We start from the raw sequence: 52,669 nt of genomic DNA on the forward strand, positions 1-52,669 counted from the left end.
GCGATCAGCAGCCGGGCTCGCGTCGTACCGGCGTACCGCACGATGGTCTGCCCGACCCAGGCGGTCACACCGGTCGAGTCGATCCCCTCGCTCACCACGAACAACGACGCGATCAGGATGACGACCGGATCACCGAAGCCCGCGACCACCGCGGGAAAGGCGACCAGGCCGCTGGCCCACAACACCAGTGCCGTGAGCACCGCGACCACCTCGACCGGCAGCCGGTTCCAGATGAACACCGCGACGACGAGCCCGAGGACGATCAGGCTCAGCGTCGCGTCGTCCATCACTGGCCCTAGCCGAGGTGCACCGGTGCGGACGGGCCCCAGGGAATCCCGATCAGGTACCAGACGATGTAGAACAGGGCCCAGGTGACCAGCACGATGCCGGTGTAGGGCAGCATCATCGACACCACAGTGCCCATACCGGCCCTCTTCCGGTACTTCTGGCACACCAGCACGATGAACGGCAGGTACACCATCAGCGGCGTGATCACGTTCATCGGGCCGTCGCCGACCCGGTAGGCCGCGACCACGGTCTGCGGCGCGATGCCGAGCCGGTAGAACAGCGGGATGAAGATCGGCGCCAGGATCGCCCACTTCGGGATCACTCCGGGCATGATCAGGTCGATGATCGCCACCAGCAGGATGAACCCGATCAGCAGCGGCAGCGCCCCGATGTCGGCCCGCTCCAGCAGATCCGCGAGACCGGTCGCGGCCAGCGTCGACATGTTCGTGTAGTTGAAGTAGGCAATGAACTGGGCGATCAGCAGCATCAGGAAGATCAGTCCGCCCAGCCCGTTGAAGGTCTTCACGATCGCGTTGATGACGTTGGTGCTGCCGGTCAGCGACTGCGCACCACGGCCGTAGCCGAGACCGGCGGCCAGGAACAGCATCGAGATGATGAAGAGCAGACTGCTCATGAACGGCGACGACCCGAAGATCTCGCCGGTGTCGGGATTGCGCAGCGGAGCCCCGGGAATGAAGGTCAGCGCCGACACGATCGCGACCGCGACCAGCAGGTAGTAGACCGACCATCGCAGCCCACGGGACTCCAGCCGCATCTCCTCGTCCGTCGGCCGGTGATCGGCCGGCGCGTCCTCGGGGGCCTCGGCCGGGTCGTACCTGCCGAGCCGCGGCTCGAGGATCCGTTCGGTGATGACCGTCATCACGATCGCGCAGAAGATCGTCGCGGCGATGCTGAAGAAGAAGTTGTGCGTGACGTTGAGGTGGACGTCGGGCGCGACCAGCGCGATCGTCTCGTTGGTGACTTCGGTGATGATGCCGTCCGCCGGGGTGATCAGCACGTTGACGAAGAACGCCGCGCTGACCCCGGCGTACGCCGCCGCGATGCCGGCCAGCGGGTGCCGCCCGAGGGAGGCGAACGCGGCCGCACCCAACGGGATCAGGACCAAGTAACCGGCGTCGGAGGCCACGCTGGAGATGCCGCCGAGCAGGACGATGATGAACGTGATCAGGCGTCGCGGCGCGACCTTGACCATCTTCCGGATCAGGGCCGCGATCAGACCGGCCTCCTCGGCGACGCCGACGCCGATCATCGCTACCAGGATGACCGCGACGACGCCGAAGTCGTTGAAGTTCTGGACCGCCGTGGTGAAGATGTAGCGGATCCCGTCCCCGGTCAGCAGACTCTCGGCCTTGATCGTCTCCTGGTGCACCTCGTAGTCCGGCACGGCGGGCGCCGGCGGCGCGTCGTTGCCCGGAACGCTCGTGCCGCCCGGGTACTCCGGTGCGACCTCGACCGTCGCGGGTTCGACGACCTCGGTCGTGACGCTGGTGCCCGCCCAGGACAGGATCTGGGAGAGCACGATCACGAGGACGATCAGGGCCAGGAAGATCAGCGCCGGGTGCGGAACCTTGTTGCCGACCTGTTCGATGCCGTCGAGGATCCGCTGCATCCGGCCCTTCTTGGTCGGCGTCTCCCCCGCCGCCTTGGCGTTCACGATCGGCTGTTCGTCGGTGGCGTGAAGGACAGCGCGAACTCGATCAGCAGCTTCGTGCCGAAGCCGGTCGCGCCCTTGTTCCGCCAGGTCCGCGGCGCCGCCAGCTGCGCGGTGCCGGCGATGTCGACGTGCGCCCAGGGAAGCCCGGCGACGAACTCCTCGAGGAACAGCGCGGCCGTGATCGACCCCGCGTTGACGCCGCCCATGTTCGTCAGGTCGGCGACCGCCGAGTCGAGCTGCGACCGGTACGGCCGGTGCAACGGGAGCTCCCAGACCGGCTCGTCGACGGCCTCGCCCGCGCGCCGGAGTTGCTCGACGACAGTGGCGTCGTTGCCCATCACGCCGGCGATCTCGACACCGAAGGTCCGCAGGCACGCACCGGTCAGGGTGGCGATGTCGACGATCGCGTCGACCGGCTCCTCGGTCGCCAGCGCCAACGCGTCCGCCATCACCAGACGTCCCTCGGCGTCGGTGTTCAGCACCTCGACCGTCGTTCCGTTGCGCATCCTCAAGACGTCACCGAGCTTCAGCGCCGATCCCGAGGGCATGTTGTCGGTGCACATCAGATACCCGGTCACCGCCGACGTACATCCGAGGTCGCGCAGCGCCGTCATGGCCGCGAGCACCGCCGCCGCCCCGGTCATGTCGTTCTTCATCTGCGCGTGCGACTCGTCGCTCGGTTTCAGGCTGATGCCGCCGGAGTCGTACATGATTCCCTTGCCGATCAAGGCGATCCGGCCAGTAGGCTGCTCGGGCTCGTACCGCAACCTGACCATGCGAGGCTGGTCGACGCTGCCCCGGTTCACGCCGAGCAGGCCCCCGCAGCCCAGCGCGATCAGCTGCTGCTTGTCGAAGACCTCCACCCGCAGTCCGGCCGGCGGACCGACCTCGAGCGCGACCTCGGCCATCCGTTCCGCCGACAGCGTGCTGGCCGGACAGTTCGCCAGATCCCGTCCGAGGCAGTACGCCGCGGCGACGACCCGGCCACGCTCCACGCCGAGACGGGCAGCCTCAGTGTCCTCGTCGGAGGCGACCACCGTGAGCGACTCCAACGTCGGCTCGTCGGCGCCACGACCGACGAAGTACCGCCAGCGGGCGAGCAGCACGCCCTCGGTCACAGCCTGGGCGAAGTCTGTGACCGAGATACCGGCGGCCCGTGACGGCACCTCGATCGCGAGGCGCCGGTGCCACGGGACGGCCCGGGCGAATTCCGCGGCCAGGTCGCGCGCCAGCGTGGCGTCGATCTGGTCCGGTGTCCCGATCCCGACGGCGACCCGAACCGGCCTGCCGCCGTGTGGTTGCACCAGCGTCTGGCCGCGTTCGCCGGTGAAGCCGGCAGCCGCCAGGCCCGCGGCGTCGATGCCGAGCTCGGCGCCGGGCTCGGCAGCTGCCGCGACCGGAACCGCGAGCGCGTCGGCCTCGGCTTCGGTCTGCTTCAGCGAAGCGACACCCACAGCCGCCCCTCGCCGGGTCGAGGGAATCGGATCGAAGTCGTCCGGGATCGTGTTCACGAGACCTCCTCCTGCCAACTGCTCCGGCGCCGGGTCAGGACTGCAGGGCCGCGACGAGCTCTTCCTCGCGCTCGCGCGTCAGGTTGGTCTGCAGGATGGTCGGGCTGTACGGCTTCAGCGCCTCGACCACTCGGTCGACGGTGGCCGACCGCGCCAGCAGGAACACGGCAGCGTGGCCCTCCTGCAACTCCTGGCCGATCTCCTTGATCAGCTGGTCACTGACGCCGATGTCGGTCAACTTGCCGCTGATCGCACCGCTGGCCGCACCCACGACCAGACCCGCGAGCGGATTCAGGAAGATGAGGCCGATCAGCGAGCCCCAGAGCGCCCCGCTGGCGGCGCCGACTCCGGTCAGGTTCACGGTCTGCTGAATGCGGACCTTGCCCTTGGCGTCCTTGTAGGCGATCGCCGCGTCCTCCCGCTGCAACAACTGCTGCTTGGCCAGGTCTTCGGTGAGCTGCACGACGCGCTCGGCGTCCTCGCGGCTGTCCAGACCGAGCACCACCAGATGGGTCATGTCGGATTCCTCCCGGGGATGGCGCGTCGAAGGTGCGCGCCGACCGCCTCATCCCACCAACGCGCCGCGCGGCCGTCCTCCTCCGATTAAGGTGATTCCCGGCAATTCGGGTGAGGTCGCGGTCATTCCTGCTTGCGCTGCGCCTTCGGGACGCGCGCCCCGATCCACACGGCGACGACGACCAGCAGACCGATCCCGACCAGCCAGCCCCACAGGCCCTCGGAGACCGGGCCGAGCCGACCCAGCCCGAAGCCGCCCGGGTCCTTCGCGTCCTGCAGCGCGACGATGTAGGCGATCACCGCGCGCTTGTCCTCAGGCAGCAGGACGGCGTCGGAGAAGACCGGCATCTGCTGCGGTCCGGTCAGCATCGCCTGGTACATGTTCCGCGGCGTGGTCGACATCAGCGACGGCGCGTACCGGCCGTTCGGCAGTGCGCCGCCCCGGCCGGCGAAGTTGTGGCAGGCCGTGCAGTTCGTCCGGAACAGCTCCCCGCCCCGAGTGACTTCCTCCTGCGTCGCCTTGCTGACGTCGTACGACTCGGACGCCGGGATCGCGGGTCCGGGAGCGAGCGAGGCGATGTACGCCGCCAGCGCCGCGGTCTCGTCCTCGTTGTAGACGGGCGGCTTCTGCGGTATCTGCGCTCCAGGCTGGGTAGCAGGCATCCGCCCCGTGCTGACCTGGAAGTCCACTGCGGCCGCACCCACCCCGATCAGCGACGGGCCGGCCATCCGGCCCTCCCCGTTGGTCCCGCCCTCGGCGTGCAGCCCGTGGCAACTGGAGCACCCGACCGCGAACAGCCGCCGTCCTTCCTCGATCTGCTGGGACTGGGGACCGTCCGCGCCGGCCGCGCCGTTCGGGACCAGCGCGGCGTAGGCCAGGCCGACGGCAACCAGCGCCGTACCGACCACCGGCAGTCTGAGTCGGGACCTGAACCTCGAGCCGCGCAGCTTTCGCGGTGTCGTACCACCGGCATCGCGCATCTCCGCACCTCCTGGACGCCGCGGACTCCAGCAGAACCGAGCCCGGCGTTCTTGGGATCACCCGAATCGGGGGAGCCGGGGACGGGTCAGCGGGAATCGCGTGCGGCCTGCCGTCGGCTGCCGAGCGCGCGGGTGGAGGCATCCTTCTTGAGGCCCCCGGTGGTCTTCGCCGCGCGCGGCCGCGGGTTCGTCGCCGGCGCGGGCTTGCCGGCCGGTCGCTTCGCGGGGGCGAGCGCCGGACGGGCCGACCGCCCCGCCGCGATCCGCTCGGCGCGCAGTTCCATCGAGGCTCGCCGCGCGGCGGCTGCGACTTCACGGCTCACGGTGGCCAGCACCGACTCGAACAGTTCGGCTTTGTCCCGGTCGCGCTGGTTCCGCGCGTACGACAGGCCGCGGCCGCCGGCGTCGGCGACGGCCGCGCTCGCGCCGCGCCGGTAGTTCTTGACGTACTTCGTCCGTGTCCGCCGGATGCGCTGGTGCAGGTCCAGCAACTCGTCCTCGTCCAACTGCTTCAGTGCGTCCCGCTCGGCCTCGGCCACCAACAGCCGCTCGGCCTCGGTCAACGAGTTCAGCAGGCCCTGATTCATCGCAGTCTCCTTTGTCCGCCGGTCTCCACCGCAGGTGCCGCCTGGAGCAGTCCGACCCCGCGCGCGACCCGAAGCGCCGCGGACCGCTTCTCGACACCGAGTTTTCGGTACAGCGCCATCAGGTGGGTCTTCACCGTGTTCTCGGTGATGAACAACGCCTTCGCGATCTCGGTGTAGGAGTTGCCGAGCGCGAGCTGATCCAGGACCTCGGCCTCCCTGGCCGTCAGCCGGATCCGCGCACCGTTCACCACAGCGCTGAGGCGACGAGGCGGTGCGGCCTGTGCGTCCGGCCTGGTCCGCGCCAGCAAGGTCATTCCACCGGACCCGGTCGATCTGCTCTTGTAGGCGGACAGCTTCTCGAGCGCGATCGCGGCGAACGGGTGCGAGTTCGGACTCACGACGTACTCGCGGAGCTGGTCGAGGAAGACCGGCTCACCGCCTGCGGGGATCAAGGCATGCAGGATGCGCTGCGGTGCCACTCGAATGAGGGTGTCGACCAACGACGCCTCGGCAGCGACCGGGTCGGCCGCCCGCACCAGCAGAATGGTCCGGAAGGCGGCCGCCGCTGATGCGACCGGTGGGTAGATGCCCGGACGGGCCAGTACTCCGTCGATCATCGACACCGTCGCCCGCAGGTCGCCTTGCCCGATCGAGAGCATGGCCCGCAGCAACTCGGCCTCGGAGCCGCTTCCGGCCCGGTCGAGCTCCGCGAGTTGCACCACGGCGCCGTGCTCGTCCCCGAGCAGCACCGCCAGCCGGAACCGCAACAGCGCCCAGTCGCGCGCCAGGAACGACGGCAGCGGACCGACCGCGGCGGGATCGGCGGTCAGCTCGGACGACGCCTCGTCCAGCCGGCCGTCCTCGATCAGCAGCACGCTCCGGAGCATCGCGCGCAGTGCCGCGACGACCGTGTCGGACTCGGCTGCTTCCGTCACGGCGACGAGCTCGTGCCAACGCCACGCCTCGTCGCGCCGCAGGTCGCTCAGCGCCGCGAATCCCAGCACCACATAGGCGCGTACGGCGTACTCCGACGGGAGTTCGTCGCCGCCGGTGTCGAGCGCTTCCCGGGCCGACCGGGCGGCATTCCGCACCTGACCGCGGACATACTGCACGATGGCTCGGTGGACGAGTCCGCCGGCGATCAGCCTGGCATGCGCCGCCATCCGTGCCGAAACAAGCGCCTCGTCCAGGTGCGCCGACGCGCTGTCGAGGTCGTCGGCCCAGGTCTCCGTCGCGGCCAGCTCGATCAGCAGCCAGGCCAGCCGTTCCGGGCCGAGTACGGCGGCGGTACGTCGGCCGCCCGCCGTCCGGTCCAGCGCCAGCAAGGACCGGGTCCGATCGATCGCCGCGTGGACGTCGTGCCATCCGTACCGGGACTTCCACAGCCGCAGCAGCACCGCGTCCGCGTCGAGGGCGTCGTCGTCGGGTGTCGGTGCCGCCGACTCCCGTTCATCGGTCAACCGGTCCGCCGCGGCCGCGTCCATCATCGCGCCGGCCACATCTCCGGACCCGCGACGCAGCAGGCCGCGGACACCGGTCAGGTGCGGGTGCGTCTCGAGGTAGTCGGCAGGAAGGACCGCGAAGGCGGCGGCGACCAGATCCAGTTCGCCGGCCGCGAGCAGCTCAGGTCCGCGGCCCAGCACGATCCGCGCCACGAGTGCCGGATCCTCGGCGCCCAGTGCGCCGCGCAGCGCGGCGACGCTCTCGCCACGGCTCTCGTAGTACAGCGCGGACCGGTGCTGAGCGGCCGCGACGATCCTCGCGCACTCTGCGCTCCCGACGACCTTGCGCCGCAAGAGCTCGACGAGCAGCGGGTGATAGCGGTACACCGGCTCGCTGGCCGCACCGTCGACGTACGCAGTGACCAACAGCCCGTTGCGGGCCAGCTCCCCCAGCACGGCGGGCGCATCCGAGTCGTCGCTCAGCATCGCGGCCAGCTCGCCGGTGACCGACGGGACTCCGAACGTGCTCAGCAACATGGTCTGGACGCGCTCGTCCAGGGTGCTGAACGTTTCGCCGAGAAACAGGTCGAGAACCGGGCCCTGGTTGACCAAGGACCAGGCGACTTCGCCGGACGCCGCGAAGGTCCGGGCCGCGAGGACCAACGCGGCCGCCCAGCCCGCCGTGTTGGCCTGGAACAAGCGAATGTCCTCGGCCGTCGCCTGGCCGGCGTGCGCCCTCACCAGTTCGGTCGCCTCGGCGTCCGTGAAGCGCAGGTCCCGCGAGCGCAGCGTCAGCGCCAGGCCCCGCAACTCGAGCTCCGACACAGGCAGCGGCAGGTCGTACCGGCTGGCGAGCACGATGCGCAGCGAGTGCGGCGACTTCCGCAGTACCAGCGCCAGATCCGCCAGCATGGTTGCCGACAGCAAATGACCGTCGTCGACGACGACCAGACCGGGAACCGGTGGGTCGCCGGCCATCGCCTGCTCGAGAATGCGTTCGAACGAGCTCGCCGCGTGCCCGCCGACCCACGTCACCGGCGTACCAGGCGCTCGCCTGCGAGTCACCCAGTCCGACAACAGGACCGTCTTGCCGGTGCCGGCCGGTGCGACCAGCAGCGTGAGCGGCGACCGTACGCCGAGGTCGAGCGCGGCATGCAGGCGCTCCCGAACGACCAAGGTCGACGGCGGACGGGGGATGCTCCCCACCCCCTGCGGGTCCCCTGTCTGGTGCTGCCGGTCGATCGAGGTCACCCTCGTCGCCCTTCCCCTGGCCGACGTACTGCCCTTCTTGACCGATGTGACCTGGTCTTGAACTCTGTCGTTGCCCCAGCTCCGAAATATCGAGACTAGCTGGACTCGACCGATTCCGGCAGTGGCGCCGGATTGAGAAAACGGACTATGGTCCGTTAATGTAGTGGTATGGAGACACGCGCAGGACTCGATCGCATCAACGAACTCGGGCGGCGGGACCACTTCCTGGCGGTGGTGGTTACGCAGCGACGGAGTGGAGAGCCGGCTGCTTCGGTGGTCAATGCCGGAGTGGTGGCGCATCCGGTGAGTGGGGAGCCGGTGGTGGCTTTCGTCGCGCGGGGGCGGACGGCGAAGCTCGCGCATCTGCGGCGTACGCCGGTCGCGACGCTGGTCTTCCGCGCGGAGTGGGAGTGGATCGGCGTGAGCGGATCGGTCGAGCTGGCCGGGCCGGACGACCCGCTGGATGGGATCGACGCGGAGCGGTTGCGGGTGTTGTTGCGGGACATTTACCACGCGGCGGGCGGCGTACATCCGGACCTGGAGGCTTACGACCGGGAGATGGTGGCGGATCGACGTACGGCGGTGCTGATCACGCCGGAGCGCTTCACCAGCAACCCGTCCGGCGCGGACCACCAGGAGGACGAGTGAACGTCGCACGCGGGACGATTCAGGTCTGGTCGGATCTGTTGTGTCCGTTCGCGCAGGTCGCGATTCATCGGCTCCGGACGACTCGGGCCGAGCTCGGGCTGGACGGGGTGGTGAGGCTGGATCACCACACGTTCGCGTTGGAACTGTTCAACGGGCCGCACTCGCGGCCCGGGACCGACAGCGAAGCGGTCGGGCTCGGTCAGCTCGCGCCTGAGGTCGGGTTCCGCCTGTGGACGCAGCCCGACTGGACCTACCCGTCGACGGTGCTGCTCGCCGCCGAGGCCGTCCACGCCGCCAAGGCGCAGGGACTGCGGGCCTCGGAGGACCTCGACGCGGCGCTTCGCCGTGGCTTCTGGTTCGACTCCCGGCCGATCGGCCACCGGCAGACCATCCTCGAGATCGCGGCCGACGTCGAGTCGGTCGACGCCACCGAACTGGCCACGGCCCTCGACGACGGGCGGGCGCGCTCCGCGGTGATGGGCGACCACGCCGTCGCCGTCACCGACGCCGTACAAGGCAGCCCGCACCTCTTCCTGCCGGACGGCACCAACATCCACAACCCGGGTATCGAGGTGCACTGGGAAGGCCCGTGGGCCTCCGGCTACCCGATCGCGCAGAGCAACGACCCGGACTGGCCAAAACGCCTCCTGCACGCCGCCGCAGCACCCGGATCCTAGTCAGATAGCTTCGTCAACGACCTCGCGCTGAGCCGACCCGCACCGTAATCCATCGGGCTCTGCTGATCGAGAAGCGGCGGTAGTGGCTCGAGGCCCCGAGGAACGGTTCGTCCTGGCCGCGACCGGTCTCCGTCATCCCGAGCGACGCCAGGATCCGCACGGACGCCCGGTTGGCGTCCACCGCCTCGGCCCAGATCTCCTGAAGCCCCAATACGTCGAACCCGTACTCGAGCCCGAGCCGCGCCAAGGTCCCGCCCAGCCCGCGTCCCCAACGATCGGAAGGCCCAACGACGTACCCCAGTTCGCGCCGATCCGGCTCCGCCCCGGCCAGATCGACGTACCCGATCACGTCACCAGCGACCGCCGCGCGACGAAGGTGATCCGGCTTCGGCTGCTCGATCAGCGCCCGCCAGTGCGCCTCGAGCTCAACCGCAGGCCGGTCCACCGTCCACCCGGCATGCTCACAGAAGGTCCGATCCCGCCCCCACGACACATAGGTCGCCACATCCGCCAGTTCGAGCGAGCGCAGAAACACCCGCTCCACGGGAGAAGTCATGTCAGTTCGTCTTCCGGTCGAAGGTCAGGATCAGGCGTTAAGTGAGTGGAAAGCGAGTAGAAAGCATCGCTGGGTAGCTTCGCGGTGTCACCGCACGGACTCACAGATCGAGGATGATTCCATGCGCGTACTGCGCTCCAAGCCCGCGGCGATCGCCGGCGCCCTGGCACTGGCAACGACCGGCTTCGTGGCCGTCACCATCAGCAACCCGGGCGACGCGGACGCCGCCGGCTCCTGTATCACCGGCGACAACTACGAGCAGTTCACGCTGCCGAGCGGCACCCTCCGGTACCCCGCCGGCGGTAAGTATTTCAAGACGTCCAGCAAGTGCCGCGACATCAACCTGGGGTCCGGCTGGAGCACCAGCACCAATGCGCGCGCCGTCAAGGTCTGCTTCAAGACGGCCGGATGCCAGGACCACCGGACCAACATCCCCGGCGGCGGAACCGACACATTCAGAGTGGTCGCCTCCAACGTCAAGGACGGGACTCAGTACTACTTCAAGTTCTACTCCTACGGAAAGTGGAACGGCGTCGTCGCCGACTGACGAGCCGTCACCAGACTCGGGAGATCGGTGTATGCGTACCAGTTTGCGGGCGACCGTTGTCGTTGCCGCCACCGCGTTGATGGTGCTCGCCGGGACCTTGGGCGCCCGCGACGCCTCGACCGCTGAGATCGATCGCGGCCCGCACAGCCACCCTGACGAACTGTCGCTCGTCACCTACGCCCACGGCCGCGAGTTGCTGGTCGACCCGGGCGCGTACTCGTACAGCTCGGACCCGCGATCGGACTGGTTGCGGTAGACGACCGACGCCCACAACACCGTCGAGGTCGACAACCTGCCGCAGAACAACACCGCCGCCGGGGAGATCACCCATTTCGTCAGCAACCCGGCGTACGACCTGATCAGCGGGAACACCGACGCGTCCGCCAAGGCCTGGCACGCGAGGTCTGTGCTGACGCTGCGATCGGGGGTGTCGCTGGTGTCCGATCAGCTCAAGCCGCGGGACACCGCAACGCATCGCTACAAACAGAACTGGCACGCGAATCCCGTGCAGGCCGCGACCTCCAAGGCAGCCGTCACCAAGTTCACCTCCGGCGCGAACCTGACCGTCGTCCGGATCCGGAGACACTCACCGCATCGGTCCGGAACGGGTACTACTCGCCGGCGTTCTACCACGTGAGCGACGCGAAGTACGCCACGTACGTCAAGCAGGCCAAGGGAAAGACCACGTTCGACACGCTCCTCTTGCCGGCGTCGGCGACCGCCGATGGCGCCGCACGGATGCCGGTGGGGACGCTGCCAACGGACCTGGCGACGGCACTCGACATCCGGTACGGCGACGGCGTCCGGGGCACGTACTACAAGTCGTGGGCTTCGAAGGCCGAGGGCTGACCGCCTCGACCGATCCGGCGAAGGCGATCGGCATCGCCGCCCCGAACGCGACCAAGGTCCTGCTCAACGGCGCCCCCGTCACCTTCTCCCGCACCGGCGACCTCGTCTACGCAGCAGCACGCTAGGCCGAGATGCCCTTCAGGAGTTGGCGGGCCATGACGATGCGCTGGACCTGGTTGGTGCCTTCGTAGATCTGGGTGATTTTGGCGTCGCGCATCATGCGTTCGACCGGGTAGTCGTGGGTGTAGCCGTAGCCGCCGAGGAGTTGGACGGCGTCGGTGGTGACGGCCATCGCGACGTCGGAGGCGAAGCACTTCGCGGCGGCGCCGAAGTAGGTCAGGTCGGAGTCGCCGCGCTCCGAGCGGGCGGCCGCGGCGTACGTGAGCTGTCGGGCCGCCTCGATCTTCATGCCCATGTCCGCGAGCATGAACTGCAGGCCCTGGAACTCGGCGATCGCCTTGCCGAACTGCTTGCGCTCCTTGACGTACCCGAGCGCGTAGTCGAGGGCGCCCTGCGCGATCCCGAGCGCCTGCGCCGCGATCGTCACCCGGGTGTGGTCGAGGGTCGCCATCGCGGTGCCGAAACCGGTCCCCGCAGCGCCGATCATGCGACCAGCGGGGATCCGGACGTTGTCGAAGTACACCTCGCGGGTCGGCGAGCCCTTGATCCCGAGCTTCTTCTCCGGCGCGCCGAACGAGACGCCCTCGTCGGACTTCTCGACTACGAAGGCGGAGATCCCTTTCGACCGGGCGTCCGGGTCCGTCCCCGCGAAGACCGTGTAGAAGTCGCTCACGCCGGCGTTGGTGATCCAGCGCTTCACGCCGTTCAGCACATACTCGTCCCCGTCCGCGACGGCCCGCGTCTTCATCGAGACGGCGTCCGAACCGGCCTCCGGCTCGGACAGGCAGTACGAGAACATCGCGTCGCCCGCCGCGACCGGCGGCAGGTAGCGCTGCTTCACCTCGTCGGAGGCGGACAGCAGCAGCGGCAGTGAGCCCAGCTTGTTGACGGCCGGGATCAGCGAGGTCGAGGCGCACGCGCGGGCGACCTCCTCGATCACGATCACCGTGGCGAGAGCGTCCGCGCCGGCGCCGCCGTACTGCTCCGGGATGTGCGGCGCGTGGAAGTCCGAGGCCTTCAGCGCGTCGTACGACGCCTTCGGGAACTCGGCCAGCTCGTCCACGTCCCCGGCGTGCGGGGCGACCTTGGCGTCGCAGACGTCGCGAACGGCCTCGCGGATCGCCTGGTGCTCCTCGGACAGCGCGTACAGCTCGAATGAGTTACTCACGAGTCACACAGTACGACGAACATCTCGCCAGCGGAGGACGTCGTACGCCGAAAGTGAGCAAGAGCGCACTCTCCAGACATGAGCCGATAACCGGCTGATAACCACGATGGGTAGAGTCCCGGACATGAGTGAAGCGACCTCCCGCCCCCTGCGGATCGCCGTCATCGGCACGGGCTACCTCGGCTGCAACACCTCCGCCGGGATGGCCGAATTCGGTTTCGACGTGATCGGGGTCGAGATCGACGAGCACCGGCTGAAGCTGCTGAACGACGGCAAGGCCCCGCTCTACGAACCCGGGCTGGACCCGCTGCTGAAGAAGCACGTGGACTCGGGCCGGCTGCGGTTCACCAGCGACTACCGCGAGATCGCGGACTGGGCCGACGTGCACTTCATCTGCGCCGGCACCCCGCAGCTCGAGGGCAGCGAGGCCGCCGACCTGTCCCAGCTGCACTCGGTCGTCGACATGCTCGCCCCGCTGCTGACGAAGCCGACGCTGGTGGTCGGCCGCTCCACGGTCCCGGTCGGTACGTCGAAGGTCCTGGAGCAGCGCTTCCACACCGAGTCCCCGGCCGGAGCGGCGGTCGAGATCGCCTGGCAGCCGGAGTTCCTCCGCGAGGCGCACGGCGTCGAGGACACCCTGCACCCGGACCGGCTGGTGTTCGGCGTCCAGTCCGCGGCCGCCGAGACCCGGCTGCGCGAGGTGTTCGCCACCCCGATCGCCGAGGGCTCGCCGGTGATCGCCTGCAACCTGCCGACCGCGGAGCTGGTGAAGGGCGGCGCGAACGCCTTCCTGGCCACGAAGATCTCGTTCATCAACGCGCTCGCCGAGATGGCCGACGCGACCGGCGCCGATGTCACCCAGCTGGCCGACGCGCTCGGGTACGACAAGCGGATCGGCCGCGGCATGCTGAACGCCGGCCCCGGGTACGGCGGCGGCTGCCTGCCGAAGGACCTGCGCGCGTTCATGCACCGGGCCGGCGAGCTCGGCGTCGAAGAGGTCATCACGCTGCTGCGGGAGGTCGACGACATCAACCAGCACCGCCGCGCCCGGATCGTTGACCTGACCCACGAGATGCTCGGCGGCCAGTGGATCGGCAAGAACGTCACCGTGCTCGGCGCGGCGTTCAAGGCCGGTACGGACGACGTCCGCGACTCGCCCGCGCTCGACGTGGCCGGGCGGGTCCAGCTGCATGGCGCGAACGTCACGGTGTACGACCCGGAGGCGATGGAGAACGCCCGCAAGGTGCGTCCGACCCTGCGCTACGCCCCAACCGCGGTCGAGGCGTGCCGCGAGGCGCACGCCGTACTGCACCTGACCGAGTGGCCGGAATTCCGCGAGCTCGACCCGGCCGCGCTCAGGGGGGTCATCACCAACCCGGTCGTCATCGACGCCCGACTCAACCTCGACGCCGCCGCGTGGCGCGCCGCAGGCTGGACCTACCGGGCGCCGGGCCGGCCTTAAGCGACTGTCGCCGATCGTAGAACCGGGCGGGTCAGCACGACCAGCCCGGTGATGGCTGCTGCCACCGAGATGCCCAGGCAGACACCGGTGATGCCGATGCCGCTCACATCGGACAGGCCGCCGAGCAGCGGGTTCGCCACCATGATCGCGAGGCTCTGGCAGAGCACGACGATCGACTGCAGACGGGACTGGAACTCACGCTCCACCGAGTTCATCAGCAGCGGCAGGACGTGGCCGGTGAACGTGCCGACGCCGATCCCGCTCAGCACACCGGCGGCGAACGTCAACGGCAGTGGCTCGAGCACCGAAAGGCCGAGCAGTCCGGCAGCCGCCACCAGGAGTCCAAGGGCGGCGAAGACGCCCGGCCGGGGAAACGCGCCCCGCATCAGGATGCGCAGGGCGATCACCCCCACTCCCAAGCTCCGGCTGGCGACCAGCAGACCGGCGGTTGCGGCGTTCCACCCGTGGTCGCGGGCGAGCAGCGGGAACAGCAGTGCGTCGAGCGGCATCAGCAAACCGGCCGAAACCGTCATCGTGATCAGCAGCGCACGGGTAAGCGGACGGCCGAAAGCGACCTGGATCCCGGCGCCGATCGAGCGGAGCATGCCGGCCGGCATCCGGCCGGGAGGCGCGATCGTCTTCCGCAGCAGGATCAGGACGACGATCATCACGCCGAAGGTCAGGGCGTCGAAACCGCCCGCCGCGGTGAGTCCGGCCCAGCTCACCAGGACGCCGCCGACCGCGGTGCCGGTGACGGCGAAGACCACGCCGGTCACCTGGAAGCTCGCCAGCGCTCGGGGCACCTGCGCCGGCGGCACCAGCAGGCGCGGCATCGACCGTGACGACGGGAGGAAGAACGCGTCGATCGTTCCGACCACGAGGGCCAGGATCACCAGCAACCACACGGGTTCGCCCGCGGCCAGCGTGGCCGGGACGAGCGCCGCGGTGACCACGAACATCGCCGCACAGCTCGCCAGCAGCACCCGCGGGGCGCCGTACTTGTCGCCGATCGCGCCACCGACCAGCAGCAGAACGGCTCGCGGGGCGGTGGCGAGCAACAGCACCAGACCGGCGATGCTGCCGCCGTGGCGGGTGGCCGACCAGCCGATGGCGAACCTCATCGTCAGATCGCCGAGGAGGGACACAGCAGCGCCGCACAACCAGATCCAATAGCGGCCGGGAATGCGCTGCGTGTCCGAATCAGTGGGCGGAGTCACGATCGACGACCTTAGACGACAACCAATGGGAACTCATGACTACCCGCCCCGTCCTGTGGAAAACCAGTGACTGCCTCAGCCTTTACGCAGCTCTGCCGCCCCGTCACGCACCGTAGCGCCCTTGGCCCGTGCCACCCCCGCGAGGCTTTCCTGGAACGCCAGCATCCGGTCCCGCAACTTCTCGTCGGAGGCAGCCAGGATCCGGACCGCGAGCAGCCCCGCGTTACGAGCGTTCCCAATCGAGACGGTCGCAACCGGCACTCCGGCCGGCATCTGCACGATCGACAGCAGCGAGTCCATCCCGTCGAGGTATTTCAGCGGCACCGGTACGCCGATCACCGGCAGCGGAGTCACCGACGCGAGCATCCCGGGCAGGTGCGCGGCCCCGCCGGCACCGGCGATCAGAACCTTCAGGCCCCGCTCGTGCGCTGACCGTCCGTAGTCGATCATCTCGGTCGGCATCCGGTGCGCCGACACCACATCTGCCTCAAAGGGCACGTCGAATTCGGCACACACCTCGGCCGCGGCCTTCATCGTCGGCCAGTCACTGTCCGACCCCATCACGATGCCAATCACTGCTTTTCCTATTCGTCGATCGTGCCGGTCAGGTACGCGGCGGCGTGCCGCGCGCGTTCACGGGTTTCCTCGAGATCGTCGCCGTACGCCGTGACGTGGCCGACCTTGCGCCCCGGCTTCACCGACTTCCCGTAGAAGTGGACCTTCAGGCCCGGGTCGCGCGCCATGCAGTGCAGCAGGCCGCGGTGCATGTCCTCGACGTCGCCGCCGAGCACGTTGACCATGACGGTGTACGGCGCCCGCGCGGCCGGCGAACCGAGCGGGAGGTCGAGCACCGCGCGCAGGTGGTTCTCGAACTGGGACGTGACCGCGCCGTCGATCGTCCAGTGCCCGGTGTTGTGCGGGCGCATCGCCAGCTCGTTGACCAGCAGCCGTCCGTCCCGCGCCTCGAACATCTCGACCGCGAGGATGCCGACCACGCCGAGCTCACCGGCGATCCGCAGCGCGGTCTGCTGCGCCTGGGCGGCCCGCTCCGGCGCCAGACCGGGCGCGGGCGCGGTCACCTCGACGCAGATGCCGTCGCGCTGCACCGACTCGACGATCGGGTACGCGACCGCCTGCCCGTGCGGCGAGCGCGCCACGATCGCGGACAGCTCGCGGACGAAGTCCACCTTCTCCTCGGCCAGGATCGGTACGCCGCTGCCGAACGCGGTCGCGATCTGCGGGTCCTCCGGACCGTCGACGAACCACACGCCCTTGCCGTCGTACCCGCCGCGGGTGGTCTTCAGGATGATCGGGAACCCGCCGACCCGCTTGGCGAAGTCCGCGACGTCGGCGGGCGTGCCGACCACCTGGTGCGCGGGCGCCGGCGCGTCGAACGTGTCCAGCCGGGCGCGCATCACGGCCTTGTCCTGGGCGTGCACCAGCGCGTCCGGGCCGGGGTGGACCTTCAGGCCGTCCGCCTCGAGCGAGTGCAGCAAGTCCGTCGGGACGTGCTCGTGGTCGAACGTCACCACATCGCACTCGACGGCGAACCGCCGTACCGTCTCCGGGTCCTTGTAGTCGCCGACGGGCGCGTCCGCGACCGCCTGCGCCGCCGACACCGTCTCGCCCTCCGCGAGCACGCGGAGCTGGATGCCGAGGGCGACGGCCGTCTCCTGGGTCATCCGGGCCAGCTGCCCGCCGCCGACCATGCCGACCACCGGCGTTCCGACAGGGAGATCCTTACGATCGAACTTCACAGCGGTGAGCCTAATGTCCATACATCATCAGCCGTACGGCGGCTGTCGCGGCACGCGGGCGATTTCGGGGTCGGACCGGTCGCCGGGTACCGTGGGAAGCTGCCCTCCCGTCGCGGTGTGATCACAGAAGGTTCCGAAGACCGTTGAAGCTCGTCACCACGCTGTACCGCCAGTTCCAGCACCTGGTGCACGAAGTCGCCAAGTTCGGTGTGGTCGGTCTGCTCGGTCTGGTCGTCGACCTGCCGATCTACAACTGGCTGGTCTTCAACAACCCGCTGGTGCTCGCCGACTCGGGGATCGGCATGCTGCACCACAAGCCGCTGACCGCGAAGCTGATCTCGACCACGGTCGCCACGATCGTGACGTACTTCGGCAACCGCTACTGGACGTGGCGGCACCGGGAGCGCTCCGGCCTGCACCGTGAGTACGTGCTGTTCTTCGTGCTGAACGGCATCGGCCTGCTGATCGCGGCCGGCTGCCTGGCCTTCTCGCGGTACGTCCTGGACCTGCACAGCTGGCTGTCCGACAACATCGCGGCCAACTTCATCGGCCTCGGCCTCGGCACCCTGTTCCGCTTCTGGTCCTACCGCAAGTTCGTCTTCCGCGAAGAACTCGCCCTGGACGAGGCCGAACACACCCCGACCCCGGACTCCCCCGCCGAGCTCGACGGGGAGTCGACCGGAGACCTACCCGCGGTCCGTTGACGCGCCCCCGTCCTGCAGTTGTCGTCAGCATCGTCCTGGCGGTGCTGCTGGTGGGCGCCACCGTCGCCGGGATCGCGGCCGTCGCCGTCGTGAGGGCCGACGCGAAGACGCAGCTCGAACGTGCCGACGACCTGCAGCGCAAGCTCGACGAGGCCGGGTCGGGCGAGCAGGCGCGCAAGGACGAGAAGGTCCGCGCGGACGTTCTGGCGGCCGCGCGGACCGATGTCGGCGTCCTCTTCAGCTACGACTACCGGAAGCTCGACGACTACGCGTCGGCGACGCGGAAGGTCACGACGGAGAAGTTCGGCGCCGAGTTCGCGAAGACGGTGGCCGCGATCCGTCCGCAACAGCTGAGCCAGCAGGCCGTCGCCAAGGCCGAGGTCAAGGATGCCGCAGTCAAGGACGCGACCGCCGCCACGGCCCACGTCCTCCTCTTCGTCGACACCACGACGACCACAAAAGGTGCGTCGGCACCGAGCATCCAGCGCACCCGAGTGCAGCTCACTCTCCAGTCAGTGGCCGGCCACTGGCTCATAGACGGCGTCGAAGCAGTCTGAGTTCGTCACTCTCCGAACGGCGGCTTCCAGGTGGCGTTGCCGTCGGTCCAGTGGAAGTAGACCGGGTCGGCGAAAGTGCCCGGCACCTTGCCGAACGACTGGATGACGGTGGTCGGGCCGGTGGCGTGGCCGAGGGCGTACATGTAAGCCGTATGGGTGTCCCGGTCGATGCCGAGCAGGACCGATCCGTACTGGCCGCACTGCTGCGCGAGTAGCGCCTCGAAGCCCTGCCAGGTCTTGCTGCGAACCTGCTTGACGATCGGCTTCATCGGCGCCGTGGTCGGGATGTGGATCGTGTACAGCGCACCGCCGCGGGTGTTCGCGAGGAACGTGTCGTAGGTCTTCGTCGAGCTGATCAGCGTCATCGCCTTCACCGCGGCGAATCCGGGCGCGGACACCTTGTTCCGCCAGACGCCCTTGCTGTCGACGGTCCAGCGGAACAGCGTGCCGTCGTTGCGGAGCCCGTACATGTTGTGCCGGAGCACCTTGTCGTAGTACACCCCCTCGTCGAGGGCGACGAAGGTCCCCCAGCCGCCGCCGAACCGCTTGATCCCGCCATCGATGACGCCGTCCTCACCGGTCGAGTAGTTCGCGTAGTACAGCGCATCCCCCAGGACGCTGTAGCCCCCGACGAAGGCGATGCTGATCCCGTCGTCGCCCCGCGAGATCGACGAGCTCAACCGAACCGCTCCGTCGGGGTACACGTTGCGCCCCAGGATGCGGCTGGCCGGCGCCGTCGGCGGCGTACCGGCGAAAACGCCCTGTTCCCTGTGGTCACCGCCGGCGGTCACGGACCCCACTGCCACCGGGCAGCCTCCTGCCGACACCGCGCTCGGCGTCGCTGCCGCAGTTCCCGGGATCACCCCTGCTGCCACGAGTAGGGCCGCTGCTGTCGTTCCGAGTGGTCTGAACATTGGTACCACCCCCCTTTCACTTGCCTTGATGCTCTCTTGTGGGCAGATGTTGTCGGTAGCGCATGTGAAGATGCGGTGGTGACTGACTTCGAGGTGCGGGCGGCGGAGGCCGGGGAGTTCGACGCGGTACGGGCGGTGTTCAGCGCCGCGATGATGTTCGAGGTGACGCCGGACGACGATCTGGCTCGGCAGTTGTTCGAGCCGGAACGGACGCTGGTGGCGGTCGACGGCGGGGAGTTCATCGGGACCACGCTGGCGTTGACACGCAACCTGTCCGTGCCGGGTGCCGTGGTTCCCGCGGCGCACGTGACCGGGGTCGGCGTGCGGGCGACGCATCGGCGGCGCGGGGTGCTGTCCCAGTTGATGGGGAAGCAGCTGCGCGAACTGCCGGAGGCGATCGCGGTGCTGTGGGCCAGCGAGCCGGCGATCTACGGCCGGTTCGGGTACGGCGCGGCCGCCTGGGGTACGGCGTACGAGGTCGACCTGCACCGCGTCGGCCCTCCGACCGGGCCGATCCGCCCGGGCGAACTCGGCGAGCTGACCGCGGACGAGGCGCTCAAGGAGCTACCGCGCATCCTGAGCCTGATGCAGCAGGTCCGACCCGGCGTGTCCGACCGCTCGGAGCTGCGCTGGCAGAAACATCTCGAGGACAAACCGGACAACCGCGGCGGCCGGACCGCGCTTCGTATCGTGGTGCACCGCGACGAAACCGGCAGCGTGGACGGGTACGCGCTCTGGCGCGGCAAGATGGTCTGGAATCCGACCGGACCGGCGTACGAGGTGCACGTCGAGGAGCTGGTCGCCCCGGAGCCCGCGGCGTACCGGGTGCTCTGGCAGCACCTGCTGACGATGGACCTGAGCGCGAAGCTCGGCTACGGGTACGGCGCTGTCGACGAGCCGCTGCAGCAACTGGTCAGCACCCCCACGGCCCTGGACCGCCGAGTCAGCGAGTCCCTGTGGCTCCGCATAACCGACGTCCAACGGGCACTACAGCAACGCCGGTACGCCGTCCCCCTCGACGTCGTCCTAGAAGTCACCGACGACCTGATCGAGAAGAACGCCGGCCGCTTCCGCCTGACCGCGTCCGACTCCTCCGCATCCTGCGAACGCACCGACGCCCCAGCCGACCTAACCTTGTCCACCACCGAACTATCCGCCGCTTACCTAGGCGGCCGCCCCCTAGCCGAGTTCGCCACCACCGCCCACGTAACCGAACACACCCCAGGCGCCCTCAACCAAACAACCGCAGCCTTCCGCTGGCCCCTAGCGCCGGTCAGCCTGGAGGTCTTCTGAACCGCTATCGGTCGTCGCCGGAGCTGAAGATCGTGCCGTCGTCGGGGCGCGGCTGCTCCTGCGGCTGCGGGCGGCGGCGCATGTGTTCGGGGGGCTGCTCGTCCTCGAGGATGCCGTCGCCGGGTCGGCCTTCCGGGCCGCCGAACAGGAGGTCGGACATCTGCAGGTGGACGTGCTCGACATGCGGTACGTCGGGGAGCACGACCTGGCCGCGTTCGCCGGCGGACTCGATGTGCAGCGTGCCGCAGCCGAGGATGCGGTCCACCAGGCCGTGTTCGTACGACACGTCGTTGATCCGCATCAGCGGGATGTCCCGGCCGGTCCGGGTGAGGATGCCGTGCCGGGTGATCAGCCGCCGGTTGGTGATCGTGTACGTCGAGAAGAACCAGTTCAGGAACGGCTTCACCGCGAAGGTCGCCAGGATCACCACGCCGACCGCGAGGATCGCGATCCGGGCGGGGGTCCGCAGCGACCCGGACGGCACGATCGCGGCCAGGAAGCCGCCCAGGCCTGCCACCACCAGCAGCAGGAAGACCGGCCCGATCAGCGCCTTCCAGTGCGTCCGGGTGCTGACGACGACGTACTCGTCCTCACCCAACAACTTCGCCGAGATCGCCATGGCCCCAGTCTCACAGGTACCGGGTTCGGTTGTCCCCTCCCGACACGATCAGCGGCAGTCCCGGTCGCCCGATAGGGCGGCTAAGAGGTTTAAGACTTCACAAAATGCATACAGTCAGCCAAGATGCGCGAGGGGTAACCACTGGGGATAGAAGGAGCCGTGATGGCAGTCTTGTCGATTCTCGACCGGGAGCACACCGTCGCACCGCCGGGCTACAGCCGCTGGCTGATCCCGCCGGCCGCGCTCGCCGTCCACCTGTGCATCGGCCAGGCGTACGCGACCAGCGTCTACAAGACGTCGATGGTGAAGCACTTCGATACCAGCCAGACCGCGGTCGGCGTGGTGTTCAGCATCGCGATCGTGATGCTCGGCCTGTCCGCCGCCGTCGGCGGCACCTGGGTCGAACGCAAAGGACCGCGGAAGGCGATGTTCGTCGCCGCCTGTTTCTGGGCGACGGGGTTCCTGGTCGGCGCCCTCGGCATCGGCACCGGCCAGCTCTGGCTGGTCTATCTCGGGTACGGCGTGATCGGCGGCATCGGCCTCGGGATCGGGTACATCTCGCCGGTCTCCACGCTGATCAAGTGGTTCCCGGACCGCCCGGGGCTCGCGACCGGCCTCGCGATCATGGGCTTCGGCGGCGGCGCACTGGTCGCCAGCCCGCTGTCCCGCCAGCTGCTCGGCCTGTACGACTCCGGCTACGACCCGAACGTGAGCACGTCGGTGGCCGGCGGCGGCGCGCTGGTCGGCCTGTTCCTGACGCTGGGCATCGGCTACTTCGTGATCATGATGTTCGGCGTCTTCAACATCCGCGTCCCCGCCGACGGCTGGGCGCCGGCCGGCTTCGACTCGTCGGCGGTGCAGCAGAAGGCCCTCGTCACGACCGGCAACGTCTCGGCGGCGAACGCGATCAAGACGCCGCAGTTCTGGTTCCTGTGGGTGGTGCTGTTCTGCAACGTCACCGCGGGCATCGGCATCCTCGAGCAGGCCAGCCCGATGATCCAGGACTTCTTCCGCGGCGACAACGGCAAGTCGACCGTCGCGGTCGCGGCCGCCGCCGGATTCGTCGGCCTGCTGTCGATCTTCAACATGGCCGGCCGGTTCGGCTGGTCGTCGACGTCCGACGTGATCGGACGGAAGCCGATCTACGCGATGTACCTCGGCGTCGGGATCGTCGCGTACACACTGCTCGCGTCCGTCGGGCACACCAGCACCGTGGTCTTCGTGCTGCTGGCCGCGGTCATCATCTCGTTCTACGGCGGCGGGTTCGCGACCGTTCCGGCGTACCTGCGGGACCTGTTCGGCACCTACCAGGTCGGCGCGATCCACGGCCGGCTGCTGACCGCGTGGTCGGCGGCCGGGATCGCAGGGCCGCTGATCATCAACGGGTTCCTGGACCGCGAGGGCAAACCGGGCACGCTGACCGCGGCGGCGTACCGGCCGGCGCTGTTCACGATGGTCGGCGTACTGGCCGTCGGGTTCGTCGCGAACCTGCTGATCCGCTCCGTCTCCGAGCGTTTCCATGAGAAGTCCGAGTCGACAGTGGAGGCCACCCAATGAACCAGACCCCACGCCTGGTGATCTCCTGGCTGCTGGTCGCCGTACTCCTCGGCTACGGCATCATCCAGACCCTGATCACCGCAGCCAAGCTCTTCACGCACTAGACCCCGCAGCGGGCGACGTCACGCCGTTCGAAGGTGCGTGACGTCACCGGCTGCGAGCGGCCGGGGACCTTCTTTTGTGTCGACGATCAGGCGGCCGTCGTCCGCCAGGTCGCGGGCGGTGCCTTCGAGGAAAGTTCCGTCCGGTAGCTCCACGCGGACCCTCTGCCCCAGCGTCGCGGACAGCTCGCGGTATTCCGGGAGAATGACGGCTGGATCGCCGTTCGCGTCGACCCACGACTGGTAGCGGGACGCGAGCTCACGGAGTACTGCTGCCATGACGGTGGCTCGGTCGGTTGTTGCCGCCTTCTCCAGGGCCAGGGACGTGGCGGCCTCGTGCGGCTTCTCATCCGAGCGGAGGGTCACGTTCAGACCGATGCCGATCACGGCGGCCGGTCCTTCGACGCGCTCCAGCAGGATGCCCGCGAGCTTGCGGTCCTCGACCAGTACGTCGTTCGGCCACTTCACCTGCGCCGGAATCTCACCGACCTGCCGGACCGCAGCCGCGACCGCCAGCGGGACCAGCAGACCCAGCCAGGGCCAGCGGGCCGCGTCGACGTTGGTCGGACGCAGCAGAACCGACATCAGCAACGCAGAGCGCGGCGGTGTGGTCCAGGTACGCCCCAGCCGCCCGCGACCAGACGACTGGTACTCCGCAGCAACGACCAGACCCTCTGGCTGACCAGCCGCCGCAGCAGCTGCCACAACAGCATTCGTCGACGGCGTCTCCGCCAGTACGTCGATCTGCGTCCACAGTGCACCGGGACGCACCAACCGCCCCCGCAGGAACTGCTCGTCCAGCGGGGGCCGCTCCAGATCGGTGAACCTCATCCGGTGTTCTGCAGACCGGCAGCGACGCCAGAAACGGTCAGCAACAGCAGACGCCGAGTGCGCACGATCTGCTGCTCGTCCAGTGAGTCATCGGTGCGCAGCGTCCGCAGTGCGCGCAACTGCAGGTAGCTGAGTGCATCGACGTACGGGTTGCGCAGCTCGACCGCACGGCCCAGCACGCGGCGTCCCTGCAGCAGACGCTCCTGGTCGAGCACCTTGAGCACCCACTCGGTGGTGAGCGCGTGCTCGTCCAGCATCTGCTGCGTCAGCTCCGGCCGATCGCCCAGCTCCAGGTAGCGGCCGAGGATGCGCCGGTCCGTCTTGGCCAGCGACATCTCCGCGTTCTCCAGCATCACCTGGAACAGCGGCCAGTTCTGGTTCGCGTCCCGCAGCAGGTCGACGTCTCCGACCGCAGCAAGCGCCGTACCGAGGCCATACCAACCAGGTGCGTTCACACGGGCCTGCGACCAGGCGAACACCCACGGGATCGCCCGCAGGTCCTCCAGCGACGACACCGCGACGCCACGCCTGGCAGGCCGCGACCCGAGGGGCAGCTGGCCCAGCTCCTCCAGCGGCGTCACAGTGCTGAACCACTCCGCGAAGCCGTCCGCCTTCACCAGCCGGTGGTACGCCGTACGCGCTGCCTCATCGAGCGTCTTCTCGACCACGGCGAACCGCTCGGCCGCCACCAGTGCCCGCTCCTCCACCGCCGGCGTCGACGCCAGCAGTGTTGCCGCAGTCACCTGTTCGATGTGCCGCTGCGCGATCGCCGAGTTCCCGTACCGGGCCGGAATCGCCTCGCCCTGCTCGGTCAGCTTGAACCGCCCGGCCACCGAGCCAGGAGCCTGCGCCAGTACGGCGCGGTTCGCCGGACCACCGCCACGTCCTAGCGCACCACCACGGCCGTGGAACAGAGTCAGCCGGATCGCGTTGCGCTGCGCCCACGCGGTGATCCGCGCCTGCGCGTCGTACAGCGCCAGCGTCGCCGACACCGGTCCGACGTCCTTCGCGGAGTCGGAGTACCCGAGCATGACCTCGAAGCGCCGGTCGTTCGCGGTGAGCCGGTGCCGGACCCGGGTGAGCTGGATCGCGTTGTCCAGCACCTCCACCGAGTTCTGCAGGTCCTCACCGGTCTCGAACAGCGGTACGACGTCCAGCTCGATCGGACGCCCGTCCAGCGCCGCGTCGGCCAGCTCGTACACAGCTGCCAGGTCGCCGGCATTGCGGGTGAACGACACGACGTACCGGCGGCAGGCCTCGGGGCCGAAGCGCTGCTGGATCTGACCGATCACCCGGAGTGTGGCGAGCACCTCCTCCGTCTGGTCGGACAGCTCGCCACCGCCGAGCACCTCCTCCAGCGCCTTGGCGTGCACAGAGGAGTGCTGGCGGACTTCCAGCTCGGCGAGGTGGAACCCGAACGAGTTCACCTGCCAGATGAGGTGCTGCAGCTCGCCGTACGCCTGGCGTGGTGCACCGGCGGTCACCAGCGAGTCCTGCAGGACCTTGAGCTCGTGCAGGAAGTCAGCGGCCCGCGGGTACCCGAAGTCGGCGTCGCGGGCGCGGGTCGCCGCCAGCCGGCGGGCAGCGAGCAGCAGGAGCTGCCGGTGCGGCTCGGCCGGCGAGCGGGTCTCGATGTCGGTGATCAGCTCCGGGTTGACCGCGCGGGCGTCTTCCAGGATGCGGCGTACCGGCGCAGAGGGCGGTGTGGTCGCGGCGTCCAGGGTGAGGGCGCGGCCGAGCGCCTCGGTGGCCTGCTCGAGTGCCCGGAGGACGTGGTCGGCCTGGATCTGCATGGCCTCCCGGGTGATCGCCGCGGTCACGTTCGGGTTGCCGTCGCGGTCGCCCCCGATCCACGAGCCCAGGTGGACGAACGGCGCCACCACGGGCGTCCGCGTCCCGGCCTCGTCGCCGGCCAGCGCGTCGTCGAGCCGCCGGTACACGTTGCCGACGACGTTGAACAGGGTCTCCTCGAACACCGCCATCGCCGAGCGCACCTCGTCCAGCGGCGAGGGGCGGCTGGTGCGGAGTTGCGACGTACGCCAGAGGATGTCGACCTGCTCGACCAGGCGGCGACGGTTCTCCGCCAGGTCGCTGTCGCCGGCCCGCGGGTCGTGGCGCTCGTCCAGCAGCGAGCTGATCCGGCGGATCGTCGCCAGTACGGCGCGACGCCGGGCCTCCGTCGGGTGCGCGGTCAGCACGGGCCGGAACTCCAGGCCGTTCAGCAGCGCGCGGGCCTGCTGCTCGCCGCTGTCGCGGGTGATCTGCTCCACCGCCTGGGCCAGCTCCGACACCACGGCCTCGCTGCCGGCGCGGTCGCGCTCACGCAGTACGCGGGCCCGGTGCAGCTCTTCGCTCAGGTTCGTCAGGTGGAAGTAGCAGGTGAACGCACGGGCGACGTCCTCGGCGCGCTCGTGCGGCCAGGACGCGACCAACTGCTCGGCCGCGGCGCCGTCACCGGCGATGGTCAGCTCGCGCAACTTCTCGACGTCGTCGAGGAGCGGCTGACCGGCGTACTCGACCAGAACTTTGCCGAGGATCTCGCCGAGCAGGCGGACGTCGGCCCTGAGTTCTTCAGGCACCTCGAACCGCGCGCGGGTACGGGTCTCACTTCCGGTCTCGCTCACGTTCGCCCACCCTATCGGCGGACGCCCGTCGACGCCGCCGCGTCCGCCTACTGGAAGCCGATCGTGACCGGGAGTTCAGCTACTTCACAGTATGTGCGTCAGACATTGCCGAAGCCGCCGCCGACCACCTGGGAGACCGTTCGCGCCAGGTCGGCCGGGGAGCGGTCGGTGGTGCCGGTGACGAGCATCCGGGCGCAGGCCTCGATCATCGAGGCGAGCAGCTCGGCCAGGACCGGGAGGTCGGCGTCCGGGTCGGTGACGCCGGGGAGGGACTTGACCAGGGTCAGGCGCAGGCTCTCGACCAGGAACGCGCGGGCCGCGAGGACCCGCTCGGCGACGACGGGCGCGGCGCCGTACTGCGCTCCGAAGACGATCCGCCACGACTGGGGCTGCTTGGCCACGGCGGTGAGAAATGCGGTCACGCCCTCGAGAACGTGCTCCTCCGGGGTGCCGACGCTCGGGTCCGCGGGCAGCGCGGAGACGATCGAGATGACCAGGTGCTGCTCCTCGCGGGCGAGCAGGGCCAGCAGCAGCTCGTCACGGTTCGCGAAGCAGTCGTAGACGACCGGTTTGGTGACCCCGGCCGCGTCCGCGACCGACTGCATCGTGGTCCCGGCGTACCCCTTGGCGGAGAAGACCTCGAGCGCGGCGTCCAGGATGAGCGGGCGGCGGCGCTCGGGGCCGAGGTGCGGCGCGCGCCGGCGTCTCTCAGCGTCCTCGACCACTTGACAAAGCTATCGCATCGTAGGAAATTCCTACGGTCTGGTAGGAACTGCCAACGGGGGTGGTGATGACCGAACGAGGCAGTGCCGGGTGGCTCGAGTCCGACGGCCTCACCGCCCTGGACGCGAGTGAACTCGCCCGGCTGGTCGACCGGACGTCGGAGCGGGAGCTCCGGCATCGACTCATCGGGGGTGTACGAGAGATCGCGTTGCGCGAGATCTTTCGCCGGATGCCGGAGTACCTCCGACCCGCCCGGGCCGCCGGGTTCGACGCTGTGATCAGCTGGCAGATCACCGGCGCGGGCGGGGCCGGTCGTCCCGAGTCGGTCGACGAGTACTGGCTCCGCGTCCACGACGGCCGCTGCACGCTCGTGTCCCCGCGCGCCACTCCCCCGGACATCTGGATCCGCACCGACGCCGCCACCCTGCTCCGCATCGTCACCGGCAACGAGGACCCCGTCCTCGCCGTCCTCAAGCAACGCCTCTCGGTCCGCGGCGACCTCGCCCAGGCCGCCCGCCTCCCCAAACTCTTCAGCGCCGGCCCGCTGTAGACCTGAGTCAGCGGATCAGGCCGTCAGATCCCTTGTTTCGGGAGGGTGCAGCAGCGCCGTTGGCCTGGCGCGTCTGCCCGGTCGGGGCCTGGACCCGGCGGAGGGGCGGGATCGCTGGATCGGTCCCGACAACGCGGTTCGGTTCCGCGGCCCGAGCATTCGGTGGGTGCATCTCGAATCCCCGGACCGCTGCCAGCGCGCGGTCCCCGAGCGTGCCGCCGTACACCTCGGCCTGCCTCTTCACGTCCGAGCCGTCCGCTCTCCAGTTGTCCACCAGGGCGGGCAATTCGTCGAAGCCCTCGGTCAGCATGTCCGCGGTCGCGGCCGTGGCAGCCGGCCGGCTCTCGACGGGAATGGTCGACGTCGTCACCATCGTCTCGGCTGCGGCGGCCGTCGCGGCAGGCGGCGACTCCACCTGGCCGTCGGTGAGATCCGTCTGGATCCCGGCATGATGCTCCGCTCTGGACACGAGCCCCCGCGCCACGATCGCCCGGACCTCGTCCAGCGATTGGGGATGCTCGGGCTGCTGCGGTTCCATGGATTCCTCCCAGGAGTCGATCTTCTGCAGGTCGTCGTGCAGCTTGCCGACCTCGTCGCGTGCGATCCCGCTCGCCGTGTCGATCGCGCCGGCGCCGCCGGTGACGTCCTCGCGCCGGTTCTCCAGCTCCTCGGTCAGCTCCCGCGCTGCGGCCCGCTCGAGATCCCGTTCGGCGAACCCGGCCTCGATGCTTCTGGTCAGCTGCTCTTGAATCCGCGCCCGCTGCCCCTGAGGCAGCCGTGCGAAGTCCATGCGCGCCTCCAGCAGCATCCCGGCCGCCTCGTGCGCGGCCGCACCGTGGCCGGCGGCAACGAGTCGCTTCAGCACCGCGTCCTCGCCGGCACCGGTCCGCGCCCCGATCGCGACCGCCAGTGCCCGCGCGGCCGCGACGTCCCCCTCTTGCTGCGGCAGCGGGAAGCGCCCGAGGTCGTCCTGCCGGCCGTTCGGGAACAGGCCCGCAACCAGTCGCGGTGTCGCGTTGTCGGCGTACGCCCGGCAAACAGCCGTCGCGAGCCGGTCCCGGGCGCCGGCATCAACAGGCGGCGGCAGCGAGCTGTCCGGCTCGAGTGAGTCCGCGCACAGCGCGACCAGCTCGGTCAGCCCGGCACGGGCGTCCTCTCGCCGGTCGTGCCACTGCCCGCTGGTGCCCGAGATCGAACGGAGCGAGGTCGCCAGCCGTCCTGGAATGTCCAGGTTGTCGGCGAGCGGTTTGATCATCTCGACGTGCCCGGCGCTCAGCTCGAGCGTCTGCCCCCACCGGAGCGAGGACACGCCGTCGACGCTGTCCCGCACGACGAGCTCATCGACCTTACGGACCAGCTTCTCGACATTCGCGTCAGCCACCTGCGGAACCTATCGCCGGACCGGTTCAGTACGCCGCTTGCGAGCGAGGTCACAGGCGGTATGGCGTACTGGCGCGTAGGCTGCCCGTTCATGGGAGAGACCGTGAACATCCACACCACCGCCGGGAAGATCGCGGACCTCGAGCAGCGGCTCGACGACGCCGTCCACGCCGGGTCGGAGCGTGCGGTGGAGAAGCAGCATGCACGCGGTAAGAAGACCGCGCGTGAGCGGATCACACTGCTGCTGGACGAGGGCTCCTTCTCCGAGCTGGACGAGTTCGCGCGGCACCGCTCGACGAGCTTCGGGCTGGACGCGAACCGCCCGTACGGCGACGGCGTGGTGACCGGGTTCGGCACCATCGACGGCCGTCAGGTGTGCGTGTTCGCGCAGGACTTCACGGTCTTCGGCGGCAGCCTCGGCGAGGTCTTCGGCGAGAAGATCGTCAAGGTGATGGACCTGGCGATGAAGATCGGCTGCCCGCTGATCGGCATCAACGACTCCGGCGGCGCCCGGATCCAGGAAGGCGTGGTCTCCCTCGGCCTGTACGGCGAGATCTTCCGCCGCAACGTCCGCGCGTCCGGGGTGATCCCGCAGATCTCCCTCATCATGGGCCCGTGCGCCGGCGGCGCGGTCTACTCGCCCGCGGTCACCGACTTCACCGTGATGGTCGACGAGTCGTCGTACATGTTCATCACCGGCCCGGACGTGATCAAGACCGTCACCGGCGAGGACGTCACCCAGGAGGAGCTCGGCGGCGCCCGGACGCACAACACCAAGTCCGGCAACGCGCACTACCTGGGCTCCGACGAGGAGGACGCGATCGAGTGGGTGAAGGCCCTGGTCGGGCATCTCCCGCAGAACAACCTCGAGGATCCTCCGGTGTACGACGCCCCGGCCGACCTGGAGCCGACCGAGACCGACCTTGCGCTCGACGCCCTGGTCCCGGACTCGCCGAACCAGCCGTACGACATGCACACCGCGATCGAGGCGGTCGTCGACGACGGCGACTTCCTCGAGGTGCAGACGCTGTTCGCGCCGAACCTGATCGTCGGCTTCGGACGCGTCGAGGGCCGCCCGGTCGGCGTGGTCGCGAACCAGCCGATGCAGTTCGCCGGCACCCTGGACATCGACGCGTCCGAGAAGGCGGCCCGGTTCGTCCGGACCTGCGACGCGTTCAACCTGCCGATCCTGACCTTCGTCGACGTCCCCGGCTTCCTGCCCGGCACCGACCAGGAATGGAACGGCATCATCCGCCGCGGCGCCAAGCTGATCTACGCGTACGCCGAGGCGACCGTCCCGATGATCACCGTGATCACCCGGAAGGCGTACGGCGGCGCGTACGACGTGATGGGCTCGAAGCACCTCGGGGCCGACATGAACATCGCCTGGCCGACCGCGCAGATCGCGGTGATGGGCGCCCAGGGCGCGGTCAACATCCTGCACCGCCGGGAGCTCGCCGCGGCCGATGACGTCGAGACCCGCCGCCAGGAGCTGATCACCGAGTACGAGGACCACCTGGCGAACCCGTACATCGCGGCCGAGCGCGGTTACATCGACGCCGTCATCAAGCCGAGCGAGACCCGCGCCGAGATCGTCCGCGCCCTCCGCCTGCTCCGCACCAAACGCGACACCCTGCCCCCGAAGAAGCATGGGAACATCCCGCTGTGACCACTATCAAGATTGCCAAAGGCAACCCGACGCCCGAGGAGCTTGCCGCTCTGATCGCGGTGGTCGCCGCCCGCGCCGCCGTACCGGCCCCGGCCGCCGACCCGGACCGCGCCAGCAACTGGGCCAGCTACTGGCGCAACGCCCGCACCCCGTTCCACCCGGGCCCCGGCCAGTGGCGCGCGTCCGCGCATCCGTGACCGGACGTCCGTCACTCACCAACTCGCGGCGAGACCGCGTTGGCAACACCGGCTGAGCGTGCGGATCGCCCGGTCCGGTCGGTTGGTGAGTGCGGGGGATCCGCGGCGGGGCGCGACGGGTCGGCGGTCCCGCTCCGCGGGTCGAACTCGACCGCGGTGTTGCGCGCGATGGATGGCTGCTCTGCCGCGGGCGTGAGCTCGGCTTCCTTCGCTGCGATCAGTTCGAGGGCGGCGTCGGCGATGCGCCGGCCGCCGTTCGACGCCTGGGTCGCGTGGTCGACGCCGACGGTCCGGGCTTCGTGGGTGTCGAGCGTGTGGTTGAGTTCCTCGAAGTTCTCGCGGATGTTCTCGGCGACGTCCGACTTGAAGCGTGCGTACTCGACCGGGTTCTGCTCGGCCAGCGTCTGCAGGGCGTCCGAGCCGCGCATCAGCAGGTCGGCCGCGACGCCGGGCGCGACGTGCGGGGGCGCGTTGTTCAACCAGTGCAGGGTTCGTTCCGCGGACATGCCGGCCTGCTTGCCGACCTCCTCGGCGAACGCGTACCCGGACGGAGCCTGCGGGTGGACGCGGTCCAGGATCTGCTGCCGGCCGGCCTCATTCCACCCGAGGGCGACCTGCTCGGCCGTGCCCGGTGGTAGGTGCCCGAAGCCCTCGAGCCGTTCGACGACCCGGTCGAAATGCGCAGCGGTCCAGGCGCCGCCGACCGCTTCTTGCAGGGCGCCATACTCCACGCCCTCGGACGCCGGGTCGGCGTTCGCGTAACTGCGGGACTCGGACAGCTCGGCAACCATCCGCACCGAGTCGATCAGCGCGCTCTGCCGTACGGCGTGATTGTCGTGGGCCTCCTGCTCGGCCCGCTCCGGACCGCCCCGCCACCGGCTGAAGCGCTTGGCCGGACTCGGTGCGACCAGGTCCTTCAGAGCGTCGTGAGCGTCCGCACCGAAGACCGGCCGCGACTCGACGCCAGGGCCCGGGATCAGCGCGCGCCCGACCCTGAAGTCGACCTGTGGTCGCTGCAGCCGGGTCCTGTCCGGGTGGCCGCCGCCGTAGAACTTGCCGACGTCACGCATTGCGCCCTGCGTCTGCCGGAGTAGGTCCCAGACCTTGTCGTGCACGAATGCCACCGCGGACTCCTTTCCCGATCCTGGGTTCCAGAGTCCGCTACGGAGGGTTCACTGTTCAGATTCGGCGGAAGCGGACCAGTGGGTACGTCGGTGCGTCGCCGGTGTTGCGGGTCGGGCCGGGGAAGGTTGTCGCACCGTCGAGTACCAGGCCGTGGCGGGAGGCGACGGCGACCAGGTGGGCGAGGGCGTCCTGGGATCGGGTGTCGTTGGGGCCGCGGCCGTCGGCGTAGCGGCTGGCGTCGGATTTCTCGGTGGTAGTGACGAAGACGCCGTCAGTGCGCAGGACCCGCGCGACCTCGGCGATCACCGGCTCGCTGTCGTCGAGCAGGTGCAGCAGCCAGACGGCCACGACGGCGTCGCAGCGACGGTCGCCCACCGGCAACCGCGCGGCGTCCGCTGCCGCAACATGCCCGGGAAGCCGGACCTTCGCACGCTGCAGCATCGCCGTGGACAGGTCGAAACCGTGCACGAGGTTGCCGAGGGCAACCAGCTCCGCGCCGACGATGCCGGTGCCGATCGCCAACTCCAGCACCCGCTGCCCTACGGCGGAAGCGGTGGTGGGATGGAGCAGGGTGTTGACTGCCTGGGCTGCGGCTTGGGCTCTGGTGGGGCCGCCGCGGGTGTCGTCGTACGTCGACGCGACGGATTCGTCGTACGTGAAGGGTTTCTGGGAGCGCCACAGCTCGGGCCAGGTGATGCCGACCTCGATCAACATCCGGCGCAGCAACGGCAGCGAGAGCCCGACGACGTTGTGGTAGTCGCCGTCGATCGCCGTGACGAACGGGCCGCCGAGTCCGTCCACCGTGAACGAGCCGGCCACCACGAGCGGCTCGCCGGTCTCGACGTACGCGTCGATCTCCTCGTCGGTGAGGTCGGCGAACCGGACCTCCGTCGACGCCAGCTCCCGGATCTCCTGCTTGGAGGACGTGTCGAACAGGCAATGGCCGGTGTGCAGTACGCCGCTCTGCCCGCGCATCATCCGCCAGCGCTCGCGGGCAACCTCGGGAGTACCGGGCTTGCCGTACGCGACGCCGTCGAACTCCAGGACCGAGTCGCAGCCGAGGACGGTCGCGTGATCGGACAGGTTCGCGACCACGGCGCGGGCCTTCAGCGTGGCGAGCAGGCGGGCGAGTTCGCCGGGGTTCTCCGCAGTGACGTCGTCCTCGTCGACGCCGGAGACGATCACCTCCGGCTCGATGCCCGCGGCACGCAACGTCTTCAGCCGCGCCGGTGACGCCGACGCCAGGACGAACCGGGTGCTCACAGCTTCGCCAGCGCCCGGCGCAGCGGGTCGAGGCCGATCGAGCCGAGGTTGAGCGCATCGGAGTGGAACGCCCGCAGGTCGAAGGCGGATCCCTTGCGCTGCTTGGCCTCTTCCCGCGCCTGCAGCCAGATCCGTTCGCCGACCTTGTACGCCGGCGCCTGGCCGGGCCATCCGAGGTAGCGGTTCAGCTCGGCCTGCAGGAACTCGGTCTCCATCCGGCAGTGCGCCCGCAGGAACTCGAACCCGAGTTCGGCGTTCCAGCGCTCCCCCGGCCGCCAGCCGAACGGGTTGTCCTGCGGCACCTCCAGCTCCAGGTGCATGCCGATGTCGACGATCACCCGCGCCGCGCGGAACCCCTGCGCGTCCAGCATGCCGAACCGCGCGCCCGCGTCCTCGAGGTAGCCGAGTTCCTCCATCAGGCGTTCGGCGTACAGCGCCCAGCCTTCGCCGTGACCGGAGACCCAGCAGGCGATCCGCTGCCAGCGGTTCAGCAGGTCGGTGCGCAGCATCGTCTGGGCGACCTGGAGGTGATGCCCGGGCACGCCCTCGTGGTAGACGGTCGTGACCTCGCGCCAGGTGGCGAAGTTCTCCAGGCCGCTCGGGACCGCCCACCACATCCGGCCGGGCCGGGTGGTCAGGTCCTCGCTCGGCTGCGTGTAGTAGATGGAGCCGTCCGAGGTCGGCGCGATCATGCACTCCAGGGTGCGGATCTCGTCGGCGATGTCGAAGTGCGCGCCGGCCAGCTCGGCGACAGCCGCGTCGGACAGCTGCTGCATCCAGTCCCGGAAGGCGTCCTTGCCGCGGATCGTCCGCGCCGGGTCGTTGTCCAGCAGCGCGGCGGTCGCCTCGATCCCGCGGTCGCCGCCGTTCAGCCCGGCCGCGATGTCCTGCATGGCCGACTCGATCCGGGCCAGCTCCACCCAGGCCCAGGCGTACGTCTCCTCGAGGTCGATCGCGGCGCCGAGGAAGCTGCGGGATGCCAGCTCGTACACCTCCCGGCCGCACGCGTCCCGCTCCGGCGCCCGCGGCGCGAGGTCTGTGGTCAGCCACGACCCGAACTGGTCGAACGCCTTCCGCGCCGCGGCGGCCGCCGCCTCGACTGTCGGCTTGACCGCACTCTCCGGCGCCTGCGCGGCGAGTCCGGCGAAGAAGTCGTCGCCCTCGGCACCGGTCCAGCTGGCGATCCGCCCGGCCAGCCCGGTCACCTGGCGTACCGCCGAGATCCGGCCCTGATCGGCCTGCTCAAGCAGCGTCTCGCGGTACCCGTCGAGCGCCGTACCGATCTGGTTCAGCCGGATGGCGACGATCTCCCAGTCCTGCTCGGTGTCGGTCGGCATCAGGTCGAACACCTGCCGCAACGCCGCCGGCACCGAGGCGATCGCGTTCAGCTGGTGCTGGGGTACGCCGGCCTCGTGGCGCTCGAGCTCCAGGCCGAGCCGCTCCACGAAGGCGTCCTTGGCGACCTCCTCGCGCGGACTCGCCGGCTCGATCGCAGCGGCCTCGGCGAGCGACCTCTTGGTCTGCTCGATCCGCGCCTCGAAACCGGCCGGCGTGTAGTCCGGCAACTCGTGGTCGTGGCCGGCGACGCCCAGCTCGGTCGCCAGGATCGGGTCGAGCACGATCTCCTGCTCCAGGTGCCGTTCGGCGAGCTGGTCGATCGGGCTGTTCGGGGTAGTTGCAGAAGTCACCTGATCGACCCTACCTGTCGAGGGTCGCCGGGGCTGACCTGTTTGTTGCCGATACTGTGGCGGTCGCTGAATGCCAGCACAGGGACGAGAGGAACGGCGTTGAGCCAGCCACCCTACGGGCCGCCCGGCCAGAACCCGCCGTACCAGCAGGGCCCGCCGCAGGGTCAGTACGGCCCGCCGCCGCAGGGTCCTCCGCCTCAGTACGGCGGCCCGCCGCAGGGTCCGTACGGCGGTCCCCCTCAAGGGCCTCAGTACGGCGGCACCTCGCAGTACGGCCCGCCGCCGCAGGGTCCCGGCTTCGGCTGGGGTCCGAGCTTCGGCCAGGGCGGTCCGGGTGGCCCTGGCCTTCCTGGCGTTCCCGGTATGGGCTGGCAGCCGCAGCAGCCGCGGAAGAAGTCGAAGGCGCCGCTGATCGCGATCCTGTCGATCGTCGCGGTGGCCGTCGTCGGCGGCGCGATCATCGGTCTGGTCCGGAAGGGCAGCACCGACGTGACCACCCCGCCGGTCACTCCGAGCCGGTACACGCCATCGCCGACCGGTTCCCCGACCGAGGAGCCGACGGAAGAGCCGACCGAGGAGCCCTCCGAGTCGCCGTCGGAGGAGCCGACAACCACGGAGCCCACCACCACCGAGACGTCGAGTACGCCGAACAAGCCGGCGGACACCACGGTCGTGGCCAAGAACGCGCTCTACAAGGTCGGCCAGATGGCCACGGTCAACTGCAAGGAGCCCAAGGCACGGCCGACGAACGCCCGTGGCGCGGCCGAGTACTGGGCCGCGATCAAGCCCTGCCTGGACAGGTCGTGGGCGCCGTTGGTGGCGAAGGCCGGCTACAAGTTCACCGCGCCGCGGATGACGTACTGGTCCGGGACCTCGATGTCGTCGCCGTGCGGCGACGGTCCGGTCGCCGTACCGTTCTACTGCTCGGCCAACCACATGATGTACATGAAGGTGGACGTCTTCGTGAAGGCATACACCCAGTACCCGGGTGATCCGATCGGGCAGGCGTACGCGCGGATGTGGTACAGCCGCTCGATCGCCCACGAGTACGGCCACAGCGTTCAGTTCATGACCGGCATCCTGCAGGCGTCCAGCAACCTGCGGTACGAGCAGCCGGACTACGAGGGCCGGACGCGGATGACGCGGCGGATGGAGCTGCAGGCGAACTGCTTCGCCGGCGTCTTCCTGGCCGCGAACAAGCGCAGCTACCCGATCAACGGCAACCTGCTGTACGTCTGGAAGAAGTACGTCGTCACCGCGGGGGACAAGCCCGAAGAGGGCGACCACGGCAGTGTGGCCAGCCAGGCGCGCTTCATGGGGAGGTCGTTCAACACGGCCAACCCGGCCAGTTGCAACACCTTCGCGGCGTCACCGGCCAACGTCAGCTGAGAGCTCCGGCGGCGCCACCTGCCGCCAGGAGTCGATGAGGATGTCGTGCAGTTCGTCGGCATCCTCCAGTGCCTCGAGGCGGGCTCGAACCCAGTTCGAGCCCGCCTCGTGTTTCGGCACCCAGAACTTCTCCGGCTCCGCAGCGATCAGCTCCTCGCGCTCCAGCCGCGGACACCGCACCGCGAACGACGTCTGGTCGTCCGGCACGGTCACGAACATCCGCCCAGCCACATCGAACGTCGGATGCCCCCACCGCCGCTTCTCCACCGTCCCCGGCAAACCCAGCGCAATCCGTCGCACATCCTCAGCGTCCAGCACGCTCACACTCTAGAACGCGTCCGCCCCGGCAGGAGGAGGGCCGCGAGGGTGCCGGCGGCGACTATGGCGGCTCCGGTCCAGACGGCGGGGACTAGGCCGGCGGCGTACTGGGTTGGGGACTCGTAGGAGCCAGCTGAGGCGAAGACCGAGGCCAGTACGGCGACGCCCATCGCGACTCCGACCTCGCGGATCGTGTTGTTCGTTCCGGAGGCCACGCCGCGGTCGGCGTCGGACGCGCTCTCCATCACCACGCTCGCGGACGGTGCGAAGGTCAGCCCCATCCCGATACCGGCGAGGACGAACGGTGCGACGAGTTCGCCGTACTGCGTCGTCGCCGTGGTCACCAGTGCGATCCAGCCGAGCGCGACAGCAAGGAAGGCCTGGCCGGCCACGATCAGGATCCGGGAGCCGACGCGGTCGACGATCAGGCCGGCGATCGGTGCGACCACGAGCGGCGCCGCGGTCCACGGCAGCGTGCGGACACCGGACTGGAACGGCGTGTATCCCTGCACGATCTGGAAGAACTGCGCCAGCAGGAACACCGCACCGAAGACGCCGACCGCGAAGGTGAACGCGACCACGTTCACCACGCTGAACGAGCGAACCGAGAACAACCGCAGCGGCAACATCGGCGCGACGGTACGGCGCTCCCACCCGAGGAACGCGGCCAGCAGCACGCCACCCGCGATCAGCGAACCCAGTACGCCGGCGGACGTCCAGCCGTCTTCGGCTCCGTGCACAACGCCCCAGACGACGGACAGTACGCCGGACGTCGCCAGCACCAGTCCGAGCAGATCCAACTGCTTCGCCGTACCCCGGGACTCGGTCAGGACCCGCGTGGCGAGCACGACGGCGACGACTCCGACCGGAACGTTCAACCAGAAGATCCACTGCCAGTTCAGGCCGTCGACGACGGCTCCCCCGACCACCGGACCGACTGCGATTCCGAGGCCGGAGATGCCGCCCCAGATCCCGATCGCGGCGCTCCGCATCTTCTCCGGTACGGCGCCTGCGAGCAACGTCAGCGACAGCGGCATCACGGCCGCCGCGCCGATGCCCTGGATCGCGCGGGCCCCGATCAGCATCCACGGCTCGGTCGCCAGCGCGCAGGCCGCCGAGGCCAGCGTGAACAGCGCGATCCCGGCCAGGAACACCCGCCGCCGGCCGAGCCGGTCGCCGATCGCGGCCGCGGTCAGCAGCAGGGCGGCGAACGCGAGCGTGTAGGCGTTCACGAACCACTGCAGGTCCGACAGGGTCGCCCCCAGCTCGGACTTGATCACCGGCAGCGCGTTCGTCACCACCAGGTTGTCCAGCGTGACCATGAACACCGGAATCCCCACGGCGGCCAGCACCAGCCCGAGCCCGCGGCTCCGGGGAGCGGTCACTTCCCTCTCGTCGAGAGCGGTCGATGTCATCTCGTACCCCTAGTTGTAATTGACTGATAACAAGCTTGATGACGAGAGTATGCATCGACTGATAACATGTCAAGGGAGTGGAAGGAGCACGGATGACGCCCAAGGTTCGGCTGACCGCCAAGGAGCGCGGTGCCGAGGTGTTGCAGGCCGCCATCCGGGCCTTCGCGATGTCCGGGTACGAGGGCACCAAGACCGACGAGATCGCCCGGCTGGCCGGCGTGTCACAGCCCTATGTGATCCGGCTGTTCGGCACCAAACAGGAACTCTTCCTGGCCGCCGTGCGGAGCGCCTGCGAGCGGATCGAGCAGACCTTCCGCGAGGCCGCGGCCGAGACGCCGGAACTCAGCGCGCTGGGGGCCAACTACGAGCGGCTCTTCGACGAGCCCGAGGTACTCCTGGTCCTCCTGCAGGGCTTCTCCGCCAGCGGCGACCCTGTGATCGGCGACTGCGTCAGGGAACGCTTCGGCCGCATCTACGCCCTGGTCCGCGAGCTCACCGGCGCGTCCCCCCAGCAGGCCCGGGAGTTCCTCTCCGCCGGGATGCTGCTGACCGTCATGTCCGCCATGCAGGTCCTAGGCCCCAACGCGATCCCAATGCCCTGGGCCGACGAGATCCAGCAAACGTTCGGCGAGCACTAGTCGCGGCTGAGTTTCTGGTCGGCGGCGAACCAGATGGTTGCGGCGGCCAGGGCGATGGCGGCGACGGTTACGACGAGCGAGCCGGCGACGTCGGCGCCACGGACCAGTGCGGTCGCCCCGGCGACGGCGGGCGCCAGCAGTACGGCGATTGCTCCAGGCAACCACCATCGTCGCAGGGCCGCTCGGTGCACCCGCGCGTACGACGGCAACTGGCCGGTGAACGCAGCGGCGAGGTGGACGACGACGAGGGCCGCCGCGGTGAGGGCCAGGCTCCAACTCGGCGCGCCGGGTGCACGCATCAGCCACCCGAGAGTCACTACCAGCATGAACAGCAACGCAGCCAGCGAATCAGGCAGGACCACGGTGCACAGCAACAGCGCGGCGCCGACGATCGAGACCAGATCCGCCTGATCCCACGACTGCACCGATGGCACGACCAACGCGACCGCCCCGGCCACCGCGATCACCAACCGAGCAAACACCACTGCCTGCCCGGATGCCCGCAGTTGCGCCAGCCACAGCGTGATCTTCTCGTCGGCAGTCATGAGCGGATCCTTGGGGCCGCGGACACTCTGGCGGCGTCTCGTAGTACCTCGTCCAAGGTGCCGGCGCCTTGCCAGGGGACGGTTGGTACGCCGAGGTCGCTGAGGCGGTCGAGGTCGCGGCGGCGTTCGAGCAAGCGCAGGCGCCACGCGAGCGGCCACGACCGGGCGTCGTGGGCGTCGAGGTCCATGATCGACACGACGTCCGGCGGCAACGTGTCGATCGCGATCACCGTGCAGCCGGAGTGGACGAGCGTCACGATGTAGCCGAGGATCGTCGGCCGCAGCAACGGGCTGAGGACGAGCACCAGGCTGTCCGACCGGACCCGGTTCCGCCGCGCCAGCTGTTCTTCGTCCTGTTGCCGGCCGCGTCGGTCCGCGTGCACCAGCGTGTCCAGGATCCGCCGCAGATGCGCGCGCCCGCTGCCCGACCGCACGCCGCGGAACAGGCTCCCGGTGTCGATCAGCCGCACCCGGTCGCCATTGCGCAGGTAGTGCTCGGCGATCGCGGCGGCCGCCCGGACGGCCGTGTCGAGACTCGAGGACCGGCCGTCGATCCCCTCGCTGATCCCGATCTCGCCGCCGGTGTCGACCATGATCACCACTTCGGTGTCGCGGTCCGACCAGGTCGACGTGACGTGCAGTTCCTGCGTACGCGCGGACACCGCCCAGTTGATCCGCCGCAACCGGTCACCCGTCCGGAACGGCCGTACCCCGGCCAGTTCCGTCCCTTCGCCAGGCCGCCGCGACCGATGCAACCCGACCAGTCCAGCCGGCCGCGGTACGGCGTCCACTGCCTCGAATCCCTCGCGCAACGGCAGTGTCGTGACGGCCTGCGACTCCACCGAGGTCACCTGGATCCGGTACGCCCCGACCGTCGACGTCGCCGTGACTGTTGGCCGCTCCAACGACCGCAGTCCCCAGCGCTTCGACCGTACGCCGACCTCCAGCCGCACCTCACCGTGCGAGACCGGCTCCGCGATCGCGGCCTGCGGCGGGTCGTACTGGAACCAGAGCGTCCGCGGCAACGCCGCCACGATCAGGTCGATGTCCGGGTCGACGGACTCCGGCACGCGCATCCGGTACGTCGTACCCTGCCCTTCGAACAGCACGTCCGCGTCGAGTTCGGTGTGCACCTCCGGGCGCTCCCGCGGCCGGAAGAACCGCCCCCAGACCGCGAGGAACGCCAGCGGCAGACCGAACACGGCCGCATCCGGGCGCCGCAGCAGCACCGCGGCGCCGAGCAGCACCGCAGCGACACAGATCGCCCGAACCTGCGCGTGCGTCGGCCGCCAACTCATGCGCGGGCGCCTACAACGGTGGGCGGCGCCGCGACCGAGCCGAGCACGGTCCGCACCACCGTCGCGCCACTGACCTCGTGCAGCCACAGCTCTGGGCGCACGGTGATCCGGTGTGCCAGCGCGGCCACCGCGACCGCCTTCACATCCTCCGGTACGACGTAATCGCGGCCCTTGATCACGGCGTACGCGCGTGCGGTCAGCAGCAACGCCAGCGACCCACGTGGCGATGCCCCAACGAGTACCTGCGAGTCCCGACGGGTCGCGGTGGCGAGGTCGACGCAGTACTGACCGACCGTGTCGTCCACGGTCACCGTCTCGACCGCACGTTGCGCGGCGCGCAGCCCGGCCGCATCCGTTGCCGCCTCGACCGACTGGTCCTCAGTACGACGGCTCATCCGGCGCCGCAGTACCTCCCACTCCTCCGCGGGACTCGGGTAGCCGAAAGCGATCCGCAGCATGAACCGGTCGAGCTGCGCCTCCGGGAGCGGGTACGTGCCCTCGTACTCCACCGGGTTGGCCGTAGCGAGCACGTGGAACGGCACGGGCAGCGGGAACGTCTGCCCCTCGACCGTCACCTGGTGCTCCTGCATGGACTCCAGCAGCGCAGCCTGCGTCTTGGGCGGCGTCCGGTTGATCTCGTCGGCCAGCAGCAGGCCGGTGAAGATCGGGCCCGGCCGGAAGACGAACTCGGAGTCCTTCTGGTCGTACACGAACGCCCCGGTCACATCCGACGGCAGCAGGTCCGGCGTGAACTGCACCCGCCGGAACTCCAGCCCGAGCGCCTGCGCGAACGACCGCGCGGCCAGCGTTTTCGCCAGCCCTGGGTAGTCCTCGAGCAGTACGTGCCCGCCGGCCAGGATGCCCGCGAGCACCAGTTCCAGCGCCTCGGCCTTCCCGACCACGGCCTGGCTGACCCGCTCCAGCACCTGCCGGCTCAGCTCGGTCACCTCACCGAGCGTCAGCTCCCCATCAGTCACAGGTCTTCCTCACAGGTTCTCGATGGTGTGGATCGCGTACTCGATCTCGTCGAGGGACGCGGTGCGTTTGTCGTCGCCGGCGATCAGCTGCCAGAGCCGGTCGCCGGTGATCGCGCGGGCCCGGTCCGGCTCGCGCTCGGGGTCGACGCCGTGCCGGTGCACCAGGCGGTCGGTGGCCAGCTCGAACAGCAGCGGGCGGACCCGCCGTACGAAGGTCTGCGAGCCTTCACCCGCACGCCGCTCGCGGCCGGACTCCTGCAGCCAGGTGGCGATGAACTGCGTGCGGTTGTCGTTGGTCCGGGCTCGCAGCGCTGCCAGTTTGTCGTCGTGCCGACCGGGCCAGCTCGTCTCCACGGTCTGCGGCACCACCAGCCGGATCGCCAGCGACACCAAGCCAACAGCCAGCGCGGCCGCCACGAACCACAGCGGTCGCGGCGCCATACCCGCGGCACTGAACACGGTCACGAGCATCAAGCTCACCAACACAGCCACGCCAAGGTGCTGCAGGAGCAGCTTGCTCGGCAGCAAGGACCTCCGCTTGACTTCAGGCGGCGGCCCCTTCTCTTCCAGCGGAGTCCAGCGGTAAGACGTCATCCGGAAACCTCCGCCTCGGCGCGATGAGCCGCAGCGAGCTCGTCACGCAGTCGCAGCAGGGCCGCGCGAGCCTCGGTCCGCGCTTGCTCACTGGAACCGTGGGTCGAGTAGCGCGCCTCGCGGTACAACTCTCCGAGCCGGATCAGCTGCGGCTCGGAGATCCCGCCGATCCCGAGCACCCGCACGGTGAACTCGGCCGGAGTCTCAGACGGATCCCGCGGTACGCCGGCTGAAGCAGCCGCCTCCTCCAACGCGACCCAGCACGCGACGACCGCGTCGGTCGCCGTACCGCTGTCGATGCGAGCCAGGCCGGTGTCGACCGCCTCGGCCAGCCGCTCCGCCTTCATCCGCTCCCAGTCGGGCTCCTCGGGCTCCACCTGCGGAAGCCGGACCCGGCGCAGGACGCGGGCGATGATCAGCAGGATGAACGCCACCACCGCGGCGATGATCAGGTAGACCACCGCCTGCCACAACGACAGCACCCAGCCCGGCGTCTCGTGCTGCGGGAGCACGCGCGGGGACGGCTGCGACTGCTCCGGCGGCGTTTCGCTCACCGAGAAGGTCGGCAGCGGCCGCGGGCTCGCGCTCAGCGTGCTGTCACTGATCGGGCGCACCGGCCCGCTCGCGGAGGCGAGCACGACGAAGCCGGCCACCACGATCCCCACGAGCAGCACGGCGACCACCGCGAGCGCACCCCGACGCTGCGTCTGCATCTGGGCAGGCTACCCCCTCAAAAGGCTGTGTCGAGGAACGGGAGCCGGGATGTGGAAAACGCTTCCGCGGTCGCGGTGAGCGCGCCAGGGGTGTGCTCGGTGACCAGACCGGCCCGGCCGAGTCTCGCCAGCGACGGGCGGCCGAGGTAGACGGCGCCGAGGTCGCGGACGTCGAGGGTGAGGTCGGCGTCGCGCGTGACGGACTCGCAGCTCGCGCCGTCCGGTCCGCCGCTCAGGTGCCAGCGGCCCGCGTTCCACGGGAGGAAGTCGTCGACCACGTCGAGGACGACGTCGATGTCCCGCGCGTACGTCCGCTCCGCGAGCGCACGACGTACGTCGACCGGCCGGATCCACAGGCCGTCCCGCGTGATCGGCCCCGGCGCCCGCGGGTCGAGCAGCAGGTCCAGCAACGGATCGTCCGACGGGAGCATCGCGCACCGCGTCTCGCTGAGCAGGTCCGGTTCGAGCAGGTACCGCCACAGCGCGGCATGCGACCCGATATCCACCGCATGCACCCGCTGTACGTCGACGTACCCCTTCTCCGCGCGCTTCGTCCGGTAGTGCGCGAACCCGGTCAACTCACCGTCCCGCTCGGCGACGACGCAGCGCACCTTGGACGCGTTCGCGACGTTGCTCGTGACGGTGGCGCTGATCGAGTACTCCTGCCAGCGCTCGTCGTGCTGGAACACACCAGGCCGCTCCAACGCCAGCCTGTTCCGCAGCTCGGCACAGCGGGCGAGGCTCTCGCGTACGTCGACGTACCGGATCCGCACGTCGTCGATGCCGGCCACCGGGCGCAACGTGCGGGACACCTTGGGTACGACGATCTCCTGGTGGTCGGACGCGAGGCCGTAACCGAACCGCGGGTAGATGACCGGCTCGCTCGCGGTCAGCGCTGCCAGCGGCTCGCCTGCCTCGTGGATGTCGGTCAGCTGCCTGCGCATCAGGTCGCGCAGGATGCCGCGCCGTCGGTGCGTCGGCCGTACGCCGACCATCGTCACACCCGCGACCGGCAGCTGCCCGCCGGGCACTGTCATCAGGTGCGAGAACGTGCCGGTGTGCCCGACGAGCTGTCCGTCCTCACTCGCGACGACACTGCGCTCACGCTCCCAGATCCGCCGCTCGGACTCGTACTGCTCGTCCGTCCACGGCGCCGAGAACGCCATGTCCAGGAGCTCCAGAAGCTCGTCCCACTCACCGGTGAACCGCCCGATCTCGATCGTCATGGTCCTTACCTACCAGAAGGACAGGGCCCTGGACTGATGAAAACCGTTTTCATATACTGTGGGCATGACCGCCCAAGCGAAAACTCCGTTGTCCTTGTTGGTGGGGCTTTCCACGACGTTGCGGGAGCCCGTGCTGGAAGCGATGACCGACGCCGCCACCGTGGCCGTCGTGATCGACCAGGACGACCTGCCCGGTCGGGGCGTGCTGTCCTGGCACGTGCGGGACGCGTCGGGGCCGATCGACGCCGGCGAGTTCACGGTCGGGGACGACTGCGGCGCGTGTCAGCTGATCGAGTCGCTCGTACCGTTGCTGGAGACGCTGGTCGCGCGTGGGCACTGGGACCACATCGTCCTCGCGGCACCGCCCGCGATGGAGGCGCGCCCACTGGTCACCACCTTGACCTCCGTCCTGCCGGAGATCGTCGTCGACACGGTCACCTGCGTCGTCGACGCCGTACTGCTGGTCGAGCAACTGTCCGGCGACGAGCTCCTCGCCGAGCGCGGCCTGGCGCTCGGGCTGCCGGATCGGCGCAATGTCGCGGAGCTGACCGCGCGTCAGATCGAGTACGCCGACGTGTGTGTGCTGGCCAATGCGCATCGCAGTATGGCGGTTGAGCGGCTCGAACACCTGTTGGCGCACCTCAACCCGCGGACGTCGGTAGTGCCGGCGGACGTTGCCGGCGTACCGAATGGGCCGGTCGCGCGGACCGGGCGGTTCGACTTCGACGCGGCTGAGGCGTGGGCCGGTGAGCTCGCGGCGTCGGATCGGGTGCAACCGAGCGGTGACGGCGTGACGACAGTGCTGTGGCGGTCGACGCGGCCGTTGCATCCCGCGCGGCTGAACGACGCGCTCGAGGACATCGTGGATGGGGTGGTTCGCAGTCGCGGCGTGGTCTGGCTGGCGAACCGGCCGACCCAGCGCGTGCGGTGGGAGTCCGCCGGGTACAGCGCATCGCTCGGGACGCTCGGCGAATGGTCAGAGACCGAACACCTCGCCGAGTGCACCGTCGTCGCAACCGGTATGGGCCTCGACCCCGCCCGCCTCCAAGCAGTCCTCGACGCCTGCCTCCTCACCGAATCCGAACTGGCCAACCCCGACTGGACCAACCTCGACGACCCCTTCGCGGGCGTCTTCTAGCCGAGTAGGGGCAGGCGGTGGGCGTGGGGGCCGAGCATCGTGAGGTCGTTCTCGTCGAGGGGTAGGCGGCCTGTTGCTTTCAGGATGTACGTCGTGGTGTCCCACGCGATCACGTCCCAGGCCGCCGGGCCGAACAACCCGTCCAGTGTGCGCGCGGTGACCTGCAGGCCTTCGGGGTCGGGCTCCGGCGCGTCCGGCAGGCCGACGATCAGGTCGAGGTGATGGACCGTTGCCTCAAGCACCAAGGTCGCGACGAAGTCGACCGCCCGCAGGACGTGACCCTGCGTCTCGACCCGGTGCCCCTTGGTCGCCAGCCCGGCCGCGGCCGCCCGGACCGCCGCCTCGGACACCTCACGCCAGTGCTGCACGAGCAGACCGGGTTTGCGGTACGCCGCCGCGACGCTCCGCACGAAACTCGTGTCACCGTCGGGCTGCGGCGGGAAGTCGCGCCAGTACGTGACGAAGTCCCGGTCCGGTTCGACCACGGCCGGGCTGGCGAACGCGATCAGCGCCCGCTGAGCGTCGTACAGCAGATGCACGAGCAACGGACCGACGGGCATGCCGGCGCACCGGGTCTCGCGCTGGAAGTCCGCGTCACTGAGCCCTTGGACCGTCTCGGTCAGCCGCCCGTAGGTCCGCCCCAGCGTCCCCGCCAACCCCAACGGCAACGCGCCGCGCTCGGGTGCCTTCATCCCCGGCCTCCTCGGTGTCCTCTGAAGAACGTAACCCGAGAACCCACCGAGGTGTTCCGGACCTACGAACGAGCCGTATCGAGATGCGCCGCGGCGATCGCTTCGAGGTGGCTGAGGTCGGAGGCGACGGTGGCGAAGGTGTAACCCTGGTCGAGGCGTTTCTTCGCCGACTCGCCGTCGAAGGTGTGGATGCCCGCGGCGATCCCGGCCTCCCGCGCGGTACGCGCGATCAGTTCGACCGCCTCCTCGAACGGCCCCGCGACCTCCGAGTCCCCCGGGAAGCGGGCGCCCAGCGCGAGGCTGAGGTCCGACGGGCCGACGTACACCCCGTCGAGTCCAGGCGTCGCGCAGATCTCGGCGACGTTCTGCAGGCCGAGCGGCGTCTCGATCATCGCGAGTACGACGGTCGCGTCGTTGCTGTCCGCCGGCACCGGACCGATCCGCAGCGCAGCCCGCATCGGCCCGAACGAGCGCACACCCACCGGCGGATACTTCGCGGCACGAACCGCCCGAGCCACGTCGTCCGCGCTGTCGATCAGCGGCACGATCACCCCGGTCGCCCCGGCGTCGAGCGCCCGCCCGATCGGCGTCGGATCGTTCGCCTCGACCCGCACCAGCCCGACCGTCGGCTGCGGCCCGATCGCGGACCCGGCGTCGATCGCGAGCAGCCCGGTCATCAACCCCTGGTACCCGATCAGCCCGTGCTGCGCGTCGAGCACCACGTAGTCGTACCCCAGCCGCGCGATCCGCTCGGCCGCCGCCGGCGAATCCAGCGTGATCCAGTACCCGACCAGCTTCTCCCGAGCCCGAACCTTGTGCGAGAAATCGTTTGCATTCACCCCCGCAGACTATCCAGACCGGCGTCCGAAAATCGCTCGACCAACCATCAGTTGGACGAGAGGATGCTGCCGATGCCATCCACCGAGCTCCTCCTGCACAAGTTGGTCGCCGAGGCCGGGCTCCCGGCGGTCGCGAACGCCGTACCGATCACCGGACACGGCTTCGACCACGTGATCCTGCGGGCAACACTCGCCGACGGCGCCCGCGTCGTCCTCCGGCACCGCGCCTCGCACCCACGCCCGCTTCCGGTAGCACAGGCACAGTTCCTCGCCGATCACGACGTACCCGCGCCACGCCTGCTCGGTGGCAACGACGAGGCGACGCTCTACGAGTACGCGCCCGGCGAGATGCTCTCCAGCCTCGTGGCGGAGGGGCGGATGACCGGCGACGCGTGGCGCTCGCTCGGCACGGCGATGCGGCGGCTGCACGCCGTACGTTTCCCGAACAAACTGCAAGGTACGTTCGGCCCGGACGGACTCACGCTGAACCCTGCTGACCCTGTTGCGAAGTTGCACGAGGACCTGACCGCGGCGGAGAAATACCTGCGTACGCACCTGCCTGAGGTCGTCGCGCAACTTCCACAGGCTCACGCGCTGATCGACGCCCACGCCGACAGTCTCAGCGGACCGACGGCGCTTCTGCACTTCGACATGAACCCGTCCAACATCATCATCGGCCCGGCCGAGACGCTGCTGATCGACTGGGGCGACACACGCGTCGGCGACCCAGCAGCCGAGATCGCGGCACTCGAAGAGCACATCTACCTCATCGACCGCACCCCGCAACTACCGGACGCGTTCTACGAGACCTACGGGCCGCGCATGGACAAGGTCGACGTCTGGCGGTTGTGCGGGGCAGTCGGTTGGTACGCGAGCGGTGACTTCGAGGAGTTCGAGGACCTGGAGCCGGAGTTGCGCGCGAAAGCCCACCAATGGCGCACGGGCCTGGCGGACTACCTACGGAATCGGCTGAGTAGTTAGACCGGCGGTACGCCGTGCCGCCGGTGGGAGAACGTGCGGTCCTTGGACTGGGCCGCGGCGAGGCGGGCGATCAGGTCGGCGCGGAGGTTCTCCGGCTCGATGATCGCGTCGATGACCAGGTCCGCGGCCAGCCGAAGGATGTCGATGTCGGTTTCGTACTCCTCGCGCAACTTGGACACGTACTCGACCCGCTCGCCCTCGTCGGCGATCTCCTGGATCTTGTTGTAGTACACGGCGTTGATCGCCGCCTCCGGCCCCATCACCGCGATCTTCGCGGTCGGCAACGCGACACACGCGTCCGGTGAGAAACCCGGGCCGCACATCGCGTACAGCCCGGCGCCGTACGCCTTCCGGACGATCACCGACACCGTCGGCACGGTCGCCTCCGACACCGCGGTGATCATCTTCGCGCCGTGCCGGATGATCCCGGCCCGCTCGACCTCGCTGCCGATCATGAACCCCGGTACGTCGCACAGATACACGAGCGGCACGTTGAACGCGTCGCACAGCCAGATGAACCGCGCCGCCTTGTCTGCCGAGTCGACGAACAGTACGCCGCCCTTCACCGCCGGCTGGTTCGCGACGACCCCGACCACCTGCCCCGCGAGCAGCCCGAACCCGACCACGATCTCAGGCGCGTACGCCGGTTTGATCTCGAAGAACGTGTCCGCGTCGACGAGCGCGTCGATCACGTCGTGGATGTCGAACCCGACGCTCTCCTCGGCCGGCACCAGGTCCCGCGTGAAGTCCCGGCCGGCGTCCGAGGCGTCGTACGACGGCGGTCGCGAGCGCCACGAACCGGGCAGGTACGAGAAGTACTGCTTCGCCAGCTCGATCGCCTCGGTGTCGTCGCTCGCCAGCAGATCGCCGCAGCCGGAGACACTGGTGTGCATCCGGGCGCCGCCCATCTCCTCCAGCGTCACCTTCTCGCCGACGACCATCTCGGCCATCCGGGGCGAGCCCAGGTACATCGAGGCGTTGCCGTCGACCATGATCACGATGTCGCAGAACGCCGGGATGTAGGCGCCGCCCGCCGCGGACGGGCCGAACAGGCAGCAGATCTGCGGGACCTTGCCGGACAACGCGACCTGGTTGTGGAAGATCCGGCCCGCGCCGCGGCGACCCGGGAACAGCTGGACCTGGTCGGTGATCCGGGCGCCGGCGGAGTCGATCAGCCAGAAGATCGGCAGCTCGTCGCGGATCGCGACCTCGGTCACCCGGACGATCTTCTCGACCGTCCGCGCGCCCCACGAACCGGCCTTCACAGTCGGGTCGTTGGCGACGATCAGCGCCGGCCGGCCGTCGACGAGCGCGCGACCGGTGACGACGCCGTCGGCGGGCAGGCCCGCGTTCAGCGCGTTCGCCAGCTGCGCGTCCTCGACGAAGCTGCCCTCGTCGACAAGCAGCGCGATCCGGTCACGCACGTACAGCTTGTTCTGACTCTTGAGTTTCGCCGCCGCCTTCTCCGGCGGCGCGAGAGTCGCCTCGCGGGCGACCTTGACCTCTGTCCAGTGGTCGTGGGTCATGCCTGCATCATTCCACCGGTAGCCCGAGCGACCTGGCAATGAGCATCCGCTGCACCTCCGACGTACCCTCGCCGATCTCGAGGATCTTGGCGTCACGGTAGAACCGGGTGACCGGGTACTCCTCCATGAAGCCGTAGCCGCCGAAGACCTGCGTGGCGATCCGGGTCGCGGTCACCGCGGACTCGGTCGCGTACAGCTTCGCGACCGACGCGGCCTGCTTGAACTCGGCCATCGACGCGCCGGCGTCCTTCAGCGCGGCGGCCCGGTAGACGAGCAACTCCGCCGCGTCCGCCATCACCTTCAGGTCGGCGATCTGGAACGCCACACCCTGCTTGCGCCCGATCGGTCCGCCGAACGTCTGCCGCTCACCGGCGTACTGCACGGACATCTCGAGGCACGCGCGGATGCAGCCGAGCGCAACTGCCGCGATCGCGACCCGCCCGTCGTCGAGCGTCGCGAGGAACTGCGCGAACCCCTTGCCACGCTCACCGAGCAGATTCGCCTCAGGGACCCGGCAGTTCACGAACGACAGCGGGTGCGTGTCGCTGGCATGCCAGCCGAGCTTGTCGTACGCCGCTTCCGCGGTGAATCCCGGCGTACCGCTCGGGACGATGATCGTGGAGATCTCCGGCTTACCGTCCGCGCGCTCACCGGTCCGCGCGGTCACGGTCACGCACGAAGTGATGCTGGAACCCGAGTTGGTGATGAACTGCTTGGAGCCGTCGATGACCCACTCGCCGTTGTCGATCACCGCGCGGGTCTTGGTGGCGCCGGCGTCCGACCCGGACTCCGGCTCCGTCAGCCCGAACCCGGCCAGCGCCCGGCCCGCCACCAGGTCGGGCAGCCAGGCAGCCTTCTGCTCGTCGGTGCCGAACGTCAGGATCGGGTTGATCCCCAGCCCGACCGCCGCCTCGAGCGTGATCCCCATCGACTGGTCGACCCGGGAGATCTCCTCGATCGCCACGCACAGGCTGGTGAAGTCGCCGCCCGCGCCGCCGTACTCCTCCGGCGCGGTCAGCCCGAACAGCCCGAGCCGCCCCATCTTCTGCACGACCTCCACCGGGAAGTAGTGCTTGCGGTCCCACTCGGCCGCGTGCGGGCCGATCTCGGCCTCCGCGAAGTCGCGAACGCTACGCCGGAACTCCTGATGCTCCGCGGACAACTCGAACATGCGGCACCCCTTCGTGCTTGACGCTTACGTAAACGTAAAGCACGCTAGGCGGCATGCACAATAGCCAGGTGTCCACCGAGACCTGGTCCATCGCGGAGCTGGCCGCCGAGTACGACGTGACGCTGCGAACGATCCGGTTCTACGAGGACCGCGGCCTGCTCACCCCCGAACGCCGCGGCACCGCCCGCGTCTACCACCCCCGCGACCGCGTCCGCCTCGCTCTCATCCTGCGCGGCAAGCGCCTCGGCTTCTCCCTCGACGAGATCGCCAAGATCGTCGACATGTACGACGCCGAACCCGGTGAGGAAGGCCAACTCGTCTACCTCCTCGACCAGATCACCCACCGCCGCACCGAACTCGAACAACGCCGCCGCGACATCGAGGAAACCCTCCAGGACCTCGCCGAGGTGGAGAACCGCTGCCGCACCGACCTGGCCGCGCTCAGATCGCCTCTTCGTAAGCCCTGAGCGTCTTCACGAACAGCTCCCGCTCCTCGTTCGTGAGGGGTTCCAGCGCGGCGCGCCAGGCGCGGGCGCCGCGGGCCAGCCAGGCGTCGATGGCCGGGCGGTGCTCGTCGGAGAGAGTGACGATCGCGCGTCGGCGGTCGGTCGGGTCTTCCTGGCGGTCGAGGATGCCTTTGCGGGTCAGTTCGGTGACCATCAGGCTGACGGTGGCGGGGGTGACTTCGAGGCGCTCGGCCAGCTCGTTGACGCCTAGCGGGCCGTCGAACAGGAGGTAGGCGAACAGGCTCAGATGCCGCGGCGCCAGGTTCAGGCCGGCCAGTTCCTCGGGAATCTTGAGCCGCTTGGTGCGACCCACCATCCGCGGCATCAGCAACAAGAGCGTGCGGATGCTGTCGTCGACACTTGACATACCTTTGTCCTCAAAACTACTTTGCTTGCAAAGCTACATCACTTCTCGAGTCAAAGGTTAGGCGCATGCTCCTCGAGCTCACCACCATCGGCGCGCGGTCGGGCGCCGCGCGGACCGTCACCGTCGCGTACGCCGAGCTCGACGGCCGGCTCCTCGTCTTCGCCAGCAACGCCGGCCGCCCGCAGGCACCGGCCTGGCTGCACAACCTCCGCGCCAACCCACTCGTGACGGTCGAGGTCGACGGCCGCCGGTACGACGCGATCGCCGAGGAGATCACCGGTGCGGAGCGAGACCGGTTGTACGGCGTACAAGCGGAGCGGGATGCCGCGTTCGCGACGTACCAGCAGAACACCGACCGGGTGATCGCCGTCGTCGCACTCACACCCGCCCGCGTCGGCGCCGCGACCGCGCAACTGAAGGAGATCCACAACGGCCTCCGCGAGCAACTGTCCGCGACACTCGCCGCAGTAGACGCATACCTCGCCGGCTCAGGCCCCGCGCCAACCAACGCGAGATCCCTCCATCAACACTGCCTTTCCTTCTGCACCTCCCTCCACGCCCACCACTCCCGCGAGGACGGCGTCTTCCCCCAACTAGCCGCAAACTTCCCCGAACTAAAACCAGCCCTAGACCGCCTGACCCGCGAACACACCACGGTCGCCGCCCTCAACAAGCAACTGACCACCACAGTCGAGCAACTAGCGGCCGCCCCGACACAGGCCGACGCCCAACGCCTACGCGCCGACTTGACCCACCTGTCCACGGCCCTCGAAGCCCATTACGCCTACGAGGAAGCCCACCTGGGCCCGGCCCTGGACGCGGCCTAGGTGGTTTTGCGGCGGCCGTAGAACCAGTAGATGAGCGGCGCGGCGCCGAGCGAGTTGGCGAGGGTGAGGATCAGGGCCCACACGGGTTTGGGGCCGCGAACCTGTGCGGCCGGCCGCCGCGCGAGATCGGCCAGTGCGACGGCCTTCAGCACGCTCTCGACAGTCGCCCCGACCACGATCAGTCGCTGTTGCGCCGGGCTCAGGTCAGCCCACCTCTTTGCGATCACAGACCCACGATCCGCCGCGATCACCCGACGCGCAAGCACCGCCCTGGACGCGGCCGGTCCCAACGCCGTTCAGCTGAAGGCGGGGAGATCCACTGGTCACTTCAGATGTGTGTTCTGAAGGGACATGTCTGACAGAGGTGTGTAGGGAGATGTCGGACACCTGATGGCTGTGGCTCAGTGTGTGAGTCATGGCGGATCTGGTGGTTCCGATGGAGGTTCGGTTCGCGATCGGCGC

The 52,669-nt window shown here is 69.4% G+C and carries 56 protein-coding genes (1 of these 56 only partly in view); 21 read left to right on the forward strand and 35 right to left on the reverse strand.

Translation table 11 applies throughout. The features are described from left to right. The 7 genes from ACLJOO_RS30150 to ACLJOO_RS30180 all read right to left on the reverse strand — a co-directional run. Positions 1–287, reverse strand: the start of a protein-coding gene (locus tag ACLJOO_RS30150; protein ID WP_410790852.1) for an SLC13 family permease. Its footprint begins 1,510 nt before the window's first position; the window shows 287 of its 1,797 coding nt (coding positions 1–287); its start codon is at positions 285–287; its stop codon lies off the left edge, out of view. Between the two features lie 8 nt (positions 288–295). Continuing rightward, positions 296–1,963, reverse strand: a complete 1,668-nt coding sequence (locus ACLJOO_RS30155; protein ID WP_410790853.1) for an AbgT family transporter — start codon at positions 1,961–1,963, stop codon at positions 296–298. Further along, on the reverse strand, positions 1,960–3,474 hold the full coding sequence (locus ACLJOO_RS30160; protein WP_410790854.1) for a leucyl aminopeptidase family protein: 1,515 nt from the start codon (positions 3,472–3,474) through the stop codon (positions 1,960–1,962). Before ACLJOO_RS30160 ends, ACLJOO_RS30155 begins: the two co-directional genes overlap by 4 nt. A 34-nt stretch (positions 3,475–3,508) precedes the next feature. Then, complete coding sequence (locus ACLJOO_RS30165; protein WP_410790855.1) at positions 3,509–3,991, reverse strand: DUF1269 domain-containing protein; 483 nt, start codon at positions 3,989–3,991, stop codon at positions 3,509–3,511. 122 nt (positions 3,992–4,113) lie between these two features. Further along, the gene (locus tag ACLJOO_RS30170; RefSeq protein WP_410790856.1) at positions 4,114–4,971 is read right to left on the reverse strand and encodes a c-type cytochrome; all 858 of its coding nucleotides are present in this window, start codon (positions 4,969–4,971) and stop codon (positions 4,114–4,116) included. Between the two features lie 86 nt (positions 4,972–5,057). Then, positions 5,058–5,558 (reverse strand): hypothetical protein, encoded by a 501-nt coding sequence (locus ACLJOO_RS30175; RefSeq protein ID WP_410790857.1) that lies wholly within the window; start codon positions 5,556–5,558, stop codon positions 5,058–5,060. Next, positions 5,555–8,251, reverse strand: a complete 2,697-nt coding sequence (locus ACLJOO_RS30180; protein ID WP_410790858.1) for a LuxR C-terminal-related transcriptional regulator — start codon at positions 8,249–8,251, stop codon at positions 5,555–5,557. The genes ACLJOO_RS30175 and ACLJOO_RS30180 overlap by 4 nt, the downstream gene beginning before the upstream one ends. 168 nt (positions 8,252–8,419) lie before the next feature. Between ACLJOO_RS30180 and ACLJOO_RS30185 the strand changes: the two genes are divergently transcribed. Continuing rightward, positions 8,420–8,899: a pyridoxamine 5'-phosphate oxidase gene (locus ACLJOO_RS30185; RefSeq protein ID WP_410790860.1), complete on the forward strand. Its 480-nt coding sequence runs from the start codon at positions 8,420–8,422 to the stop codon at positions 8,897–8,899. After that, on the forward strand, positions 8,896–9,576 hold the full coding sequence (locus ACLJOO_RS30190) for a DsbA family protein (protein ID WP_410790861.1): 681 nt from the start codon (positions 8,896–8,898) through the stop codon (positions 9,574–9,576). Before ACLJOO_RS30185 ends, ACLJOO_RS30190 begins: the two co-directional genes overlap by 4 nt. A gap of 13 nt (positions 9,577–9,589) precedes the next feature. Here the strand turns inward: ACLJOO_RS30190 and ACLJOO_RS30195 are convergent, their stop codons facing one another. After that, positions 9,590–10,132: a GNAT family N-acetyltransferase gene (locus ACLJOO_RS30195; protein ID WP_410790862.1), complete on the reverse strand. Its 543-nt coding sequence runs from the start codon at positions 10,130–10,132 to the stop codon at positions 9,590–9,592. A gap of 121 nt (positions 10,133–10,253) precedes the next feature. On the opposite strand from ACLJOO_RS30195, the gene ACLJOO_RS30200 reads away from it, so the two are divergent. From ACLJOO_RS30200 to ACLJOO_RS30220, 5 genes are all read left to right on the forward strand, one after another. Beyond that, positions 10,254–10,679, forward strand: coding sequence for a hypothetical protein (locus ACLJOO_RS30200; RefSeq protein WP_410790863.1), 426 nt, complete (start codon positions 10,254–10,256; stop codon positions 10,677–10,679). Positions 10,680–10,710: 31 nt separating this feature from the next. Then, a complete protein-coding gene (locus ACLJOO_RS30205; RefSeq protein WP_410790864.1) occupies positions 10,711–10,935 on the forward strand; it encodes a heparinase II/III family protein in 225 nt (74 codons plus the stop codon). A gap of 180 nt (positions 10,936–11,115) precedes the next feature. Beyond that, positions 11,116–11,316 (forward strand): hypothetical protein, encoded by a 201-nt coding sequence (locus ACLJOO_RS30210; protein ID WP_410790865.1) that lies wholly within the window; start codon positions 11,116–11,118, stop codon positions 11,314–11,316. Then, positions 11,313–11,528: a hypothetical protein gene (locus tag ACLJOO_RS30215; protein WP_410790867.1), complete on the forward strand. Its 216-nt coding sequence runs from the start codon at positions 11,313–11,315 to the stop codon at positions 11,526–11,528. The genes ACLJOO_RS30210 and ACLJOO_RS30215 overlap by 4 nt, the downstream gene beginning before the upstream one ends. Further along, entirely contained in the window at positions 11,504–11,653 is a 150-nt protein-coding gene (locus ACLJOO_RS30220; RefSeq protein WP_410790869.1) for a hypothetical protein, read from the forward strand. Before ACLJOO_RS30215 ends, ACLJOO_RS30220 begins: the two co-directional genes overlap by 25 nt. On the opposite strand, the gene ACLJOO_RS30225 is transcribed toward ACLJOO_RS30220, so the two are convergent. Continuing rightward, entirely contained in the window at positions 11,650–12,816 is a 1,167-nt protein-coding gene (locus ACLJOO_RS30225) for an acyl-CoA dehydrogenase family protein (protein WP_410790870.1), read from the reverse strand. The genes ACLJOO_RS30220 and ACLJOO_RS30225 overlap by 4 nt on opposite strands. 124 nt (positions 12,817–12,940) lie before the next feature. Here ACLJOO_RS30225 and ACLJOO_RS30230 point away from each other — a divergent pair, with 124 nt between their 5' ends. Then, positions 12,941–14,278, forward strand: coding sequence for a UDP-glucose dehydrogenase family protein (locus ACLJOO_RS30230; protein ID WP_410790871.1), 1,338 nt, complete (start codon positions 12,941–12,943; stop codon positions 14,276–14,278). Here ACLJOO_RS30230 and ACLJOO_RS30235 read toward each other — a convergent pair. The 3 genes from ACLJOO_RS30235 to ACLJOO_RS30245 all read right to left on the reverse strand — a co-directional run bounded on the left by ACLJOO_RS30235 (position 14,275) and on the right by ACLJOO_RS30245 (position 17,252). Beyond that, on the reverse strand, positions 14,275–15,495 hold the full coding sequence (locus ACLJOO_RS30235; RefSeq protein WP_410790872.1) for an MFS transporter: 1,221 nt from the start codon (positions 15,493–15,495) through the stop codon (positions 14,275–14,277). The genes ACLJOO_RS30230 and ACLJOO_RS30235 overlap by 4 nt on opposite strands. A 75-nt stretch (positions 15,496–15,570) precedes the next feature. Then, a complete protein-coding gene (gene purE, locus ACLJOO_RS30240; protein ID WP_410790939.1) occupies positions 15,571–16,056 on the reverse strand; it encodes a 5-(carboxyamino)imidazole ribonucleotide mutase in 486 nt (161 codons plus the stop codon). Positions 16,057–16,079: 23 nt separating this feature from the next. Further along, the gene (locus tag ACLJOO_RS30245; RefSeq protein ID WP_410790873.1) at positions 16,080–17,252 is read right to left on the reverse strand and encodes a 5-(carboxyamino)imidazole ribonucleotide synthase; all 1,173 of its coding nucleotides are present in this window, start codon (positions 17,250–17,252) and stop codon (positions 16,080–16,082) included. A gap of 143 nt (positions 17,253–17,395) precedes the next feature. Here ACLJOO_RS30245 and ACLJOO_RS30250 point away from each other — a divergent pair, with 143 nt between their 5' ends. Beyond that, complete coding sequence (locus ACLJOO_RS30250; protein ID WP_410790874.1) at positions 17,396–17,956, forward strand: GtrA family protein; 561 nt, start codon at positions 17,396–17,398, stop codon at positions 17,954–17,956. Next, positions 17,953–18,513: a hypothetical protein gene (locus tag ACLJOO_RS30255; RefSeq protein ID WP_410790876.1), complete on the forward strand. Its 561-nt coding sequence runs from the start codon at positions 17,953–17,955 to the stop codon at positions 18,511–18,513. Before ACLJOO_RS30250 ends, ACLJOO_RS30255 begins: the two co-directional genes overlap by 4 nt. A gap of 5 nt (positions 18,514–18,518) precedes the next feature. Here ACLJOO_RS30255 and ACLJOO_RS30260 read toward each other — a convergent pair whose 3' ends face one another. Next, positions 18,519–19,319, reverse strand: a complete 801-nt coding sequence (locus ACLJOO_RS30260; RefSeq protein ID WP_410790877.1) for a hypothetical protein — start codon at positions 19,317–19,319, stop codon at positions 18,519–18,521. 186 nt (positions 19,320–19,505) lie between these two features. Here ACLJOO_RS30260 and ACLJOO_RS30265 point away from each other — a divergent pair, with 186 nt between their 5' ends. Beyond that, entirely contained in the window at positions 19,506–20,720 is a 1,215-nt protein-coding gene (locus tag ACLJOO_RS30265; protein ID WP_410790878.1) for a GNAT family N-acetyltransferase, read from the forward strand. A 4-nt stretch (positions 20,721–20,724) separates the two neighbouring features. On the opposite strand, the gene ACLJOO_RS30270 is transcribed toward ACLJOO_RS30265, so the two are convergent. Then, positions 20,725–21,339, reverse strand: coding sequence for a PH domain-containing protein (locus tag ACLJOO_RS30270; protein ID WP_410790879.1), 615 nt, complete (start codon positions 21,337–21,339; stop codon positions 20,725–20,727). A 162-nt stretch (positions 21,340–21,501) separates the two neighbouring features. Here ACLJOO_RS30270 and ACLJOO_RS30275 point away from each other — a divergent pair, with 162 nt between their 5' ends. Continuing rightward, on the forward strand, positions 21,502–22,896 hold the full coding sequence (locus tag ACLJOO_RS30275; protein WP_410790880.1) for an OFA family MFS transporter: 1,395 nt from the start codon (positions 21,502–21,504) through the stop codon (positions 22,894–22,896). A 122-nt stretch (positions 22,897–23,018) separates the two neighbouring features. Here ACLJOO_RS30275 and ACLJOO_RS30280 read toward each other — a convergent pair whose 3' ends face one another. The 3 genes from ACLJOO_RS30280 to ACLJOO_RS30290 all read right to left on the reverse strand — a co-directional run bounded on the left by ACLJOO_RS30280 (position 23,019) and on the right by ACLJOO_RS30290 (position 27,177). Next, positions 23,019–23,828 carry a biotin--[acetyl-CoA-carboxylase] ligase gene (locus tag ACLJOO_RS30280; protein ID WP_410790881.1) on the reverse strand — a complete coding sequence of 270 codons (810 nt, stop codon included), beginning with the start codon at positions 23,826–23,828 and terminating at the stop codon, positions 23,019–23,021. After that, entirely contained in the window at positions 23,825–26,452 is a 2,628-nt protein-coding gene (locus ACLJOO_RS30285) for a phosphoenolpyruvate carboxylase (RefSeq protein ID WP_410790882.1), read from the reverse strand. The genes ACLJOO_RS30280 and ACLJOO_RS30285 overlap by 4 nt, the downstream gene beginning before the upstream one ends. A gap of 98 nt (positions 26,453–26,550) precedes the next feature. Beyond that, on the reverse strand, positions 26,551–27,177 hold the full coding sequence (locus ACLJOO_RS30290) for a TetR/AcrR family transcriptional regulator (protein WP_410790883.1): 627 nt from the start codon (positions 27,175–27,177) through the stop codon (positions 26,551–26,553). Between the two features lie 65 nt (positions 27,178–27,242). Here ACLJOO_RS30290 and ACLJOO_RS30295 point away from each other — a divergent pair, with 65 nt between their 5' ends. Then, the gene (locus ACLJOO_RS30295) at positions 27,243–27,725 is read left to right on the forward strand and encodes an SCP2 sterol-binding domain-containing protein (RefSeq protein ID WP_410790884.1); all 483 of its coding nucleotides are present in this window, start codon (positions 27,243–27,245) and stop codon (positions 27,723–27,725) included. Between the two features lie 7 nt (positions 27,726–27,732). Here ACLJOO_RS30295 and ACLJOO_RS30300 read toward each other — a convergent pair whose 3' ends face one another. Next, positions 27,733–29,106 (reverse strand): hypothetical protein, encoded by a 1,374-nt coding sequence (locus ACLJOO_RS30300; RefSeq protein ID WP_410790885.1) that lies wholly within the window; start codon positions 29,104–29,106, stop codon positions 27,733–27,735. Positions 29,107–29,196: 90 nt separating this feature from the next. Here ACLJOO_RS30300 and ACLJOO_RS30305 point away from each other — a divergent pair, with 90 nt between their 5' ends. After that, positions 29,197–30,774, forward strand: coding sequence for an acyl-CoA carboxylase subunit beta (locus ACLJOO_RS30305; protein WP_410790886.1), 1,578 nt, complete (start codon positions 29,197–29,199; stop codon positions 30,772–30,774). Further along, a complete protein-coding gene (locus ACLJOO_RS30310) occupies positions 30,771–30,971 on the forward strand; it encodes an acyl-CoA carboxylase subunit epsilon (protein WP_410790888.1) in 201 nt (66 codons plus the stop codon). The genes ACLJOO_RS30305 and ACLJOO_RS30310 overlap by 4 nt, the downstream gene beginning before the upstream one ends. Before the next feature lie 11 nt (positions 30,972–30,982). On the opposite strand, the gene ACLJOO_RS30315 is transcribed toward ACLJOO_RS30310, so the two are convergent. From ACLJOO_RS30315 to ACLJOO_RS30325, 3 genes are read right to left on the reverse strand one after another with little or no spacing between them, the layout of a single operon-like run. Further along, the gene (locus tag ACLJOO_RS30315; protein ID WP_410790889.1) at positions 30,983–32,095 is read right to left on the reverse strand and encodes a hypothetical protein; all 1,113 of its coding nucleotides are present in this window, start codon (positions 32,093–32,095) and stop codon (positions 30,983–30,985) included. Between the two features lie 55 nt (positions 32,096–32,150). After that, entirely contained in the window at positions 32,151–33,359 is a 1,209-nt protein-coding gene (locus ACLJOO_RS30320) for a Maf family nucleotide pyrophosphatase (RefSeq protein ID WP_410790891.1), read from the reverse strand. Continuing rightward, entirely contained in the window at positions 33,356–35,047 is a 1,692-nt protein-coding gene (locus tag ACLJOO_RS30325; RefSeq protein ID WP_410790892.1) for a DUF885 domain-containing protein, read from the reverse strand. The genes ACLJOO_RS30320 and ACLJOO_RS30325 overlap by 4 nt, the downstream gene beginning before the upstream one ends. Positions 35,048–35,146: 99 nt before the next feature. On the opposite strand from ACLJOO_RS30325, the gene ACLJOO_RS30330 reads away from it, so the two are divergent. Continuing rightward, on the forward strand, positions 35,147–36,436 hold the full coding sequence (locus ACLJOO_RS30330) for a neutral zinc metallopeptidase (RefSeq protein ID WP_410790893.1): 1,290 nt from the start codon (positions 35,147–35,149) through the stop codon (positions 36,434–36,436). Here the strand turns inward: ACLJOO_RS30330 and ACLJOO_RS30335 are convergent. Beyond that, a complete protein-coding gene (locus tag ACLJOO_RS30335; protein WP_410790894.1) occupies positions 36,416–36,754 on the reverse strand; it encodes an MmcQ/YjbR family DNA-binding protein in 339 nt (112 codons plus the stop codon). The genes ACLJOO_RS30330 and ACLJOO_RS30335 overlap by 21 nt on opposite strands. Positions 36,755–36,756: 2 nt before the next feature. After that, positions 36,757–38,169 (reverse strand): MFS transporter, encoded by a 1,413-nt coding sequence (locus tag ACLJOO_RS30340; RefSeq protein ID WP_410790896.1) that lies wholly within the window; start codon positions 38,167–38,169, stop codon positions 36,757–36,759. A 92-nt stretch (positions 38,170–38,261) separates the two neighbouring features. Between ACLJOO_RS30340 and ACLJOO_RS30345 the strand changes: the two genes are divergently transcribed. Next, a complete protein-coding gene (locus tag ACLJOO_RS30345) occupies positions 38,262–38,807 on the forward strand; it encodes a TetR/AcrR family transcriptional regulator (protein ID WP_410790897.1) in 546 nt (181 codons plus the stop codon). On the opposite strand, the gene ACLJOO_RS30350 is transcribed toward ACLJOO_RS30345, so the two are convergent. From ACLJOO_RS30350 to ACLJOO_RS30375, 6 genes are read right to left on the reverse strand one after another with little or no spacing between them, the layout of a single operon-like run. Next, positions 38,804–39,352 (reverse strand): hypothetical protein, encoded by a 549-nt coding sequence (locus ACLJOO_RS30350; RefSeq protein ID WP_410790898.1) that lies wholly within the window; start codon positions 39,350–39,352, stop codon positions 38,804–38,806. The genes ACLJOO_RS30345 and ACLJOO_RS30350 overlap by 4 nt on opposite strands. Further along, positions 39,349–40,650 (reverse strand): DUF58 domain-containing protein, encoded by a 1,302-nt coding sequence (locus ACLJOO_RS30355; protein WP_410790899.1) that lies wholly within the window; start codon positions 40,648–40,650, stop codon positions 39,349–39,351. The genes ACLJOO_RS30350 and ACLJOO_RS30355 overlap by 4 nt, the downstream gene beginning before the upstream one ends. Then, the gene (locus ACLJOO_RS30360; protein WP_410790901.1) at positions 40,647–41,627 is read right to left on the reverse strand and encodes an AAA family ATPase; all 981 of its coding nucleotides are present in this window, start codon (positions 41,625–41,627) and stop codon (positions 40,647–40,649) included. Before ACLJOO_RS30360 ends, ACLJOO_RS30355 begins: the two co-directional genes overlap by 4 nt. Positions 41,628–41,636: 9 nt before the next feature. Beyond that, on the reverse strand, positions 41,637–42,221 hold the full coding sequence (locus ACLJOO_RS30365; RefSeq protein WP_410790902.1) for a hypothetical protein: 585 nt from the start codon (positions 42,219–42,221) through the stop codon (positions 41,637–41,639). Beyond that, complete coding sequence (locus tag ACLJOO_RS30370) at positions 42,218–42,934, reverse strand: DUF4129 domain-containing protein (protein WP_410790903.1); 717 nt, start codon at positions 42,932–42,934, stop codon at positions 42,218–42,220. The genes ACLJOO_RS30365 and ACLJOO_RS30370 overlap by 4 nt, the downstream gene beginning before the upstream one ends. Positions 42,935–42,951: 17 nt before the next feature. Beyond that, positions 42,952–44,160, reverse strand: coding sequence for a GNAT family N-acetyltransferase (locus tag ACLJOO_RS30375; protein ID WP_410790904.1), 1,209 nt, complete (start codon positions 44,158–44,160; stop codon positions 42,952–42,954). Between the two features lie 64 nt (positions 44,161–44,224). Between ACLJOO_RS30375 and ACLJOO_RS30380 the strand changes: the two genes are divergently transcribed. Further along, positions 44,225–45,298, forward strand: coding sequence for a CobW family GTP-binding protein (locus tag ACLJOO_RS30380; RefSeq protein WP_410790905.1), 1,074 nt, complete (start codon positions 44,225–44,227; stop codon positions 45,296–45,298). On the opposite strand, the gene ACLJOO_RS30385 is transcribed toward ACLJOO_RS30380, so the two are convergent. Together ACLJOO_RS30385 and ACLJOO_RS30390 are read right to left on the reverse strand one after the other, a co-directional pair. Then, positions 45,295–45,990 (reverse strand): maleylpyruvate isomerase N-terminal domain-containing protein, encoded by a 696-nt coding sequence (locus ACLJOO_RS30385; RefSeq protein ID WP_410790906.1) that lies wholly within the window; start codon positions 45,988–45,990, stop codon positions 45,295–45,297. The genes ACLJOO_RS30380 and ACLJOO_RS30385 overlap by 4 nt on opposite strands. A 62-nt stretch (positions 45,991–46,052) precedes the next feature. After that, a complete protein-coding gene (locus ACLJOO_RS30390) occupies positions 46,053–46,829 on the reverse strand; it encodes an HpcH/HpaI aldolase family protein (protein WP_410790908.1) in 777 nt (258 codons plus the stop codon). A gap of 72 nt (positions 46,830–46,901) precedes the next feature. On the opposite strand from ACLJOO_RS30390, the gene ACLJOO_RS30395 reads away from it, so the two are divergent. Beyond that, entirely contained in the window at positions 46,902–47,810 is a 909-nt protein-coding gene (locus ACLJOO_RS30395; RefSeq protein WP_410790909.1) for a phosphotransferase family protein, read from the forward strand. On the opposite strand, the gene ACLJOO_RS30400 is transcribed toward ACLJOO_RS30395, so the two are convergent. After that, on the reverse strand, positions 47,807–49,336 hold the full coding sequence (locus tag ACLJOO_RS30400; RefSeq protein ID WP_410790910.1) for an acyl-CoA carboxylase subunit beta: 1,530 nt from the start codon (positions 49,334–49,336) through the stop codon (positions 47,807–47,809). The genes ACLJOO_RS30395 and ACLJOO_RS30400 overlap by 4 nt on opposite strands. 7 nt (positions 49,337–49,343) lie before the next feature. After that, positions 49,344–50,507 (reverse strand): acyl-CoA dehydrogenase family protein, encoded by a 1,164-nt coding sequence (locus ACLJOO_RS30405; RefSeq protein ID WP_410790911.1) that lies wholly within the window; start codon positions 50,505–50,507, stop codon positions 49,344–49,346. Between the two features lie 68 nt (positions 50,508–50,575). Between ACLJOO_RS30405 and ACLJOO_RS30410 the strand changes: the two genes are divergently transcribed. Continuing rightward, a complete protein-coding gene (locus tag ACLJOO_RS30410; RefSeq protein WP_410790913.1) occupies positions 50,576–50,974 on the forward strand; it encodes a MerR family transcriptional regulator in 399 nt (132 codons plus the stop codon). Here the strand turns inward: ACLJOO_RS30410 and ACLJOO_RS30415 are convergent. Further along, positions 50,949–51,380, reverse strand: coding sequence for a MarR family winged helix-turn-helix transcriptional regulator (locus ACLJOO_RS30415; protein WP_410790914.1), 432 nt, complete (start codon positions 51,378–51,380; stop codon positions 50,949–50,951). The two genes, ACLJOO_RS30410 and ACLJOO_RS30415, sit on opposite strands and share 26 nt — an antisense overlap. Positions 51,381–51,445: 65 nt before the next feature. Here ACLJOO_RS30415 and ACLJOO_RS30420 point away from each other — a divergent pair, with 65 nt between their 5' ends. After that, positions 51,446–52,207 (forward strand): nitroreductase/quinone reductase family protein, encoded by a 762-nt coding sequence (locus ACLJOO_RS30420; RefSeq protein ID WP_410790915.1) that lies wholly within the window; start codon positions 51,446–51,448, stop codon positions 52,205–52,207. Here ACLJOO_RS30420 and ACLJOO_RS30425 read toward each other — a convergent pair. After that, the gene (locus tag ACLJOO_RS30425; RefSeq protein WP_410790917.1) at positions 52,204–52,434 is read right to left on the reverse strand and encodes a hypothetical protein; all 231 of its coding nucleotides are present in this window, start codon (positions 52,432–52,434) and stop codon (positions 52,204–52,206) included. The two genes, ACLJOO_RS30420 and ACLJOO_RS30425, sit on opposite strands and share 4 nt — an antisense overlap. Positions 52,435–52,669 lie beyond the last annotated feature (235 nt).

Source organism: Kribbella sp. C-35, assembly GCF_046549195.1.
Lineage (GTDB): Bacteria > Actinomycetota > Actinomycetes > Propionibacteriales > Kribbellaceae > Kribbella.

What these genes read in the sequence shown, in the direction of transcription:
- ACLJOO_RS30355 (WP_410790899.1), bottom strand. Translation starts at nt 40,650, where the DNA reads ATGAGTTGGCGGCCGACGCACGCGCAGGTTCGGGCGATCTGTGTCGCT.
- ACLJOO_RS30165 (WP_410790855.1), bottom strand. Translation starts at nt 3,991, where the DNA reads ATGACCCATCTGGTGGTGCTCGGTCTGGACAGCCGCGAGGACGCCGAG.
- ACLJOO_RS30200 (WP_410790863.1), top strand. Translation starts at nt 10,254, where the DNA reads ATGCGCGTACTGCGCTCCAAGCCCGCGGCGATCGCCGGCGCCCTGGCA.
- ACLJOO_RS30375 (WP_410790904.1), bottom strand. Translation starts at nt 44,160, where the DNA reads ATGACGATCGAGATCGGGCGGTTCACCGGTGAGTGGGACGAGCTTCTG.
- ACLJOO_RS30400 (WP_410790910.1), bottom strand. Translation starts at nt 49,336, where the DNA reads ATGACCCACGACCACTGGACAGAGGTCAAGGTCGCCCGCGAGGCGACT.
- ACLJOO_RS30345 (WP_410790897.1), top strand. Translation starts at nt 38,262, where the DNA reads ATGACGCCCAAGGTTCGGCTGACCGCCAAGGAGCGCGGTGCCGAGGTG.
- ACLJOO_RS30340 (WP_410790896.1), bottom strand. Translation starts at nt 38,169, where the DNA reads ATGACATCGACCGCTCTCGACGAGAGGGAAGTGACCGCTCCCCGGAGC.
- ACLJOO_RS30380 (WP_410790905.1), top strand. Translation starts at nt 44,225, where the DNA reads ATGACCGCCCAAGCGAAAACTCCGTTGTCCTTGTTGGTGGGGCTTTCC.
- ACLJOO_RS30205 (WP_410790864.1), top strand. Translation starts at nt 10,711, where the DNA reads ATGCGTACCAGTTTGCGGGCGACCGTTGTCGTTGCCGCCACCGCGTTG.
- ACLJOO_RS30305 (WP_410790886.1), top strand. Translation starts at nt 29,197, where the DNA reads ATGGGAGAGACCGTGAACATCCACACCACCGCCGGGAAGATCGCGGAC.
- ACLJOO_RS30230 (WP_410790871.1), top strand. Translation starts at nt 12,941, where the DNA reads ATGAGTGAAGCGACCTCCCGCCCCCTGCGGATCGCCGTCATCGGCACG.
- ACLJOO_RS30295 (WP_410790884.1), top strand. Translation starts at nt 27,243, where the DNA reads ATGACCGAACGAGGCAGTGCCGGGTGGCTCGAGTCCGACGGCCTCACC.
- ACLJOO_RS30170 (WP_410790856.1), bottom strand. Translation starts at nt 4,971, where the DNA reads ATGCGCGATGCCGGTGGTACGACACCGCGAAAGCTGCGCGGCTCGAGG.
- ACLJOO_RS30195 (WP_410790862.1), bottom strand. Translation starts at nt 10,132, where the DNA reads ATGACTTCTCCCGTGGAGCGGGTGTTTCTGCGCTCGCTCGAACTGGCG.
- ACLJOO_RS30270 (WP_410790879.1), bottom strand. Translation starts at nt 21,339, where the DNA reads ATGGCGATCTCGGCGAAGTTGTTGGGTGAGGACGAGTACGTCGTCGTC.
- ACLJOO_RS30395 (WP_410790909.1), top strand. Translation starts at nt 46,902, where the DNA reads ATGCCATCCACCGAGCTCCTCCTGCACAAGTTGGTCGCCGAGGCCGGG.
- ACLJOO_RS30175 (WP_410790857.1), bottom strand. Translation starts at nt 5,558, where the DNA reads ATGAATCAGGGCCTGCTGAACTCGTTGACCGAGGCCGAGCGGCTGTTG.
- ACLJOO_RS30350 (WP_410790898.1), bottom strand. Translation starts at nt 39,352, where the DNA reads ATGACTGCCGACGAGAAGATCACGCTGTGGCTGGCGCAACTGCGGGCA.
- ACLJOO_RS30415 (WP_410790914.1), bottom strand. Translation starts at nt 51,380, where the DNA reads ATGTCAAGTGTCGACGACAGCATCCGCACGCTCTTGTTGCTGATGCCG.
- ACLJOO_RS30420 (WP_410790915.1), top strand. Translation starts at nt 51,446, where the DNA reads ATGCTCCTCGAGCTCACCACCATCGGCGCGCGGTCGGGCGCCGCGCGG.
- purE (WP_410790939.1), bottom strand. Translation starts at nt 16,056, where the DNA reads ATGGGGTCGGACAGTGACTGGCCGACGATGAAGGCCGCGGCCGAGGTG.
- ACLJOO_RS30405 (WP_410790911.1), bottom strand. Translation starts at nt 50,507, where the DNA reads ATGTTCGAGTTGTCCGCGGAGCATCAGGAGTTCCGGCGTAGCGTTCGC.
- ACLJOO_RS30280 (WP_410790881.1), bottom strand. Translation starts at nt 23,828, where the DNA reads ATGAGGTTCACCGATCTGGAGCGGCCCCCGCTGGACGAGCAGTTCCTG.
- ACLJOO_RS30385 (WP_410790906.1), bottom strand. Translation starts at nt 45,990, where the DNA reads ATGAAGGCACCCGAGCGCGGCGCGTTGCCGTTGGGGTTGGCGGGGACG.
- ACLJOO_RS30370 (WP_410790903.1), bottom strand. Translation starts at nt 42,934, where the DNA reads ATGCAGACGCAGCGTCGGGGTGCGCTCGCGGTGGTCGCCGTGCTGCTC.
- ACLJOO_RS30275 (WP_410790880.1), top strand. Translation starts at nt 21,502, where the DNA reads ATGGCAGTCTTGTCGATTCTCGACCGGGAGCACACCGTCGCACCGCCG.
- ACLJOO_RS30365 (WP_410790902.1), bottom strand. Translation starts at nt 42,221, where the DNA reads ATGACGTCTTACCGCTGGACTCCGCTGGAAGAGAAGGGGCCGCCGCCT.
- ACLJOO_RS30185 (WP_410790860.1), top strand. Translation starts at nt 8,420, where the DNA reads ATGGAGACACGCGCAGGACTCGATCGCATCAACGAACTCGGGCGGCGG.